Annotated in this window: 56 protein-coding genes (2 of these 56 running past the window's edge); 34 read left to right on the top strand and 22 right to left on the bottom strand. The window is 49.1% G+C overall.

From position 1 onward, the window contains the following. The 10 genes from cysN to CRO03_RS08665 all read left to right on the top strand — a co-directional run. On the top strand, positions 1-526 hold the end of the coding sequence (gene cysN, locus CRO03_RS08710) for a sulfate adenylyltransferase subunit CysN (RefSeq protein WP_097111225.1). It extends 875 nt beyond the left edge of the window; the window shows 526 of its 1401 coding nt (coding positions 876-1401); its start codon lies beyond the left edge, outside the window; it ends in the stop codon at positions 524-526. After that, positions 523-2250, top strand: coding sequence for an SLC13 family permease (locus CRO03_RS08705; protein ID WP_097111224.1), 1728 nt, complete (start codon positions 523-525; stop codon positions 2248-2250). Before cysN ends, CRO03_RS08705 begins: the two co-directional genes overlap by 4 nt. 78 nt (positions 2251-2328) lie before the next feature. After that, positions 2329-2949 (top strand): adenylyl-sulfate kinase, encoded by a 621-nt coding sequence (gene cysC / locus CRO03_RS08700; RefSeq protein WP_097111223.1) that lies wholly within the window; start codon positions 2329-2331, stop codon positions 2947-2949. 302 nt (positions 2950-3251) lie between these two features. After that, positions 3252-4421, top strand: a complete 1170-nt coding sequence (locus tag CRO03_RS08695; RefSeq protein WP_097111222.1) for a nucleotide sugar dehydrogenase — start codon at positions 3252-3254, stop codon at positions 4419-4421. A gap of 221 nt (positions 4422-4642) precedes the next feature. Next, positions 4643-5545, top strand: coding sequence for a UTP--glucose-1-phosphate uridylyltransferase GalU (gene galU / locus CRO03_RS08690; protein ID WP_097111221.1), 903 nt, complete (start codon positions 4643-4645; stop codon positions 5543-5545). Positions 5546-5659: 114 nt separating this feature from the next. Continuing rightward, positions 5660-7636, top strand: coding sequence for a polysaccharide biosynthesis protein (locus CRO03_RS08685; protein ID WP_097111220.1), 1977 nt, complete (start codon positions 5660-5662; stop codon positions 7634-7636). Between the two features lie 94 nt (positions 7637-7730). After that, positions 7731-8111, top strand: a complete 381-nt coding sequence (locus CRO03_RS08680) for a hypothetical protein (RefSeq protein WP_097111219.1) — start codon at positions 7731-7733, stop codon at positions 8109-8111. Positions 8112-8243: 132 nt separating this feature from the next. Continuing rightward, positions 8244-8939 carry a YjbF family lipoprotein gene (locus CRO03_RS08675; protein WP_097111218.1) on the top strand — a complete coding sequence of 232 codons (696 nt, stop codon included), beginning with the start codon at positions 8244-8246 and terminating at the stop codon, positions 8937-8939. Beyond that, on the top strand, positions 8936-9694 hold the full coding sequence (locus tag CRO03_RS08670; protein ID WP_097111217.1) for a capsule biosynthesis GfcC family protein: 759 nt from the start codon (positions 8936-8938) through the stop codon (positions 9692-9694). The genes CRO03_RS08675 and CRO03_RS08670 overlap by 4 nt, the downstream gene beginning before the upstream one ends. Further along, positions 9691-11802, top strand: a complete 2112-nt coding sequence (locus CRO03_RS08665; protein WP_097111216.1) for a YjbH domain-containing protein — start codon at positions 9691-9693, stop codon at positions 11800-11802. Before CRO03_RS08670 ends, CRO03_RS08665 begins: the two co-directional genes overlap by 4 nt. On the opposite strand, the gene CRO03_RS08660 is transcribed toward CRO03_RS08665, so the two are convergent. Next, entirely contained in the window at positions 11799-13364 is a 1566-nt protein-coding gene (locus tag CRO03_RS08660; RefSeq protein WP_097111215.1) for a sensor domain-containing diguanylate cyclase, read from the bottom strand. The genes CRO03_RS08665 and CRO03_RS08660 overlap by 4 nt on opposite strands. 81 nt (positions 13365-13445) lie before the next feature. Further along, positions 13446-14024, bottom strand: coding sequence for a thymidine kinase (locus CRO03_RS08655; protein ID WP_097111214.1), 579 nt, complete (start codon positions 14022-14024; stop codon positions 13446-13448). A gap of 190 nt (positions 14025-14214) precedes the next feature. Here CRO03_RS08655 and CRO03_RS08650 point away from each other — a divergent pair, with 190 nt between their 5' ends. The 3 genes from CRO03_RS08650 to CRO03_RS08640 all read left to right on the top strand — a co-directional run bounded on the left by CRO03_RS08650 (position 14215) and on the right by CRO03_RS08640 (position 18731). Then, positions 14215-14631, top strand: coding sequence for an MAPEG family protein (locus CRO03_RS08650; RefSeq protein WP_097111213.1), 417 nt, complete (start codon positions 14215-14217; stop codon positions 14629-14631). Between the two features lie 112 nt (positions 14632-14743). Continuing rightward, the gene (locus CRO03_RS08645; RefSeq protein ID WP_097111212.1) at positions 14744-17485 is read left to right on the top strand and encodes a S8 family serine peptidase; all 2742 of its coding nucleotides are present in this window, start codon (positions 14744-14746) and stop codon (positions 17483-17485) included. A 37-nt stretch (positions 17486-17522) separates the two neighbouring features. After that, entirely contained in the window at positions 17523-18731 is a 1209-nt protein-coding gene (locus tag CRO03_RS08640) for a serine hydrolase domain-containing protein (RefSeq protein WP_245861550.1), read from the top strand. Positions 18732-18735: 4 nt separating this feature from the next. On the opposite strand, the gene rlmA is transcribed toward CRO03_RS08640, so the two are convergent. Continuing rightward, positions 18736-19545, bottom strand: a complete 810-nt coding sequence (rlmA, locus tag CRO03_RS08635; RefSeq protein ID WP_170948973.1) for a 23S rRNA (guanine(745)-N(1))-methyltransferase — start codon at positions 19543-19545, stop codon at positions 18736-18738. A 117-nt stretch (positions 19546-19662) separates the two neighbouring features. Between rlmA and CRO03_RS08630 the strand changes: the two genes are divergently transcribed. The 5 genes from CRO03_RS08630 (at position 19663) to CRO03_RS08610 (ending at position 22656) form a co-directional block, all read left to right on the top strand. After that, on the top strand, positions 19663-19986 hold the full coding sequence (locus CRO03_RS08630; RefSeq protein ID WP_097111210.1) for a DUF440 family protein: 324 nt from the start codon (positions 19663-19665) through the stop codon (positions 19984-19986). Between the two features lie 69 nt (positions 19987-20055). Further along, complete coding sequence (locus CRO03_RS08625) at positions 20056-20688, top strand: energy transducer TonB (RefSeq protein WP_245861548.1); 633 nt, start codon at positions 20056-20058, stop codon at positions 20686-20688. 68 nt (positions 20689-20756) lie between these two features. Then, entirely contained in the window at positions 20757-21353 is a 597-nt protein-coding gene (locus tag CRO03_RS08620; protein ID WP_097111288.1) for a sigma-70 family RNA polymerase sigma factor, read from the top strand. Continuing rightward, positions 21340-22050: a hypothetical protein gene (locus tag CRO03_RS08615; protein ID WP_097111209.1), complete on the top strand. Its 711-nt coding sequence runs from the start codon at positions 21340-21342 to the stop codon at positions 22048-22050. Before CRO03_RS08620 ends, CRO03_RS08615 begins: the two co-directional genes overlap by 14 nt. 60 nt (positions 22051-22110) lie before the next feature. Then, positions 22111-22656: a hydrolase gene (locus tag CRO03_RS08610; RefSeq protein ID WP_097111208.1), complete on the top strand. Its 546-nt coding sequence runs from the start codon at positions 22111-22113 to the stop codon at positions 22654-22656. Positions 22657-22703: 47 nt separating this feature from the next. Here CRO03_RS08610 and CRO03_RS08605 read toward each other — a convergent pair whose 3' ends face one another. Together CRO03_RS08605 and CRO03_RS08600 are read right to left on the bottom strand one after the other, a co-directional pair. Beyond that, the gene (locus CRO03_RS08605) at positions 22704-23504 is read right to left on the bottom strand and encodes a S1/P1 nuclease (protein ID WP_097111207.1); all 801 of its coding nucleotides are present in this window, start codon (positions 23502-23504) and stop codon (positions 22704-22706) included. A 3-nt stretch (positions 23505-23507) separates the two neighbouring features. Beyond that, positions 23508-24371: a 23S rRNA (adenine(2030)-N(6))-methyltransferase RlmJ gene (locus tag CRO03_RS08600; RefSeq protein WP_097111206.1), complete on the bottom strand. Its 864-nt coding sequence runs from the start codon at positions 24369-24371 to the stop codon at positions 23508-23510. A 131-nt stretch (positions 24372-24502) separates the two neighbouring features. Between CRO03_RS08600 and CRO03_RS08595 the strand changes: the two genes are divergently transcribed. From CRO03_RS08595 to CRO03_RS08585, 3 genes are all read left to right on the top strand, one after another. Then, entirely contained in the window at positions 24503-25417 is a 915-nt protein-coding gene (locus CRO03_RS08595; protein ID WP_245861545.1) for a tRNA/rRNA methyltransferase, read from the top strand. Between the two features lie 72 nt (positions 25418-25489). After that, positions 25490-25771 (top strand): type II toxin-antitoxin system RelE/ParE family toxin, encoded by a 282-nt coding sequence (locus CRO03_RS08590; RefSeq protein ID WP_097111204.1) that lies wholly within the window; start codon positions 25490-25492, stop codon positions 25769-25771. A 17-nt stretch (positions 25772-25788) separates the two neighbouring features. Further along, positions 25789-26103, top strand: a complete 315-nt coding sequence (locus CRO03_RS08585) for a HigA family addiction module antitoxin (RefSeq protein ID WP_097111203.1) — start codon at positions 25789-25791, stop codon at positions 26101-26103. Positions 26104-26135: 32 nt separating this feature from the next. Here CRO03_RS08585 and CRO03_RS08580 read toward each other — a convergent pair whose 3' ends face one another. The 14 genes from CRO03_RS08580 to metK form a co-directional block, all read right to left on the bottom strand. Beyond that, positions 26136-26888, bottom strand: a complete 753-nt coding sequence (locus CRO03_RS08580; RefSeq protein ID WP_097111202.1) for a LytR/AlgR family response regulator transcription factor — start codon at positions 26886-26888, stop codon at positions 26136-26138. After that, on the bottom strand, positions 26872-28005 hold the full coding sequence (locus CRO03_RS08575; RefSeq protein ID WP_097111201.1) for a sensor histidine kinase: 1134 nt from the start codon (positions 28003-28005) through the stop codon (positions 26872-26874). Before CRO03_RS08575 ends, CRO03_RS08580 begins: the two co-directional genes overlap by 17 nt. Before the next feature lie 20 nt (positions 28006-28025). Next, positions 28026-29264, bottom strand: a complete 1239-nt coding sequence (locus CRO03_RS08570; protein WP_097111200.1) for an ABC transporter permease — start codon at positions 29262-29264, stop codon at positions 28026-28028. Beyond that, positions 29257-29967, bottom strand: coding sequence for an ABC transporter ATP-binding protein (locus tag CRO03_RS08565; RefSeq protein WP_097111199.1), 711 nt, complete (start codon positions 29965-29967; stop codon positions 29257-29259). Before CRO03_RS08565 ends, CRO03_RS08570 begins: the two co-directional genes overlap by 8 nt. Before the next feature lie 4 nt (positions 29968-29971). Beyond that, positions 29972-31132 carry an efflux RND transporter periplasmic adaptor subunit gene (locus CRO03_RS08560; RefSeq protein WP_097111198.1) on the bottom strand — a complete coding sequence of 387 codons (1161 nt, stop codon included), beginning with the start codon at positions 31130-31132 and terminating at the stop codon, positions 29972-29974. 22 nt (positions 31133-31154) lie between these two features. Further along, a complete protein-coding gene (locus tag CRO03_RS08555; protein WP_097111197.1) occupies positions 31155-31850 on the bottom strand; it encodes a YIP1 family protein in 696 nt (231 codons plus the stop codon). Continuing rightward, entirely contained in the window at positions 31843-32127 is a 285-nt protein-coding gene (locus CRO03_RS08550) for a superinfection immunity protein (RefSeq protein ID WP_097111196.1), read from the bottom strand. The genes CRO03_RS08555 and CRO03_RS08550 overlap by 8 nt, the downstream gene beginning before the upstream one ends. A gap of 178 nt (positions 32128-32305) precedes the next feature. Continuing rightward, positions 32306-32584 (bottom strand): DUF1653 domain-containing protein, encoded by a 279-nt coding sequence (locus CRO03_RS08545; RefSeq protein WP_097111195.1) that lies wholly within the window; start codon positions 32582-32584, stop codon positions 32306-32308. Further along, positions 32568-32990 carry a Holliday junction resolvase RuvX gene (ruvX, locus tag CRO03_RS08540; protein WP_097111194.1) on the bottom strand — a complete coding sequence of 141 codons (423 nt, stop codon included), beginning with the start codon at positions 32988-32990 and terminating at the stop codon, positions 32568-32570. Before ruvX ends, CRO03_RS08545 begins: the two co-directional genes overlap by 17 nt. After that, on the bottom strand, positions 32990-33547 hold the full coding sequence (locus tag CRO03_RS08535) for a YqgE/AlgH family protein (protein WP_097111193.1): 558 nt from the start codon (positions 33545-33547) through the stop codon (positions 32990-32992). Before CRO03_RS08535 ends, ruvX begins: the two co-directional genes overlap by 1 nt. 75 nt (positions 33548-33622) lie before the next feature. Next, positions 33623-34588: a glutathione synthase gene (gene gshB / locus CRO03_RS08530; RefSeq protein ID WP_097111192.1), complete on the bottom strand. Its 966-nt coding sequence runs from the start codon at positions 34586-34588 to the stop codon at positions 33623-33625. Positions 34589-34595: 7 nt separating this feature from the next. After that, complete coding sequence (gene rsmE, locus CRO03_RS08525) at positions 34596-35324, bottom strand: 16S rRNA (uracil(1498)-N(3))-methyltransferase (RefSeq protein WP_097111191.1); 729 nt, start codon at positions 35322-35324, stop codon at positions 34596-34598. Between the two features lie 109 nt (positions 35325-35433). Continuing rightward, a complete protein-coding gene (locus tag CRO03_RS08520) occupies positions 35434-37017 on the bottom strand; it encodes an AbgT family transporter (protein ID WP_097111190.1) in 1584 nt (527 codons plus the stop codon). 206 nt (positions 37018-37223) lie between these two features. Continuing rightward, positions 37224-38372: a methionine adenosyltransferase gene (metK, locus tag CRO03_RS08515; RefSeq protein ID WP_097111189.1), complete on the bottom strand. Its 1149-nt coding sequence runs from the start codon at positions 38370-38372 to the stop codon at positions 37224-37226. A 348-nt stretch (positions 38373-38720) separates the two neighbouring features. On the opposite strand from metK, the gene tkt reads away from it, so the two are divergent. The 10 genes from tkt to CRO03_RS08465 all read left to right on the top strand — a co-directional run bounded on the left by tkt (position 38721) and on the right by CRO03_RS08465 (position 49405). Then, positions 38721-40721: a transketolase gene (gene tkt, locus CRO03_RS08510; RefSeq protein WP_097111188.1), complete on the top strand. Its 2001-nt coding sequence runs from the start codon at positions 38721-38723 to the stop codon at positions 40719-40721. 57 nt (positions 40722-40778) lie between these two features. Continuing rightward, entirely contained in the window at positions 40779-41789 is a 1011-nt protein-coding gene (gene epd / locus CRO03_RS08505; RefSeq protein ID WP_097111187.1) for an erythrose-4-phosphate dehydrogenase, read from the top strand. A 19-nt stretch (positions 41790-41808) separates the two neighbouring features. Continuing rightward, entirely contained in the window at positions 41809-42999 is a 1191-nt protein-coding gene (locus CRO03_RS08500) for a phosphoglycerate kinase (RefSeq protein WP_097111186.1), read from the top strand. Positions 43000-43103: 104 nt separating this feature from the next. Next, complete coding sequence (fba, locus tag CRO03_RS08495) at positions 43104-44168, top strand: class II fructose-bisphosphate aldolase (RefSeq protein WP_097111185.1); 1065 nt, start codon at positions 43104-43106, stop codon at positions 44166-44168. 264 nt (positions 44169-44432) lie between these two features. Further along, the gene (locus CRO03_RS08490) at positions 44433-45203 is read left to right on the top strand and encodes a DUF3450 domain-containing protein (RefSeq protein ID WP_097111184.1); all 771 of its coding nucleotides are present in this window, start codon (positions 44433-44435) and stop codon (positions 45201-45203) included. A 6-nt stretch (positions 45204-45209) separates the two neighbouring features. Continuing rightward, positions 45210-46577 (top strand): MotA/TolQ/ExbB proton channel family protein, encoded by a 1368-nt coding sequence (locus CRO03_RS08485; protein ID WP_097111183.1) that lies wholly within the window; start codon positions 45210-45212, stop codon positions 46575-46577. After that, on the top strand, positions 46577-47104 hold the full coding sequence (locus CRO03_RS08480; RefSeq protein WP_212682389.1) for a MotA/TolQ/ExbB proton channel family protein: 528 nt from the start codon (positions 46577-46579) through the stop codon (positions 47102-47104). Before CRO03_RS08485 ends, CRO03_RS08480 begins: the two co-directional genes overlap by 1 nt. Positions 47105-47115: 11 nt before the next feature. Then, positions 47116-47520 (top strand): ExbD/TolR family protein, encoded by a 405-nt coding sequence (locus CRO03_RS08475; protein WP_097111182.1) that lies wholly within the window; start codon positions 47116-47118, stop codon positions 47518-47520. 2 nt (positions 47521-47522) lie between these two features. After that, the gene (locus tag CRO03_RS08470; RefSeq protein ID WP_097111181.1) at positions 47523-48137 is read left to right on the top strand and encodes an energy transducer TonB; all 615 of its coding nucleotides are present in this window, start codon (positions 47523-47525) and stop codon (positions 48135-48137) included. Between the two features lie 2 nt (positions 48138-48139). Next, positions 48140-49405 (top strand): tetratricopeptide repeat protein, encoded by a 1266-nt coding sequence (locus CRO03_RS08465; protein ID WP_097111180.1) that lies wholly within the window; start codon positions 48140-48142, stop codon positions 49403-49405. A 235-nt stretch (positions 49406-49640) separates the two neighbouring features. Here the strand turns inward: CRO03_RS08465 and prsR are convergent, their stop codons facing one another. The 3 genes from prsR to CRO03_RS08450 are packed head-to-tail and all read right to left on the bottom strand — an operon-like array spanning position 49641 to position 53841. Then, positions 49641-50999: a PEP-CTERM-box response regulator transcription factor gene (gene prsR, locus CRO03_RS08460; protein WP_097111179.1), complete on the bottom strand. Its 1359-nt coding sequence runs from the start codon at positions 50997-50999 to the stop codon at positions 49641-49643. Continuing rightward, complete coding sequence (prsK, locus tag CRO03_RS08455; protein WP_097111178.1) at positions 50996-53074, bottom strand: XrtA/PEP-CTERM system histidine kinase PrsK; 2079 nt, start codon at positions 53072-53074, stop codon at positions 50996-50998. The genes prsR and prsK overlap by 4 nt, the downstream gene beginning before the upstream one ends. 14 nt (positions 53075-53088) lie before the next feature. Then, complete coding sequence (locus CRO03_RS08450) at positions 53089-53841, bottom strand: S1 family peptidase (RefSeq protein WP_097111177.1); 753 nt, start codon at positions 53839-53841, stop codon at positions 53089-53091. 140 nt (positions 53842-53981) lie between these two features. Between CRO03_RS08450 and CRO03_RS08445 the strand changes: the two genes are divergently transcribed. The 3 genes from CRO03_RS08445 to CRO03_RS08435 all read left to right on the top strand — a co-directional run. Next, complete coding sequence (locus CRO03_RS08445) at positions 53982-54809, top strand: patatin-like phospholipase family protein (protein ID WP_097111286.1); 828 nt, start codon at positions 53982-53984, stop codon at positions 54807-54809. Between the two features lie 221 nt (positions 54810-55030). After that, complete coding sequence (locus CRO03_RS08440; RefSeq protein ID WP_097111176.1) at positions 55031-55897, top strand: PEP-CTERM/exosortase system-associated acyltransferase; 867 nt, start codon at positions 55031-55033, stop codon at positions 55895-55897. Beyond that, positions 55894-57332, top strand: the 5' portion of a protein-coding gene (locus CRO03_RS08435) for an FAD-binding oxidoreductase (protein WP_245861543.1). 247 nt of this gene lie beyond the right edge of the window; only the first 1439 of its 1686 coding nucleotides appear in the window; its start codon is at positions 55894-55896; its stop codon lies off the right edge, out of view. Before CRO03_RS08440 ends, CRO03_RS08435 begins: the two co-directional genes overlap by 4 nt.

Here is a 57332-nt window from a genome sequence, read left to right as displayed (position 1 = left end):
CGCACCGCAGGCCGTAACGCTGACTCTGAACGATGAAATTGATATCAGCCGCGGCAATATGCTGGTGAAAAAAGACGTGTTGGCGCACGTGTCATCACGGCTGCGGGCCAAGGTGATTTGGATGCATGAGCAGCCAATGAAAACCGAACGCGATTACTACTTTAAGTTTGCCTGCAAACTGGTAAGTGGTGAAGTGGCTAAATTGCACCACCGGATTGACGTGAACACCCTGGAAGAGCGCGATGCCCAAAATCTGGGCTTAAACGAAATTGGTCTGGTTGATATTAACCTGACCGAGGCCGTCGCCTTTGATGCTTATTTAAAAAATAAGCAAACTGGTGCTTTTATTATTATTGATCGCTTAACCAACCTGACGGTTGCAGCCGGCATGGTTGATGCGGCACTGGCTGCGCAACCCGAGCCACAGCAAGAGCAGGAAATAACCGGTTTAAGCAGCTTTGAGCTGGAATTTATTCAGCTGCTGCGTAAGCACTTTCCGGAATTGTCGCAAAAAGGCCGTAAATGAGCCTGCCGGCCATTGTGCTGGTAGTGATGTTAGTGCTGCTGGTGGCAGCACTGGTTCGCTATTCGGCGCATTCGGCTGGCATTTTCGCTGCTATGTTACTGGCATTGCTGGCGCTGGGCTTTATTGACAGCGCGGTATTGCTGCGTAATGCCGCTAACCCCGGGCTTGCTACGCTGGTGCTACTGGTGCTTATTTCGTTTTCGCTGGAAAAAACCAGTTTGCTCAGGCGCTTATCGCGTTTTTTATTCACACGCTCGGTGCCGGGTTCAATCTGGCGCACCATTGGTTTCTCTGCCCTGGCGTCATCGGTATTAAACAATACTGCTGTGGTGGCCGCCATGCTAAACGCGGTGCGGGCCAATAAAAAAGTGGCGCCAACCAAGTTACTTATTCCGCTATCCTATGCCGCCATTATGGGCGGCACCCTGACCTTAATTGGTACCTCAACTAACTTAATTGTTAATTCGATGCTGGTTGAGGCCGGGGAAGCCGGCTTTGCCTTTTTTGATTTTACCTTAGTCGGCATGGGCGTGCTGGCCGGGGGCAGCCTGGTGCTGTTTATTATGAGCTATGCCCTGCCGGATGAAAAAACCCAGGATGTGGCCATTACCGAGTACCTGCTGGAAGCGAAACTGAATGCCGACTCGCCACTAATAGGCCAGAGTATTGAGCAAGCAGGGCTGCGCCATTTAGATGAGTTGTTTTTAACCGAGATTGTTCGCGACAGCGAAGTGATCCGGCCGGTGGCCCGTTATGATGTGCTGAAAGCCGGCGATAAACTGATATTTACCGGCAATGTGCATAAGGTTAATGTGCTGAAGCAGTTTGCCGGTATTAGTTTGTTTGCCGATGAAAATGGCCTGGCAACCCAGAACCTGACGGAAGTGATTATTAAGGAAGAGTCGGTTTTAACCGGTAAAACCCTGAAGAGAACTGGCTTTCGGGCCCGGTTTGATGCGGCCGTGGTGGCGGTGCGGCGTGAAGGCGAGCGGGTTAACGGTAAATTAGGTGAAATTGAGCTGAAAGCCGGGGATTTTTTATTGCTGGCCACCGGCCCGGACTTCGCCAGCCGGCACAACATTAGTAAGAACTTTTACCTGTTATCGGGCATTGAGCCCGAGCATATGCTAAGTGGCTGGCGCGAGCGTTTAACCTGGTGGGGCTTTGTGGCGATGATCGCCGGTACCGTGTTTACCGGTACCTCGTTATTGCTGGCGGCTATTTATTTACTGGCTGCGCTGTTGTTTAGTGGTTGTTTAACCATTAACGAGATTAAACGCCGTTTCCCGGTAGAAATATGGCTGATTGTTACCAGCGCGCTATGTATCGCCAGTGCCATGAGCCATACCGGTCTGGCGCAGGCCATCAGCGATTTTGCTGCCAGTGCCCTGGCGGGCCAGGCACCGATGGTGACCTTTATTGGTATATTCCTGCTGACTTATCTGTTAACTGAAATTATTACCAATAATGCGGCGGCAGCGTTAATGTTTCCGGTGGCATACAGCCTGGCCAAGGGTATGGGCGTGGACATTATGCCAATGGTAATGGGGGTGGCGTTTGCCGCTTCTGCCAGCTTTGTTACCCCCTATGGTTATCAGACGAATTTAATGGTGTTTAATGCCAGCAGATATAAATTAAAGCATTTTATGCTGGTGGGCGGACCGGTGGCACTGACTTATGTGGTGCTGAGTGTGCTGCTAATTCCGCTGGTATTTCCTTTTTAAGATTATTTCTTTTTTAAGGCTCAGGTGCAGCAGGTATATCGCCTGATTTAATGATGGACTTTATGATGGATTTAACAGATGAGTAGAAATATTGTCTGGCATAATGCCGCTGTCAGCCATACTGAGCGGCAGCACCGTAATGGCCACCAGCCTTGTCTATTGTGGTACACCGGCTTGTCGGGTTCGGGCAAGTCGACCATTGCCAATGCGGTAGACCGGCTGTTGTTTGATCTCGGCTGTCACACCTATTTGCTGGATGGCGACAATGTCCGTCATGGCCTGAATGGTGACTTAGGCTTTGATGATGCCTCGCGGGTTGAAAATATCCGCCGGATTACCGAAGTCAGCCGGCTGATGCTGGATGCCGGTTTGATAGTCGGTACTGCTTTTATTTCGCCGTTTATCGCCGACCGGGCCCAGGCCAAAGCGCTGGCCGGAAGCGCCTTTATCGAAGTATTTGTTGATACCCCGCTGAGCATTTGCGAGCAACGCGACCCGAAAGGCCTGTATAAAAAGGCCCGGGCCGGTGAAATTGCCCACTTTACCGGTATCAGCTCACCCTATGAAGCCCCCACCTCGCCAGATATTCACCTGCAAACTGCAGCGCTGAGCATTGAGCAGGCCGCCAGACAGGTTATCAGCCTATTACAGCAGCGCGGAATTCTTTGCCAGACACAGCTTCGCCAGCCAGCTAACTAAGCTGCGGCTGCAGGTAAAGCCGGTTGTCAGATTAAGCAGAAGTTCAGGCTGGTGCTGCAAATATGACCGCATTATTAATGTTTGCGGGCTATTTGCTTATTACTATTTGCTTTTTGGTATTCGCTTACTAATGGCACACACACGGTTTGTGATACAGCCATGCAGGTACATTGCAGCATAATACATTTCCAGAATTTGGGATAAATGCTATTATCGCCGGCTATTTTTACTGTGTATAGAATTTAAGTAGCCGGCACCGAATCTGATGCTGCTGGTTAACTGGAATAAGGACATTGATGACAATGTTAAAAGTCGCTATTGCCGGAACCGGCTATGTAGGGTTATCGAATGCGATGCTGCTGGCGCAGCACAATGCGGTAACGGCAATTGATATAGTGCCGGAAAAAGTGACGCTGTTAAATGCCCGGAAATCGCCTATTGAAGATAATGAAATTTCGGATTTCCTGGCCAATAAGTCACTGAATTTTACTGCCACCCTTGATAAGCAACAGGCTTATGCCGATGCTAATTTTGTTATCATTGCTACGCCGACCGACTACGATCCGGAAACAAACTATTTTAATACCAAGAGTGTTGAAGCGGTAATTACTGACGTCATGAACATAAACCCGGCTGCAGTAATGATAATAAAATCGACGGTGCCGGTAGGTTATACCGCCAGCGCCCGTGAGAAATTTGGCACCAGCAACCTGCTGTTTTCACCTGAATTTCTGCGTGAAGGCCGCGCCCTGTATGATAATTTGCATCCGAGCAGAATTATCGTCGGTGAACAAAGTGTCCGGGCAGAACAATTTGCTTTTATGCTGCAACAAGGCGCGGTAAAGCAGGATGTACCGGTATTATTTACCGACAGCACTGAAGCCGAAGCCATTAAGCTGTTTTCAAATACGTATCTGGCGATGCGGGTCGCCTACTTTAATGAATTAGACAGTTATGCTGAAAGCCATAGCTTAAACAGCCGGCAAATTATAGAAGGCGTTGGTCTGGATCCGCGCATTGGCAAGCATTACAACAACCCGAGTTTTGGTTATGGTGGTTATTGTTTACCCAAAGATACTAAACAGCTGCTGGCAAATTATAAAGATGTACCAAATAACATGATTCAGGCGATTGTTGAAGCCAACCGTACCCGTAAAGATTATATTGCCGACGCCATTCTGAAACGTAAACCGCAAGTTGTCGGCGTTTACCGGTTGGTGATGAAGTCTGGCTCCGATAATTTCCGGGCTTCCGCGATTCAAGGCATCATGAAACGCATCAAAGCTAAAGGCATTGAGGTAGTGGTTTACGAGCCTGAACTTAATGAGTCGGAGTTTTATCATAGCCGGGTGATTAAAGACCTGGCTGAATTTAAGCGGATTTCTGATGTTATTGTTGCTAACCGGCAAAGTGATGTGCTGGCTGATGTAACGGACAAGGTTTATACCCGGGATTTGTTTGGTAGCGATTAGACGGCGGTGACTAGCTTGCTGTGCAAGCCGTGACTAGTTGCCTGTGGCAACGGTGACGAGCTTACTTCGTAAGCGGTAACTTGTAGGCTCTGCCTAAGGTCACCAGGCCCTTTTGGCCGGTCACTGCTGCCTTTGGCAGCTCGTCACTAGCGACATAGTCGCGAGTCACGGCAGTTCAAACAGCGAAGTCGCGCGTCACGAATTTTAAGTTTGGAGTTTTGATGAAAGTAACAAAAGCAGTTATTCCAGTAGCGGGTTTAGGCACCAGAATGCTGCCTGCCACTAAGGCTATTCCAAAGGAAATGCTGCCAGTGGTTGATAAGCCGTTAATTCAATACGTGGTGCAGGAGTGTATTGCTGCTGGCATCAAAGAAATCGTGCTGGTTACCCACTCGTCTAAAAACAGTATTGAGAACCACTTTGATAAAAGCTTTGAGCTGGAGTCAATGCTGGAGAAACGGGTTAAACGCCAGTTGCTGGAAGAAGTACAAGCCATTTGTCCAAAGGACGTTACCATTATGCATGTACGGCAGGGCGAGGCGAAAGGTCTGGGCCACGCTGTGCTGTGTGCCCGGCCGCTGGTAGGTGATGCACCTTTTGCCGTATTGTTACCTGATGTGTTAATTGACAGCTACGACAGCGACTTAAGCCGGGATAATCTGGCGCAGATGAATCAGCTTTTTACCGCTACTAACGTCAGTCAGGTGATGGTAGAACCCGTGCCGATGGCCAGTATTTCCAGTTATGGTGTCGCTGATGTTGATGGGCATGCGTTGCAGGTAGGTGAGTCTGTCGGTATGACGGCAATTGTTGAAAAACCACGCCAGGAAGAGGCACCTTCTAACCTGGCCGTCGTTGGCCGCTATGTTTTTACTCCCGATATCTGGCCGGCATTGCAACACACGCCGCTGGGAGCGGGTGATGAAATACAATTAACCGATGCTATTGCAATTTTAATGAAGACGCAGCCGGTTAATGCTTATCATATTGTTGGCCGCAGCCACGATTGCGGCAATAAGTTAGGCTACATGCAGGCTTTTGTTGAATACGGTTTACGTGATAGCAGCCTGGGTGCAGATTTTAAAAACTGGCTACAGCAAGTTGTTATTAAAAAAATTAAGTGATTGAGTTGATAACGAATTGCCTGTAACTATGAGAGATATACTGCTAATGTTATATTCGATTTCGATTATTTATGGTGGATTACAAGCTGTGCCGCCTCGGGTTGGGAGTGTTAAATGCTAGCTTGGTTACTGGCGCTGCCACGTTCTGTAAAACGACTTATTTCTGTTTGTGTTGACCTGGTTTTTTTGATTGGGGCACTGATTTCTGCTTATTTTTTAACCCAGAATGGTGATGTTGCCAGCGTTGCCGACATTGCCATATCGTTTGCGGTTGCCTTGCCTGTTACCTTAGTTATTTTTATTAAGCTGGGCCTGTACCGGGCAGTTATTCGTTATATAGGGCAACATGCGCTGGGCGCAGTGCTTACTGGCATTGTCAGCAGTGCTTTTGTGCTGGCGCTGGCGTTTGCTGTACTAGGCGTGCACGATAAAGGTAACCTGATTTTTGTTTACGCTATTCTGGCGTTAATAAGCTCAGGCGGGGTGCGATTACTGGCCAGAATGTTTTTGGTACAGCGCAATAATAATCATAAAACCCGGGTGCTGATTTATGGTGCCGGCTCGTCTGGCCGGCAACTGGCGCATGCGCTGCTAAATGGTGAGCAATATCACCCGGTCATGTTTATTGATGATGACACCACGTTACAGCGCTCGACCATTCTTGGCATACCTGTTGGTTCACCGTCGCAGATAACGGCGCTTATTAAAAGTAAAAATATCAGCAGAGTGTTACTGGCATTACCGTCAGCCAGTCGGGCACGCCGGCGCGAGGTGCTGGATGCGTTGGACGAATTACCAATTCCGGTGCAGTCGATACCCGGCATGAGCGACCTGGTTGATGGCACGATGCGAATTGATGAGTTGCAAGACGTCAAAATTGAAGATTTGCTAGGCAGGGATTCAGTTGCCCCCAAAAGCAAATTAATGAATGCGGATATCAAAGAAAAAGTAGTAATGGTAACTGGCGCCGGTGGCTCTATTGGCTCAGAGCTGTGCCGCCAGATCATTCGTTATGAACCGACCATGCTGGTGTTGTTTGAGCTGTCAGAATTTGCGCTTTATAACATCGAGCAGGAACTGACGGCATTAATTAAACGTGACGAGCTTGAGGTAGAGTTGGTGCCAGTTATGGGCACTGTGCAGCGGCAAAACCGGCTGGAAACGGTAATGCGCACGTTCTCAGTTAATACCGTATACCACGCTGCAGCGTATAAACATGTGCCCCTGGTTGAATACAATGTAGTGGAAGGTGTACGGAATAATGTGTTCGGCACCTGGTATACTGCAGAAGCCGCGATTAAAGCCAAAGTTGATACCTTTGTGCTGATTTCCACAGACAAAGCCGTGCGGCCAACCAATGTAATGGGTGCGTCGAAGCGGCTGGCAGAATTGGTGTTGCAGGCTCTGGCCGAGCATCAGAACACTACCCGCTTTTGTATGGTGCGGTTTGGTAATGTGCTGGGTTCCAGTGGCTCGGTGGTACCGTTGTTTCGCGAGCAAATACGTAAAGGCGGGCCGTTAACAGTAACCCATAAAGATATTATTCGTTATTTTATGACGATACCTGAGGCCGCACAGTTGGTTATTCAGGCCGGTGCCATGGGCAAAGGCGGTGATGTATTCGTACTGGATATGGGGGAGCCGGTTAAAATTGCGGATTTAGCACGGCGAATGATTCACCTGATGGGGCTGGAAGTCAAAGATGAAATTCATCCAAATGGTGATATCGAGATCCAGTACAGTGGCCTCAGACCTGGCGAGAAGTTATACGAAGAGCTGTTAATTGGTGAAAATGTGCGGCAAACCGATCACAGCCGGATTATGGCGGCTGACGAAGTGTTCCTGAGCTGGCCGGAAATGGTCCATTTACTGGCCAGGTTAGATCAGGCCTGTGAAGAATTTGCGGTTGAAAAAATTATCGAGTTAATTCGAACCGCGCCTACTGAATTTAACTACAGCTGTGCGACCAGTGATTTAGTGGTAAGGGCGGCCTGTGATGTGGCAAATGCCAGCCAGATTGCTGCTGTAGCGCTTGATAATTTAGCCACGGCTAACAAGGCCTCCCGCCTTGTTAGGAAACAAATTGCATAATGTAATTTTTTAGTAATTCCGGTTGAGTATCGTTGGTGTTTAGTTTAAGCTTCTGCCATATCGGAATTTTATTTTGTTAATTGAGGGACAGACTATGAAAAAATTAGTTGTTGCTGCTGCGGTTGCTCTGGCATTTGGCGCCGGTTCAGTTGTTGCGCAAGACCAGGCAGGTGGTGCCGGTGCATCAGGTAGTACTATTGGTGGTGTTTCTGCCGAGAAAGTGGGCGCCGCCGCAGTAGGTGTGCTGGTTGCTGCAGCCATTATTTCTAATAATAGCGGTACTACTTTACCAATAATTCCACCGCCGCCGCCACCGCCAGGTGAAGGCTGTGAAGGTAATGATCCATTAGTAGATGGTGAGTGTGTCGGTACAACCACTACCGTTACTGTAACAGGTACGGGTACCGGTACCAATACTGGCACTACAACTGCCACAGTTCCAGTTACATTTACTTACGCGCCAAGTGTACAGTAAATAGTCGACGTGTTAAAAGGCCGCCAGCAGGCGGCTTTTTTATTGCAATTTTAATCGTTTTTTTCTCGCAATGTCGCGGTTAAAGGCGATTTTAATGCTATTTGTCGGTATGCTTAGCCTAATGATAATCAGATGAATGTAAACGTGATACGCAACTTAATTCTAATACTGAGTTTTGCGCTGCTAACGGGGTGCGCCGGAACCTACCGGGCATATATCGATACTCTCAGTTATGCTTTCAGCCCCCAATCTGGTGCCAGTTTAACCCTTGAGCAAGTTAATGCATCAACGTCTGATTTAATGTATTTGCGCCATGGTGAGCGGCCGCAGATAGTTATGGCGCTGGCGTTTATTGAGCAGGGACAGCAAAAGTGGGTTTCGGCTGACCAGGTTGTGTTTGTGATTGAGCAGGGCCGGCTGGTCCGCAGTGCCGGACTAAGTAATGACTTACTGTATCTTACCAACCGGACGGCAGACCCGTTAAAACGTTTACCGGGTGAGTTATTCCGGGCCGACTGGCTGCGCCTGGCTGATTGGCGTTATGGAGAATATGGTTATCAGATCAGTTCTGACTTTAAAGCCGCTGGTCAGCAGCAACTGCAGTTTTTTGGCAACAACATCAGCACCCAGGTTTTTGAAGAATATCTGACTTATCCGAACCAGGCGAACTTTGCCGGTGCCGCAACGTCCTGGCGAAATACCTATTGGTTCGACAGTGCCAGTGGTCTGTTGTTGCAAAGCCGCCAGCAATTAACACCGCAAACTGAACCGATGGTAATGACCTATATCAGCCGGGTTGGCCGCGTGCTGAAGGAGCGTGGTTTATGATTGCTGTTTGCCGTCGATATGGGTTAATTAGTTTGCTGGCGCTTACCGGTCTTTTTAGCGTCAAATCCGGGGCCGCCGAGGCAGTGGTGACTGTGCAGTTTAAAGGTCAGTCATATTTGTACCAGCAGCAACCGCGGCTGGCTGATGTATTAGGACCTGTTGCACTGACCGAGGATTGGTACTGGCCGGCAAGTGCGCTGTACAGGGTTGATGCCGCAGAAGCTGAGACGCTTCGTGACGATATCATTCAGCGGCTTACTGCCCTTAAAGGTAAATGGCAGCAAGACTCCAGCTATCAGAATACAATTGAACAGTTAACCTTCCAGCTTAAGCAATGGCAGCTAGGCCAGCGGATAGACATCGCTATTGACTATGATTTGGCCCGCTTAAAACCTGCCGCTAATCCGCAATTTCAGCCCGGCCGGTATTTACTGACATTAACTGACCGACCGCAGCACATTGTTGTTTTCGGTCTGGCGCGGGCAGAGCGGATCACCCACTATGGCAATGCTTCAGTCCCGGTATATGCCGGGCAACTGCGACGGCTGGCCGGAAGCAGCCAAAACTGGTTATATATCTTACAACCCGATGGTGCTGTAATTAAAGCCGGTATAGCGAGCTGGAACCAGCAGCATAATGAACTTATGCCTGGTGCTCAGTTATTTGTGCCTTTTGATACCCACTTTTTTGGTGATGAGTTTGCTGAAATTAACCAGGCTGTGATAGCGCTCGCCAGACACAGGGTGTTGCAATGATTTGTGCTTCGCGTAATTTTCTGAGTAAAGGTTTAGCCGTTGCTTTAGTGATGCTGACGGCTAATGCAACAGCAAGTAGCCCATTTCAACAGCAGCCTGCGGGTTATTCCCAGGCGGTCAGGGGCGGTACGGGGTTGATCCAGACCCCGACTGCCAGAATGGCGCCAGAGGGCAACTTGTCGATGAACTACAGCGACAATGAAGAGTATCGCTTCTGGTCGGTGAGCATTCAGCTGTACCCCTGGCTGGAGTCGACGGTACGCTATACCGATGTCAGAACCCGTTTGTATAGTGACTCTCCCGGCTTTAGCGGTGATCAGACATTGAAAGATAAAGGCATAGATGTCAAATTCCGGTTACTGGAAGAAAGCCGCTATTTACCGCAGCTGGCGCTGGGCTTTAACGATTTTGGTGGTACCGGTTTTTTTGAAAGTGAGTTTGTTGCGTTAAGCAAGCGTTGGGGCCCACTGGATTTTCATCTGGGCATGGGGTGGGGCTATTTGGGTACTGCTGGCAATACCTTAAATCCGTTTTGTGAAATACGGGACAGTTTTTGTAGCCGGCCCGGCGGTTTTAGCGGTTCCGGCGGCAAGATTGATTATCAGCGGTTTTTCAAGGGCCCGGCTTCGTTGTTTGCTGGTGTCGCGTATCAGACCCCCTGGCAGCCCTTGAAGCTAAAGCTTGAATATGAAGGCAATGACTACTCAGAAGACAGAGCCGGGGTATTGCCGCAGGACAGTCGCTGGAATATTGGTGCGGTGTACAACTGGGGTAATTTTGATTTTAATCTGAACTATCAGCGCGGTAATACGGTAGGTTTTGGCGTCAGTTATGCGATGAATATTCATAACGTACGGCAGATTAAAATTGAACAACCGCCAAGGCCGGTAAGCGCCATCCCTAATGATATCGACTTTCTAGAGGTGAATCGGGCTCAACTGGTGCAGGATTTATTTCATGAAGCCGGCTTTCTGGTTCGTCGCTCGCAACGCACTGCAGATGAAATAACTTTGTATGGTAATCAGCTTGCCTATCGTGATTACGAAGTGGCGAATGAAAGGATCGGCCGTATTCTGGCTGCCGTTTTACCGTCCAGTATCAAACGCTATCGGATAGTTAATTTTAATGGTCAGATACCGATGGTTGAAACGGTAATTGATGCTGAGCAGTTTATTACCGTGGCCAGCTATCAGGGGTTCGAAAATGATATTCGCTCCAGTTATGTGCGCAGTGATGTCAGCAACGATACCCTCGCCAATTATAAGCCGGGCGAGGTTTCCGGTTTTGCTACCGGTATGGAAACGTTCTGGATCCAGACCTTTGGTAGTCCGGAATCCTTTTATATGTATCAGGCCGGGGTTATTTTTACCGCAGGTTACAACGTTAACCGCACCACCTCGTTGCAGGGTTCAGCAAAAGTAACCTTGTTTGAGAATTTTGATAAGTTTAATTTTAAGGTCGATGCCCTGGATACCCCTTTGCCGCGTGTTCGTACTTACATACGTGAATATGTGACGCGCAGCCGGGTGCAGTTAGATAATTTGTATGGGCATTGGCAGGACCGGTTGGCGCCGAATCTTTATGGCCAGGTTTACGCAGGTTATCTGGAAACGATGTTTGGTGGTGTGGGTGGCGAGTTGCTGTACCGGCCGGTAGACTCTAACCTGGCCTTTGGTTTTGATATTAACTATGTTCAGCAACGGTCATATGAAAATGATTATGACTTTTTTGACTACAAAGTACTGACGGGACACGCCAATATTTACTGGCAACCATCGTTTTTAGAGGACACTTTGCTCACCTTTAATATTGGCCGCTTTCTGGCTAAAGATAAGGGCGTTAATATCGATTTTGCCAAACGCTTCGACAGCGGAATTATTGTCGGTGCTTATGCTGCTATTACTGACGCATCGTCTGCCGATTATGGTGAAGGTAGTTTTACCAAAGGCTTTTATGTGTCTATCCCGTTTGATTTGTTTTCATTAAAGCCAGCGATTGGCCGCGGCAAATTGCCCTGGATCCCGATATCGCGGGACGGAGGTCAGGCCCTGAACAGACCTAGTTTATTGTATAACTCGACCGGAGCCCGTTCGCCATTTCAGGACTAGCTGGCGCTGATAATGGTATTGCGACCAGCTGCTTTGGCCTGATAAAGCGCCTGGTCGGCTTTGCTGAGCATATGTTTTGCACTGGTATTTTTATCGGCGATAACACTGTAACAGCCGATACTGGCCGTCAGGTAGCTGGCGATGTCTGATTGGCTATGGCGGATTTTCAGCTCTTTGATATGTTGCTGTACCCGCTCCGCTACCTCAAGACAGGCTTCACTGTCAGTGGCAGGCAGGATCAGGGCAAACTCTTCACCACCATAACGGGCTGCAACCTCGCCCTGGCGGCGCGCTTCTTTACGAAGCGCTGCGGCAACCTGTTGTAATGCTTCATCGCCGGCCTGATGACCATAGTGGTCGTTGTAGGGTTTAAATAAATCGATATCCAGCAATATTAAGCTTAGCGGTAACTTGCTGCGGGCGCTGCGTTGTAGTTCTTCCAGCAGTTTCTCATCGAAATGGCGCCGATTTGCCAGGCCGGTCAGTCCGTCCTGATTAGCCTGCTTTTGCAGCTCCTGATTTGCACTCAATAACTGTTGTTGGATTTGTTGCAACGACACCCGGTAATTAACATTCTGAATGCTGTTGGCAATCATTTCACCGACCAGTTTAATCCGGCGTAAATCGTTGCTGGTCCAGTTACGCTGGCGGGCCACCATATCGCAGCCAACAAAACCAATTAATTGCTTGCCGGCCAGCATAGCGGTGCACAGCACTGAGCGGATATCTTCGTTATTAAACTCCTGCTGCTCGCTGCTGGCTTCCGGCGGCAACTGACTGACATCCGCAACTGCGAAAATATGGTCTTGCTGAATTTTATCAAAGAAATAGGGTAAAGCATGGTCCGGGATTTGCTGCAGGTTTTCTTTGTGGGCAGTAACCCCCTCCCGCACCCATTCATGGGTATTACTCATTTCGGTTAGGTTATCATTAAACTGAAACAGATAACTGCGATCGGCATGGCAAAACTCACCCAGTGCCGCGAGCGCGTCTTCAACATGCTGATCCAGTGCTTCACTGCTGACATTGATTAACTCGGTAGAGATAAGTGACATTAACTTGTCAAACGCCAGCGCTTCCTCCAACTCAGCGATATCGGTGCTTTGAACGGCGTTTTTATCGCCGCTTTTATCGACCTTATGGGTGTCTGGCGAAGGAGCAGCAGCCGTGTTGTCAATCGTCTCCTGCATAGGGCAGAGGGTAACAATAATGGTATTGCCTAAACTGAATTGTAATTTTATCAGCTGGCTTTGCAGCATATAAGGCGAGCTGGTGCCGTTGATATCGAGTAATACCGGTTGGCGTATTTCCGTACCACCTAATGCCATAAGCAAGGGGTTACTTAACAAACTTATTTTATTGTGCTGCTGATCCAGTAGCCTGATTTCAGACAGCTGCGACAGCTTAAGCGGTTTTTTTTCCGGTTGAATAATACCCAGCAGTTTACATGCGGTTTCATTGGCAAAAATATCCGCTTTAGCGCTCTCCTTGTAGAGTAGCGCCACCGGTAATTGTTCCAGAATGGCCCAAAAATGGGGATAAGCGTCTGAGTTCTCTGCCATAAATCACTATAGTTGTTTTTTCTTACTATAACGGATTGAGCGCTTATGGCAACTTTGCTGGCCGGAGAGAGCGGCTTAGGGCTATTGCCAGACCAACTGTTTAAAATGCTGGCGGCACATTGAGACATAGCTTTCATTACCACCTATTTGCACCTGGCTGCCGGCCGTGGCGGCGTTGCCATCGGCATCCAGCCGCACCACAAAATTCGCTTTGCGGCCACAATGACAAATGGTTTTCAGCTCAACTAATTTGTCGGCCCAGGCCAACAGGGCTTCGCTGCCGGCAAAGGTTTCGCCCAGAAAGTCGGTGCGCAGGCCAAATGCCAACACCGGAATACGCAACTCGTCAACAATATCGGTGAGCTGGCGTACCTGAGCTTTACTGAGAAACTGCGCTTCATCAATCAGCACACAGTCCAGCCTGCCTTCTGCTTTAAGCTGCTGCACATGCGAACTAAAATTAAACTGCGGGTCAAAGATATGGGCGTCCATTGCCAGGCCAATCCGCGAACTGACTTTACCCAGACCAAAGCGGTTATCCAGGGCAGCGGTGTAAATGGCAACGGTCATGCCCCGTTCCTGATAGTTATAAGCGCTTTGCAGTAAAGAAGTGGATTTGCCGGCATTCATTGCCGAGTAATAAAAATACAGTTGGGCCATTGGCCAGGCTCCTGAAAACCAGTCTGAAAATTGACGGCTAAGAATAGCGAAAGCGGCCAGGACTGTAAACGCCGGTGGTAATGGCCCGCTTTAACGGTCGGGCATTGGCTTTAATTGCAGTAACGGGCATACTTTGCCCGGTGCACAGATATAGCACAAAAAATACTTAATAATCTGACAGGAAAAACTGATGGAAAAATTGATGTTACTGCCCGTGTTTGCCCAGGTATTGCTAACCAGTGTAGTGATGATTTTAATGGGCCGGCGGCGGATTAAGGCGGCAAAAAGCAAAGAAATAAATATGAGCGCCTTTCGCACCATGGATTTAACCGGTGCCAACGAGCAGGTGATTGCCACCAGCCGTAATTTTGATAATCAGTTTCAGATGCCGATGCTCTACATCTTTAGTGTGTTGTTCTGCTTACAGCTTGGCCTGGCAGATTTAACATTTCTGGTAATGAGTACGGTATTTGTGGCATTGCGTTACTGGCATACCATTGTTCATATCGGTAGTAATAACGTGCGGTTGCGCTTTCGGGTGTTTTTGCTCGGCTGCCTGGTGCTATGGCTGATTTGGATCCGCCTGCTGGTGCTGGCGTTTATTTAAGCCGGCTTACCCTGCTAAATGGTTTTATGCATCGGATAAGCCTGTTAAGGCGTATAGTTTGTTATACCTGAAATTTAGCATGCAGACACTAAACTGATAGCGGGGTGACGTAATGCCGAAGTATCTGATACTGCCACTATTGCTGGTTGTTGTGGTTATTGTTAGTTCACCGCTGGCAGCCAAGCCAACCCGGTTGATTGTTGCCACTGATCAGGCGTATGTCACTGTTGACCAGCAGGAAGTGGCAACCATGCAGCGCCGGTTTATCAGTAACTATACCAGCAACTATGCCAGTAAATATGCCAGCAGGGTAGATGTTGTCGGTTATCAGGGCCAGCGGTCTGCTGCTTCTGGCTTGCTAAGGGTTACCCTGGATGATGCGGCAACGCTACCGCAGGCATTAGCCTACTATCGCCAGTTGCCTGGGGTTCGCTTTGCCGAGCCTGACTATCCGCTTTATAAACAGCAAACGCCGGACGATCCTCAGTTCAGCCAGCAATGGCATCTTAGCCAGCTACAGGGTATTAATGCGCCGCAATTCTGGCAGCAGACAACCGGCGACCCGCAATTAGTGGTAGCGGTCATTGATACTGGCGTGAGCTACCAGCACCCCGATTTGCAGGCCAACTTATGGCGAAACCCGGCAGAGACCAGCAATGGTCTGGATGACGATGGCAATGGCTATATTGACGATATTTTCGGTATTGATAGCGCAAACAACAACAGTGATCCGATAGATAAAGACGGCCACGGTACCCAGATAAGTGGCATTATCAGTGCGGCAACCAATAATGGCCTGGGTGTGGCCGGCGTTAACTGGCAATTGCAGGTACTTAATTGCAAGTTTCTGGATGAGACGGGCACTGGTTTTGTCAGTGATGCCATTGAGTGTCTGGATTATGTGCTGGATTTAAAACAGAACCGTGGTGTCAATATTATTGCCAGCAACAACTCATGGGGTGGAGCGGGTGAGTCGCAGGCATTGTATGAGGCCATTGCCCGGCATCAGCAGGCCGGTATCTTGTTTATTGCCAGTGCCGGCAATAGTGGCAACCAGAGCCCCTTGTATCCGGCGGCTTACGATTTAGCGAATATTATCAGTGTCGCTGCGCACGATCAGCAGCAAAATAAGGCATCGTTCAGCAACTATGGCCGGGAGTGGGTTGATGTCACTGCACCTGGTGTCGGCATCTTAACCACCGATTTAGAGAATAGCTACCAGGCCGTTGCCGGCACGTCGATGGCTGCACCCGTGGTAAGCGGTTTGGTTGGGTTACTAAAAGCCGCAGAGCCGGGCCTCGACTGGCGGGCACTGCGGGCCAGATTGTTGCTTAGTGGCAAAGTCAGCGATGATCCGCTGATTACCGACCATACACTGAGCGGTAAATTGCTGCTGGCCAGTCGCAGCGAAGCCAGCCCGGCGGCTGATCGCGGCGTGCTGGAGTGTCAGCCAGCTGCTGCGCGACGTATTTTACCCGCGCCTGATACGCTGTATCTGCTGCCCGGCAGTACCCTGGATATAAAGGTGCTGAGTATCGATTGTGATGGTAACAGTGCGTTACCCACCGTAACCGATAATCAGAGTGGTGAGCAGATTGCCCTGACTGAAACAGCGGACAATCCGGATGGTATTTTTAGCGGCCAGTGGCTGTTTGCCGGTCAGGCAACCGGGCTGCAATTCGCCGACTCGCTGGTGAGGGTATTGCCCCGCAATGATGACTATTGTACTGAACGTAACAACCTTGATGTTCCGCTACCGCAATGCAATGCGCTGGTGCAGCTGTACTACGATACTCTGGGCCAGAGCTGGCTTAATAACGACGGCTGGCTTGACCCTGATAGCGCAATATGTGACTGGACAGGGGTAAGTTGCAGCAACGGTCAGATAACTGCCCTGGATTTAAGCAACAACAACCTTAGCGGTGAGTTGCCGGCCGCATTAAGCGGCCTGAGCGCAGTAACTGAACTGGATTTAAGCTTTAACAGTCTGAGCGGTAGTTTCCCCGGGGTACTATTGCAACTTACTACATTGCAACGTTTAAGCTTATGGCAAAACGGTTTTTCCGGTACCATTCCCTCGTCAATAAGTGAACTCAGTGGCCTGCGCCAGCTTGATTTGTCATTTAATAACTTCAGTGGTGGCTTGCCAGCCAGCATTGGCCAGTTAAGGGGTTTGCAGCGCTTGTTTGTTGAGTCTAATCAGCTGGCCGGTGCGGTGCCGGCGGAGCTGGCTGCGCTGACTAATTTACAGGTGCTGTGGTTGGCGGATAACAATTTTAGTGGTACCTTGCCGCAGAATTTTATTGAACTGGCCAGCGTAACGGCGTTCAGTTACCAGAATACTGAGTTGTGTCCGCCCCGTAATCTGGCATTTTCCAGCTGGCTGGCGGGTATTGCCACGCTGGAGCGCAACACCAATTGCGCCAACAGCAGCCCGCAGGTAACGACGCCAGAGAGTATTTCGGCGAACAGTGGCAGCACAGTGCAATTGCAGGCAACGGCAACTGACAGCGACAATGACTTTTTACGTTATCGCTGGCAGCAACTTTCCGGACCGACGGTAACATTAGCGAATGCGACCAGTCAGACAGCCAGCTTTACCGCGCCAACCGTTGGCAGCAGCACCAGTCTGGTGTTCAGCTTTACCGCTGATGATGGGGTTAGCCAGAGCAGCAGTAACAGCACGGTGCAGATAAACCCTGCTGCCGGCGGCGGCACTGGCGGCGAAGGCGGTACTTCGGGTAGCGGTGGCAGTAACGGCGGGTTAAGTGTTGCTTTGTTGCTACTGTTGCTGGGTGGCAGAGCCCTTGCAGGCTGGCGAAGTGCCGGTGGCGGCCAGTATAAACAATTTTGAGGTTATTTTGATTCGGGTATTTTTAGCTGTAGTACTATTGAATTTAATCTTGGCCTGGCCAGCACCAAGCCAGGCTGAGCAAGCCGCTAGCGGGCAGCTTGCTGAAAAAACGGTTGCCACCGGCTTACTTGCAACCGAATTAGCGGACTTTGACCGCTACTTTAACGAGCAGATGGCTGAGCACAATATTCCCGGTGCGGCTTATGCGGTGGTGTATCAGAACAAAATTATCAGTGCCAAAGGCTATGGTGTCAGAGATATCGATAGCGATGAGCCTGTAGATCCCTTCACTGTTTTTCGGATTGCGTCTGTCTCTAAGACTTTTGCAGCCGGCCTGGCCAGCCTGCTGGAAGAGCGCGGTCACTTTAAGTGGGATGAGTCGGTGGTGCAATATATACCGGAGTTTTCATTTAAAAATGCGCTGTACAATCCGCAGCTGAAAATAGAGCATTTGTTGTCGCAAAGCAGTGGGGTAATGCCCAATGCCTACGACAATCTGATTGAAGCGAATATTGTGCCTGAGCGGATAATGCCTCATTTTCAGAAAATAGACCCGTTGTGTAATCCGGGCCAGTGTTATGGTTATCAGAATGTGCTGTTTAGCTTAATTGAGCCGATAATCAGCCAGACCACCAGCAGTGATTACGCCAGTTTACTGAAGAAAAACATTTTTGAGCCGCTGCAGCTACCCACCGCTTCTGTCGGCTTAGAAGCTTATTTACTGAACGAGAACCGCGCCAGCCCCCACATCCGGGCCCGTGGCCGCTGGCATTCGCGCAATGTAAACCAAAGTTACTATCGGTTTGCGCCGGCGGCAGGGGTGAATGCCAGTGTCATTGATTTAAGCCACTGGCTGATTGCCCAGTTAGGCTATTACCCGCAGGTTATGCCGCAAAAGGTGCTGGATAAAATTATTGAAAAACGGGTTAAAACGCCGCGTGATTTACGCCGGGCGCAGTGGCGTAATTATATTAGTGATGCGCATTATGCGCTGGGCTGGCGGGTGTATCAGTTTGGCACTGAGCAACTTATATATCATGGTGGCTGGGTGCAGGGCTTTCGGGCGGAGCTGGCCTATTCGCGCGAGCGTGAACTGGGGCTGGTGATATTGCTGAACGCCGAGTCAAATGTAATAAATCAACTGACCCCCCGGTTCTGGGCTGCGATGTTTGCAACCTTACAGCAGCAGGATAAAGCCCGGCTGGCAAAATGCACGGTAAATTCCGCCGGCCAAACCCAGTGCTAACGGTTTAGCTGAGAACGTGTTCTGACTGATAGACATCGAGCAGGAAGTCGATACTGATAGTGCGGGTGGCGGCAATAAAGGCCTGGCGTGTTTCGCTGGTGAATTTCCAGGCCAATGGCACCATTTGCAGCAGGTTATCCAGCTGCTGTGGCTCGCTAATATTCAGCTGGTAGCTTAATTGTTGCCGCTGAATATGGCTAAAACCCGGCTCGTCTTTAATCTGATCACTGTGCAGTTTTACTTCGTGATATACCGCTTGCTTCATTTCAAGCAAATGGTTTGGCCCGGGGTTAACACTGATCAGCCGGCCCTGAGGCTTGATAACCCGCTGCAGCTCGCTGTTATCTGACGGGGCGTAAATCCGGATAATACTGTCAAAGCTGTTATCGGCAAAGGGCAGCTGGTAAGCACTGGCCACGGCAAAGTCGATAGCCGGGTAGTGACGGGCTGCATATTTGACCGCCGCTTTAGAAATATCGATGCCAGACAGCCGGATTGCCTGCTCCGATGCCTGCTGCAGACGGCCGCTGTAATAACCCTCGCCACAGCCTAAATCCAGCACAGTTGCCGCTGCCGCCTGTAATACCAGCTTATTCACCGCATCTGACAGTGGCTGATATGCTGCACTTTCTAAAAACGCCCGGCGGGCATCGATCATCAGTTTATTATCGCCGGGATCTTTCGAGTTTTTTTGCTGCACTGGCAGCAGGTTAACATAGCCCTCTTTGGCAAGATCAAAACTGTGGTTACTGGCACAGCGATACTGGCGGCCGGTTAACGGTAATGGCTGGCGACAAAGTGGGCAAATATACATGTTAAAATCCGCTGTGATAAACGGGCGCAGTGTAACAGCTTGGCAGCTTTGCGCGCAAAGGCTTGCTATAATGCCGGCAATATTACCCGAGTAAATCGATTTACCAAGGCAGGAACTATGCAAGGTTTAGAATTATGGTCGCTGGATGAGCTGTGCGATCACGCGTTTGATATTTTTGAAGAGTTGGCCGCCGATAACCTCAGCGCCGAAGACTATACCCAGTATCAGCAGCAATATGAGCAGCGGGGCTATGTTGATCTGGTATTGCCCGGAGCAGAGTGGGTAGAGCTGATAATGCAGGATTTAGAGCCAGAGCTGCACTACGAGGCGCAGATTGGCTTAACCGGGCTGGATGGTAACCCGGACAAAGTGCTGGCCCGTATTTTACTAAGCCGCGAAAAACACGATGGCTTGTGTCATGCCCAATGGCGTGGACAGTAAAAAAACTAAACTAATTTAACCCCTTGTTTCATCCTCCGGCGTCTAATTATTAAATACGGAGGATGTCCTATGCAAAATATCAGTTATGCCAACCCTTTCACCACCCTGAACCGGATGATCAGCAGTATGCTGCTGGCAGCGCTGGTTACATTCAGCCTGTTTGCCATTATGTACCTGCTGATAAAGCCACCGCTTGCAGAACGTCCGATAGTGACAGCATTGCCAATAGTTGAACTGTTTATTAACCCGGAAGACCCGCCGGTAGTGGTAAAGCCGTTACCGACACCGCCACCGCCTGTTGTACCGCCCGAGCAGGCACCACGTACGCCAGTGGAAGTGACTAATGTCGTTACTCCGGGACCAGGTTTTACCATTACGCCACCACAACTGAAAACTGACCTGAGCAGCTTTGGCTCGGATATGGATAAAACCGCGACGCCAGTGGTGCGGGTTGAGCCGCGTTTTCCGGTAGAGGCGTTGCGGGATGGTATTAGTGGCTGGGTGAAATTACGGTTCAGCATAGATGAAAGTGGCAGCGTTACTGATGTTGAAGTACTGCAGGCCGAGCCCAGAGGCGTATTTGACCGTGAAGCTGCAAGGGCACTGCGCCGTTGGAAGTATCAGCCACAAGTAATTGATGGTAAAGCAATTCGCCAGACAAATTTGCAGGTAGTACTCGATTTTACTGTTGATGCTGGCTAAGCTCAGAACAGGCACCAGAGGTTGTTGAGCTGCAATGGTCAGCAGTCGCTAACAGAAGGATGTGGCTTATGGCATGGCCTGTAATACTTGCGCCCTGGTTTAACCGCAGCAGTTGTGCCGATGAGCTGATGCACCAATTTCAGCAAAGTGGTCAGCTGCAGTGGCTGGAGCAGCTGATTATGCAATGCGGTGATGATTTATATCACTTTCTATTGCGTCAGGCTGATGCCGAGCTGGCTGCTGATATCAGCCAGCAATGCTGGTTAAAAGTACTGGAAAACCGCCATAGTTACCGGGCAGAAAGCCGGTTTAAAACCTGGCTGTTTACCCTGGCCAGAAATGCCCTGGTAGATGAACTACGTAAACAGCAACGCTGGCAGTTTACTGAGTGGCAGGATGGCCAGACGGGCGGGCAGGCTGACAGTAGCTGCCGGGATAATATGGCTGAGCAGCTGGCAGGCTTGCAACAGCAACAGCGGCTGGCCGCCGGCTTAGCGGCGCTGCCGCTGCTGCAACGTGAAGCGATATTGTTGCAGTTAGAAGAGTTTAGCCTGGACGATATCGCCCATATAACCGGCGAGCTGCCAGAGACCATTAAAAGCCGTTTACGCTACGCCCGCGAGCGTTTAGCCCACTTTATGGGAGAGGATAATGTCAAAATTTGATTCTGACACTGCGTCAGCTGGTGTTGAACCTCATAGTGGGCAATTGCCTGACGAGCAGCTAAGCAAAGCATACCAGGCGCTTAAAGCAGAGCAGCCACTGCCCGGCGCAGTAAAACAACGGATTATGCGCCAGGCAAAACAAGCAAACAGCCAGCGAAACTGGCGCTCGTGGTGGTATTTTTCCCAGCTGGCGCTGGGCTGTGCGGCTTTAGTCTTAGTGCTGAGCTGGGTTAACCCTGCTAAGCTACCTGCATACTATCAGATTGATACCATAACCCATATGGCGGCTGACAACAGTACGGCAACGCATGTGCAGTGGCACCATTTAACGGCCCCGGCCGCCGGCGATCCTGCAGTAATAAGTGAAACAACTAACGAAACAACAATTGCCCGGCAGCGCTTACAGACTCTGCAGGCACAGCAGAAACAGTTACTGCGTGCCGGCGAGCTTAGCAGTGCCATGCAGCGCGAGGTGGGATTGCTGACCCGGCATAAAGATTCATGGCAGATTGCAATGTGCGATAATTTGCAGCTTAATGTGGCAATCGAGCTGGTACAGCAACTTAATGCATTAATGCAGCTTGAACCGGTACCCCAACCGCAGTGGGTTGAACTGCAGTTTGCGCCAAGCGGCCATATTCTGGCCATTGCGGCGCTGAAACCAACTGCAGCTGCCAGTCAGTGCCCGGCGACGTAATGCGCAGGACTGCAGCAGCAACTTTTATTGACAGACAAGGCTAACAAGTGTGGACGGCTAATGTTATTACAGGCTAACGACAGTATGGTGCTGCTGATTGATATTCAGCAGAAACTGGCACCGGCAATATATGAAACCAAAGAAGTAGAGCAGGCGGCTGCCTGGGTGTTACAGGTGGCGTTGCAACTGGATGTGCCATTACTGGCGACAGAGCATTACCCGAAAGGACTGGGCCATACGGTGCCGAGTTTGCGCGAGTTGCTGCCAGATGAAGCGGTATTGGAGAAAATTCACTTTAGTGCCTGCCGTGATTTAACTATCCAGCAAAAACTGGCGGCGCTGGGCCGGCGCCAGATAGTGGTAATTGGTACCGAAAGCCATGTTTGTGTGCTGCAAACGGTATTTGATTTATTAGCGGCCGGCTATCAGGTCTTTGTGGTGGCAGAGGCTGTCGGCTCGCGTACCCCTGAGAACAAGCAGTTAGCAGTTAGCCGGATGCAGCAGGCCGGCTGTCAGATAATCAGCAAAGAAATGCTGGCTTTTGAATGGCTGGAGCGGGGCGATCACGAGAGCTTCCGCCAGATCAGTAAAGGCTGGATCCGTTAGTTCAGGCTGGCTGATTTATTCTGCAAAGAACCTATTCTGCAAAGAGCCTATTCTGCAAATAGCCTATCAAGGGTGGCAGCGAGGCGCACTGCCGCCTGCAGCAGGCGCCGCTCCAGCGTGGCCTGATGTTTTGCCAGGTAGTTATCATCTATCAGCATGCCCGGCCGGTATTCCTGATACAGGCCGATGGTGATTTTGGCCGATTCGTTGGTCCAGGCCATTAACCCGCTTTGTTGCCACTGCTGTTGCTGTGCCTCGGTCAGGCTGGCAAACAACTGGTGTTGTTTTTCTGGTTCGTTATAGCCAAGTTTAGTCAGCATATTGCTATCCCAAACCCCATGTAAGTTGGAAGGCTCGCCATAAAAATACACTGCGGTGCGGTTACCCCCTAAATCATCGGCGAAGCTGACATGCAATGGTTGGTGTAAATCGCTGATGTAGTGGCTTAAAAATAGTAACGCCTGCCAGTCTTGCTGCTCTTGTTGCAGCCGCTGTTGCATATCTTCAATGGCTGATACCACACAGCCGACTTTTGGGCAGTGCTCCCGGGTAACAATGGTTTCGCCACGCTGCAAATTGATATAGTGGTGCGGTTTGGTCCAGGCAAATTTCTCTTCTGAGCGAACTTCATCGGGCCAGACACAGGCCGGCCCAAAGCTCTGATAAGGGGTTGCCTGTATTAGCTTATCAAGCTTGTGGCGGGTGGCAGGCTGAATTAACTGATAACTCATGTCGCAGATCATAATATGGCCGGACCGGCCAAACGCCTGACTGTCGGCAGACATCAGTAACAGTGAAGCTGCGATGATATAAGCCGCCATTTTGGTCATAACCCGGACAAGCATCATTATTTACTCTCCAACTAACTGGCTGACTTGCCAGAGCAGTCTGGCCGCTTCAGGGGTTGCCGGCGTTGGCTCGGCCAGTAAGGGGGCCAGTTCGTTCAATGCTTCGCGCATTGAATCGGCCAAAGTGTAAGGCGGATTTATGACAAGCATACCGCTGCCGCTCATGCCAAAGCCGGCTTTGTCGGGGCAGGGACAATATTCAATTCGCAGCTGGTTTTTAATTCCGGTCGCTACTATGGCTGAAATAAAGGCTTCTACCGCCGGCCGTTCAATTACCGGGTACCAGATAGCGTAAGTCGCCTGCGGGAAGCGACGGTAGGCTTCGCTCAGGCCGGCGACCAGGTCAGTGTATTCGGTTTTCAGCTCGTAGGGCGGGTCCAGCAACACCAGACCACGTTTATCCAGCGGGGGCAGCATGGCTTTAAAGCCGGCATACGCATCGATGTTTTCAATCCGGCTACGGCGTCGTCTGGCAAACTGGCTTTGCAGAATGGGGTAGTCGCTGGGGTGCAGCTCGGTGGCCTGAATGGTATCTTGCGGGCGCAGCATTAGCGCGGCAATTTTCGGTGAGCCGGGGTAAAAAGCCAGGCTGTTATCCGGGTTCAGGTTTTTAATCAGTGCTAAATACCGGGCCAATGGCGCTGACGTTGGCTGATATTGCCATAGCCGGCCAATACCCTGCTGGTATTCGGCGGTTTTCTGGGCATGTTCACTGCCAAGGCTATATAAACCCGCGCCAGCGTGGCTGTCGTGATAACACAGCGGTTTATCTTTTTGCAGCAAATAGTCGAGAATAGTAACCTGCACCAGATGTTTTAACACATCGGCATGATTGCCGGCATGATAACTATGACGATAACTGAGCATACTGTTCTGGCCCTGTTTTGCTGACAATTAGAATAATGTCGCCAAGGATACTGGGGTAGCTGAAAAATACAAGTAATAGCGCGGTAGCGATGCTAAAATTGGCGTCATTTCGCGCGATGCAGGACATTTCAATGGTTGATAAACCAAAACGCGCTGGCCGCAGCCAGCAGCAGCGTCACCCCAAAGCCGCCAACAACGATTTACAGAAAAACCCGCTGCAAAAGCCATGGCTGAAAAAATCACCAGCCAGTAAGGCCGCTGCCAGCGATAAGAATGCTAATAAAAATAGCGTAAAGGCCGCTCGTCCCTCTGCATACCCTGATGAGAGCAAAGTCTATGGCGACAATGCCTGCCGGGTGTTGTTCAGCCAAAGGCCTGAGGCCATTATCCGTTTATATATATCGCAGCAAATGGCCCCCAAATTTGCTGATGTGATGAAGTACCTGGCCGCGGAGAAAAAAGCGTATCATATTGTTGATGACACCGAGCTGGAGAAGGTTGCGGCAAGCCAGCACCATGGCGGCATAGTGTTGCTGGTTAAACGTAAGCCTGTTAGCAGTGTCGCCAGTTACCTGAGTAAAACAACGGCCCGCCGGGAATGTTTACTGGCGCTGGATGGCGTGGGTAACCCGCATAATTTGGGTGCAATTGCCCGCACTTGCGCTCATTTTGGGGTTACCGGCATTATCATGCGCGAGCCGCAGTTGCTGCAATCGGGTGCGGCACTGCGTACAGCTGAGGGCGGCGGGGAATTTATCAGCCCGCTAAGCTGTGATGATATGCCGCTGGCACTGCAGCTGTGTAAGCAAGCGGGTTACAGTCTGGTAACCACGTCCAGTCATGGCGGTCAGTCGCTGTATAAAACAGCACTGCCGCAAAAGGTGGTAATCGTATTTGGCGAAGAGATGTTTGGCGTATCAAAAGCCGTCGCCAGCAGCGCTGATATTGCGTTGCAAATTCCTGGTAGCGGTAAAGTAGAATCGCTGAACGTCAGCGTCGCAGCCAGTCTAATAGTAGGCGAGTGGTACCGCCAGCATCTTGGTTAGAATCTGGAGTGAGCATCAATGCTTATCTATGCAATATTGACGCGCGTCACGTGACAGGTTACATTTTGGGCCATGATAAAAACTTTCGCAGACAAACGCACCTCTGAGCTTTATGTCAGTGGTAAGGCTAAAAGGTTTCCGCCAGATTTAGCGAGGCGGGCTGCACGTAAGCTTGAATATCTTAATCTTGCAAAGTATTTAGATGATTTAAAGGTACCGCCTGGAAACAGACTACATACGCTATCTGGAGACAGGAGTGGTCAGCATGCAATATCAGTTAATGACCAGTGGCGTATTTGTTTTCGTTTCGTAGATGGTGACGCATATGATGTTGAAATATGTGATTACCACTGATTAAAGAGGTAGTGATTATGTCAATCTCCAATAATGTGGGCTTGCAGCGTAAACCAACACATCCTGGTGAGATGATTCGGGAAGATTTTATACCAGACTATGGTTTAACTGCGAGCAAGCTTGCTGAAGCGCTGGGCGTGTCACGCCAGTCGGTTAATGAATTACTGCGCGAGCGCCGGGCAGTCAGCCCTGAAATGGCGTTACGTCTTAGCCGTTTGTTTGGCAACTCCGCCGAGTTCTGGCTAAACGCACAGCGTGCAGTGGATTTGTGGGTCGCTGCGCAGGTTATTAAAGAACAGGTTGATCGAATCAAACCGCTAAGTGCAGCCTGAAATAAGCCTGCCATGGCGATTCGGGTAATCATTTAAAATGATCCGAATCGCTGCTTAAGTTGCTGTGCCTGGCGCCGACTGACATCTATTTGCTTTCCATCATTAAGTACAGCAACAAGTCCACCATCACTGATCCCAGCTTCAATATGTTCAATGGCATCCAAGCGGATAATATCGGCGCGGCTGGTTTTAAAAAAATAGGCCGGGTCCAGCTTTTGCTCAATTCTGGCCAGTGAGCTGTGCAGATAACTTTTGCCATAAGCGGTATAAACTGCGGCATGGTTGCCGATGCTTTCAAAGCGGTATATTTCCTGTAAACGTACGATGCGATTAATATCACCGAACTTCAGCAAAATACCATGATGCTCTGGCAAAACGTGCAAGTTTGACTGTTGCTCAGTCTCAGTTGGCGGGCTTTCGTCGGTGTCTGCTACCGGCAGCCGGGCAATGGTTTTTGCCAGCCGCTCTGGCGCAACCGGTTTGAGTAAGTAATCGATAGCATTCAGCGAGAACGCATCCAGCGCATAACTGTTAAAAGCAGTAACAAAGACAAAGCGGGTGCTGGCCGGGATGTCATTGGCCAGCTCAATACCCGTTACTTCCGGCATCTGAATATCCAGAAATACCAGGTCTATTTGCTGCTCTGCCAATATTGCCAGGGCCTCAGCAGCGCTGGCGGCCTCGGCCACAATTTCACACTGCGGATGCGCCCGCAACAACCGTTTTAATTCATTACGGGCCAGCCGCTCATCATCCACAATTAAGGTTTTAAAGGCTGTGGGCATAAGGTAGCTCCAGGCGCACGGTGTAAAGGTTATTGTGCTGCTCAGTCGTAATGCTGGCCTGCTCACCACACATCAGTTGCAGCCGCTTGCGACAGTTACTTAAACCGGTGCCGGTGCACTGGCTGTCTGAGCGCGCACCAACAGTGTTCGTGATCACTAGCTGCCAGCGGTTACCTTGCCTGCCAGCATTAATTTCAATACTGCCGGGCGCAGCGTTAGGGCTGATGCCATGTTTTACTGCATTTTCCAGTAAGGTCAGTAGGCACAGGGTGGGTAACAGTTGCTGCGCGACGTCATCGGCAATATTTACCTTAAGCTGCAGCCGTTGCTCCAGCCGCACCTGCTCAATTTTCAGGTAGTGCTGGCACAGCAGCCATTCTTCCTGCAGGGTAGCGGTGGGGCGCAAGTGCGCCTGTAAATGCACCCGGAACAATTCGGCCAGCTGGGTAACGGTATCGGCAGCTTTGTGTTGGTCTTCAAAAATAAGCGCCCGGATACTGTTTAAGGCATTAAACAAAAAATGCGGGTTTAACTGGTTAGTCAGTTGTTGTAACCGTGCCTGCTGCATTTCTTGCTGTAAGGCTTTGCGGCTCTGGCGCATTTGCCAGCCGATGTAAAACAAACTCCACAGGATATACAGGCCCAGATGCATTGACCACATCATCACCACCAGCGTAGTGAGCGAGAAATGCATTTGCAGGCCTTCAGCACTGTCCTTATTTACAATGGCGATTTGCTGCATATCTGTACTGTTAAGGGCAGGCAAAAATGAGATGAAAACACTTACTACAGCCAACAACAGTGCCGCCAGTACCAGCATCAGGGCAAATTTCATGGCGGCACCAAAGCTAAAACCGCGGTAATAAAAAATTCTGAGTGGTGGCCGGAGTAAAAAATGACTAACCAGCACAAAACAACCGGCTTCCAGCAGGTAGCGGATAAAGAAAGTCACCAGCAATGCTTGTTGCTCGTCCTGCATAAAAGGCAGGCTGTAAAGCAAATAAAAGCTGACAAAAAGCACAAACGTCAGCAGTTGACCAATCCGGTAGGCGCGGTTGGTTTGCCAGCACAGCTGCCAGTGCTGGCGCCAGTAAGAGGAGGTATTAATACTATTCATAACGGATTATTCATAAGGGATTATTCATAACGAAGCGCATCTATCGGATTAAGGCGGGCGGCTTTAATGGCCGGGGCCAGGCCAAATACCACGCCAATTAAGGTGGTAAAACCGATGGCCAGTAGCACCGCCCATAACGGAATTAACGCATCGGGCATGGCCGGCATCATTAAGCCGATAAAACTGGCCACCCCTGCCCCCAGGGCTAAACCAATAATGCCACCAAACAACGACAGTACCAGCGCCTCAACCAGAAACTGAATAAGAATAAATTGCGGCGTAGCGCCCAGTGCTTTGACAATACCGATTTCCCGGGTGCGTTCGGTAACCGATACCAGCATAATATTCATCACGCCGATACCACCCACCAACAGGCTGATACTGACTACACCACCGGCGACCAGGGTAATGGTGCGGGTAATGGTATTAAACTGTTCAATCATCCGTTCGGCACTGACAAATTCAAACGGGTCGGGTTCATCTGCACCCAGTTTATAGTGCTGGCGCAATAAAGCGCGCATTTGCTGCTGTATTTGCTGAGCGTCGGCACCGGCGGCAGGGCGGAACATCACATCAATATTGCGGGCCGCACGTTCGCCGCTTAATGAACGAATGGTGCTGAACGGGGCAATAATGTAGTTATCCTGGTCAAAACCAAACATACTGCCACGGGTTTCTGCCACGCCGATTATCCGGAACCAGTCACCCGACAAATTAATAAACTCACCGACCGGGTTGGCGGGTAAGTCGAGCTGCTTAATCAGCGACGAGCCGATAAAAGCAACCCTTCGCCGACGATCATCGTCACTGCCTGACAGAAAACGACCCGCTTCCGGGTATACCCGCACCACATTCTGATAGCTGCTGTCGGTGCCGATAATCTGGGACTGGGCAGTGTTGCGGCCATATTGCACCTGGGAGCCCATACTGAATGCCTGCATGCTGGCGGTCATATCCTCCACGTTACTTATCCGGCTTTTCAGCATCAAAAAGTCGTCGTAATGCAGCCGGTTTTGGATACCCAGCATTTGCTGGTTGGTCGGGGTATAGGCTCTGAGGGTGATCATGTCACTGCCTAAATCGTCCAGTTGGCTGGTAATGCTGTGGCTAAGCCCCTGCATAATGGCTACAACGGTAATAACCGCAGCAACGCCAATGATAATACCCAGGGTGGTAAGGGCGCTGCGCAGGCCATGGGCGCGAATTGAAGCAAAGGCGGCCTTACTGCCTTCAAAGCCAGCATGTAGAAATTTAAGCATGGCTGGCTACTCCCTGCGGGTTACGAAAATCCTGTTCAATTTCGCCATCGACCAGCCGGATCATCCGCTGACAGTGATCGGCAATATCCTGCTCGTGGGTAACCAGAATGATGGTGTGACCTTCCTGATGCAGCTGATCGAACAACGCCATAATATCTTTGGTGGTTTTACTGTCCAGGTTACCTGTGGGCTCATCGCCGAGCAGAATACGCGGTTTTGTTACCAGTGCCCGGGCAATAGCTACCCGCTGGCGCTGCCCGCCCGACAGCTGGTTGGGTAAATGGCCGGTTTTATCAGCAAGGCCAACCCGTTGCAGGGCTTCCAGAGCCAGTGCTTTGCGCTGGCTGTTGGCTATTAACCGGTAAATAAGCGGTTGCATCACATTGGCTAGTACGGTGGCACGGGGTAACAGGTTAAAGCTCTGAAAAATAAAGCCAACCGCTTCGTTACGCAGTTCGGCCAGCTCAGTTTCATTCATGGTTGATACGTCGCGGTTTGCCAGCTGGTAATGGCCGGCGCTTGGGGTATCAAGGCAACCCAGAATATTCATTAAGGTTGATTTGCCAGAGCCTGACGGGCCAATAATTGCGACGTAGTCATTTTCTGTAATTGCCAGGTCAACATGTTTCAACGCGTAAAAGGTCTCGTCAGCCATCTGATAACTTTTACTGACCTGGTGCAGCTGAATAACCGCATTACTCATGTCACTATTCCTGCTGTTCTGTGGCAAGGCGGCGCCCTTCAGCCAGGCCAAGCATGGTACGGGCCGGGCCTACAATAACTTCGTCACCTGCTTGCAGGCCAGTTAATATTTCCTGAGCAATATCGGTCGCCATGCCAAGGGTAACGGTTTGTTTCACCGCGACGTTATCCACTACTTTCCAGACAAAGTAAGCGGCTTCCTGCTGCTGCGAGTCTTGTTGAATGGCAGCAATCGGTACCTGCAAGCTTTGCTGTTTTTGCGACAAAATAATTTCGGCGCGACAACTCATCCCCGGGTACAGCGCAATATCCTGTGGTTGCAGCAACACTTTTACCCGGAATGATAAGCTCTGGCTCTGGTTAAGATAACGGGCTGAAGTCGCAATCTGGATAACTTCGCCCTGAATAGCCTGATGCGGATAGGCTGCAGCATAAATTTCAGCTTGTTGACCAAGATGAACATTGGCAATGTCTGCTTCGTCTACCCGCAATTCGGCCAGAATGGCACTGGGATCGGCCAGGGTCATTAACGGACTGCCAATAATATTGGTACTGCCGGCAATAACGGTTTCGCCTGGTTTGATATCAACGGTGGACAGCAAACCGGCAATCGGGGCCCGGTACAGGGTTTTACTCAGATTATCTTCGGCCATTGCCAACATGGCCTGGCCTTGTTGCAACGCCGCCTCAGCCGAGCGAACATTAATCCCGGCAATATCGAGTTGGCTTTGCAGGCTGTCTATCGTTTCCTGTTGAATAAGGCCGCTTTTTAAAAGCTGCTGTTGCCGGTTGAACTGGCGCTGTAAATCAGCCAGTTGCGCTTTGGCGCGGGCAATATCAATTTGCTGACTTTGCACCATGGCCCGGTTGCGGTTGACGTCTGCGGCAAAAGCCGTGTCGTCAAGTCGCATTAACATCTGGCCTTTTTCAACCGTGTCGCCTTCCTCAACTAACACTTCCAACACCCGGCCGGTAACCTCAGAGCGAATTTGGATCTGGGTATTATACTCCAGGTTACCCGACGCCAGAATGCTGTCGGCCAGCGCCCCCTCACTGACCAGCGCCGTCGTGACGCTGGTAGTTTGTTGTTGTTTCCGGTATTGACTCAGGCTCAGCAACCCCACCAGTACGGCGACGATTACCAGCAATATCAGCAGCTTTTTCATTAGTTAATTCCGTTTAACTAGCTTAGATAAATGCAGCCCACAAACCGTAAATAACCAGCAGCGGCGCGTAGCCCAGCAGGGCGCTTTTCAGTGCACTGTAGCCACTCCAGCAATGCAGGCCAACAGCGAATAAGCCACCAATCCACAAATAAATTAAGTTAAAGTTCTCAGCCCATGCATACCAGGCGTGACCGGGCTCCAGACCAAACAACAATTGGTTTAATGACAGATAGTTGGCCGTGGTTAAGGGTAAGTTTGGATCACTGCTGATCAGTACCAGAATAATCAGCCCCAGCATATTTAATACCCCTGGCATGTTGCTCCAGACCGCCATCGCGAACCAGTCACCATAAGGGCGTTTCTGGCCCGGGTTACCCACCAGCATCAGATACAAAGCCATAATGGCCATAATGATCGGGGTCATCACCAGTATGGCGGCCACGGAAATAATGCCGGTTTTATCGGCCATTTGTCCCATAACCGCCCGGCTTTGCTCAATTTCTGCCGGGGTCATACTGTGGGCGGCCTGGGCAATCTGCTGTTCCACTATCCACTCCGGGCTCATGCCGGAGTAAAAGTACCAGATACCAACGACATTAACGACCAGGATGAGTAGCAATGCTATCCAGCTCCAGCCTTTTTTCTCAGGAAGTATATTAAACACCTGTTTGGGCGCAACGTAGATATCCAGCAGCGCCTGACCGACATTTTTACTCATGACTGTTCTCCATTTGTTGTGACGTTTTATTCTTATTAAATAGGTTCTTGTCCAGCAGCTTGCCAGTGAACGCGACACCGATAAGCGCACACCAGGCGATAACCGAAAAACCGGCCGGAATGTTGGCCAGCACTATTTTGCCAAGGTGTTTGCGGTTAAAAAATAATGCAACCAGGCTTGGAATAAAATAGATAGCCAGAAACAATGGAACAAACCAGAGCAAGAAACCGATGCTGCTTTGCTGATATAAATGTAACCATTCAGTAGATTCAAACATAACATGCTCCCGCGAGTTAACAAAAAAGTTAAATGTAACGACTTTTGTCATAAGCAACGGTAACAAGAGTAAAACTATTTAGTGTGGCGAGAGGGAAAAAAATGATAAGCGGTTGTTTACGGTGATTTTCGGCAGAATTTAGCAAGTAATAGTATTGATAAGCGTGTTAAGCAAGAATTTACAATGGCGATTCTTCGCCAATAAATTGAAAGCGGGCCAGTTCTTCGCCGGCAATTTCGACAGTTTCACTAAACATACTGGCCGGGCGGGCCCATAAACCAAAGTCGCCGTATAACGCGCGGTAAATAACCAGCCATTCGTCGGTTTCACTGTGGCGGGCTAAATCGATAACCTGATAATAGGCACCTTTGTAATGCTGATAATAACCGGGAACAATTGCGGGTTTAGCGTTGTTAGCGGGCTCAAGACTTTTAAATCGCTCAGGGCTGTTGTTCATACCAACCTTCAAAAATTATTTGTGCCGACAGGCTGTCTACTTTGTCTTTGGTCAGCTTGCGATAGCCACCTTCGGCAAATAAACGGCTGCGGGCGTCTGCCGTGGATAGCCGTTCATCATGCAGCTCAACCGGTAAACCATAGCGGCCATGCAGCCGGTTGGCAAATTTACGGGTACGGATGGTAAAGTCCTGCTCAGTACCGTCCATGTTCAGCGGTAAGCCAACCAGCAGCAGTTGCGGCTGCCAGTCGGCGATAAGCTTCGCTATCTGATCCCAGTTGGGGGTGCCGTCCTGGGCTTTTAACGCCGGCAATAAGGTGGCACTGCCGGTAAGATCATTTCCTACCGCCACGCCAATACTTTTGGTGCCGTAGTCAAAACAAAGTACGGTCTTGCTGTTATTCATTACGCGTGGCCAGCCTCAGCGGTTAACTGCCAGGGTTTAATCCCCATTTTAGCGGTGGCAGATTGCCATTTTTCAGCGTGGCTTAAGTCAAAAATAATGCTGTTGTCTGCCGGGATCACTAACCAGCTGTTGTCAGCAATTTCCTGCTCCAGCTGGCCGGCAGTCCAGCCAGCATAGCCCAGGGCCAGCAAAAATTTCTCTGGCGCGGCAGGGGTGGTTAAGTCGATTAAAATATCTTTTGACGTGGTAACCATCAGGCCGTTATTTAACTCTAAGGTACTGCTGTAGCCTCCTTTAGGGCTATGCAGCACAAAGCCACGATCGCTTTGCACCGGCCCACCAGCGCATACCGCGCTGCGCGCCACCGGACTTTTACCATCAAATTCAATTTGTAACTGCTTTAATAAATCGGCTACGGTCACGTTCAGCGGATGGTTAATAACTATGCCCATCGCGCCTTCTGCAGTATGTTCGCAAATGTAGGTAACACTGCGCTTAAACATCGGGTCGTCCAGCGCAGGCATTGCGATTAAAAAATGATCCTGGAAATCTTGCATAACAACCTCACTTTTGTAGTTGTAACATGGCGATTAGCGCATCGCAGTTACAGCATTGTGGTTACAGCACTGCAGTTATGGTACAGGGGTGGCGGTCAGGCGTTGCTCAATAGCATCGAACAACATACCGGTAATGCTTACCGGAAAAGCCGCCTCGATTTCACGAATACAGGTGGGACTGGTGACATTGATCTCAGTAAGTTTATCACCAATTACGTCTAAACCAACAAAAATAAGCCCTTTTTCTTTTAACACCGGCCCCAGCGCCCGCGCTATCGCCCAGTCTGAGTCAGACAAGGGCCTGGCCTCACCACGGCCGCCTGCCGCCAGGTTGCCCCGGGTTTCACCACTGGCCGGGATCCGGGCCAGACAGTAGGGTACCGGCTCGCCGTCAACCACTAAAATGCGTTTGTCACCTTCACTTATTTTAGCGATATATTGCTGCGCCATGGCATAGCGGCTGCCATGTTCTGTAAGGGTTTCAATGATGACACTGACATTGGCATCGCCCGGTTTTAAGCGGAAGATAGACGCGCCACCCATGCCGTCCAGCGGTTTTAAAATGACGTCCTGCTCAGCCTGATAAAACGCTTTTAAGCGCGCCGCATCCCGGCTGACCAGAGTTTTCGGGGTGAACTGGCTAAACCAGGCGGTATAAAGTTTTTCGTTGGCATCACGCAGGCTTTGCGGCTTATTAACAATAAGGCTGCCAGCTTGCTCGGCCCGTTCCAGCATGTAAGTCGCATAAATATATTCGGTATCGAACGGCGGGTCTTTGCGCATCAATATTACGTTCAACTCAGCCAGGGCGATGTCCTGTTCTTTGTTGAACTGATACCAACTTTGTTTATCTTCCCGCAGGGTCAGAGTTTTGGTGGTGGCCCGGGCTTCCCCTTCCAGCAGGTACAAGTCAGCCATCTCCATATAATGGATTTCATAGCCGCGATGCTGGGCTTCCAGCAACATGGCAAAACTGGAGTCTTTTTTTATATTAATCTGGCTGATGGGGTCCATTACTACCCCCAGTTTAATTGCAGTCATAATACCCTCAGGCGAGATCGCCAAATTGCAATTGCAAAGCACTGATTGCGCTCAGTGCCGCTGTTTCAGTACGAAGTACCCGTGGCCCTAACTGAATTCCGGTAAAGTCAGCCTGACTGGTGGCGGCAACCTCAGTTTCAGTAAAACCGCCTTCCGGGCCGATAACCAGCCGGATATGCTGACTGGCCGTTAAGGTTTTAATGGTGGCGCTGGCCCGTGGATCCAAGGTCAACTGCAATGAATTTGTACGCTGGGCCAGCCATTGGTCTAACTGGATTGCCGGGTGCACCGTTGGCACTACGCTGCGACCACACTGCTCACAGGCACTTATAGCAATTTTCTGCCATTGTTCATTACGTTTGCTCAGCCGATCCCCGTCCAGTTTAACCCCGCAGCGTTCAGTAAATAGCGGGGTAATTTCGGTTACCCCCAGTTCAACCGCTTTTTGAATAGCAAAATCCATCCGGTCACCGCGCGAGATAGCCTGGCCCAGGTGAATACTAAGCGGTGACTCAACCGGGTTAGCCTGCGCGTCAGTAATGTTTACCGATACCTGCTTTTTACTGACTTCAGTAATAGTGGCAGTGTAGTTATTGCCATCGCCATTAAACAGTTGCAGCGCCTGACCGGCTTGCATCCGCAACACCCGGCCAACATGGTTGGCAGCGTCATCATCTAATTGTAAGGTACTATTTGCGGCTAAGGTCTGAGGCGTATAAATTCGGGGGATCCGCATAGCAACTGCTCCGCTGTAAAAGACGTTAATGGTAGCAGGGAAAGCATTTTTTCAAAATAAAAAACCGCTGCCAAAGCAGCGGTTTCAGTTGAGCAATACAGCTTAAAAATTAACGAACTGGCAGGTACTGATAACTAGAGTCAATACCAAGTGGGATGTCTAAGGCCCAGAAACCAAGCAGGAAAGCGGTCCACAGTGTCAGCATGACCACCGAAAACGGCAGCATTAAGGCTACCAGCGTACCAATGCCGCTATTTTTGACATATTTCTGACAGAACACCACGATCAATGGGAAATACGGCAGTAACGGCGTGATGATATTGGTTGATGAATCACCTACCCGGTAGGCCGCTTGCGTCAGATCTGGTGAGATACCTAACTCCATCAGCATAGGTACCATAATGGCACCAATTAACGCCCACTTGGCTGATGCCGATCCGACCACTAAATTGACAAAGCCTGATAAAAATACAATGCCCACCAACGTCATACCTAAGGGTAAACCCATTTCTTTCAGAGCATTAGCGCCTTTTAACGCCATCAGTACACCCAGATTAGACTGGCTGAACGCATATAAAAACAAGGCACAGAAAAATGCCATAACAATGTAGTAGCCCATGCCACTCATCGCATGGCTCATACCCGCGACGACATCGCGGTGGCTTTTAACAGAACCAGAGACATAACCGTAGACAATGCCCGGCACCAGGAAAAACACAAAAATAATGGTAACAATCGACTTCATCAAGGGTGCAGCGGCGGTCAGCAGCGGGTTAACCCCTGGCAATACATCTTCTGGTTTGGCGGCCCAGGGCGTGTTTTCCGGTAATACAATGGTTAGTGCTAACAAGCCTATAACTGCCAGCATCGAGAAAGCTGCGGCTTTTAACCCACGTAATTCGTTGGGCTTTAATGGCTCCATCGTCACCATTTGTGAGGTGTCACCATCTACTTTCGTGCCTTTTAAACGCGGCTCTATCACTTTATCGGTAAGAAACCAGCCAATCGCCACAATTAAAAAAGTTGATGCGGTGGTAAAGAAGTAGTTGTTTAGTGGGTTGACGGTAACTGTCGGGTCCAGAATTTGCGCAGAGGCCTGGGTTAAACCTGCCAGTAACGGGTCTAAACTGGACGGCACAAAGAAGGTAGCCGAAAAGCCACCGGAAACGCCGGCAAAAGCGGCGGCAATACCCGCCAGCGGATGACGGCCAGCAGCATAAAAAATGACAGCGCCAAGCGGCACAACCAATACGTAGCCTGCATCAACAGCGACGTGGCTTAATATACCAACGGCAATTAATACCGGTGTCAGCAACATTTTTGGCGTCACAGAGAGTATCGAGCGTAAGCCGGCATTAATAAAACCGGTATACTCAGCTACACCTAAACCTAACATCGCTACCAGTACTACGCCCAAAGGTGGGAAAGTAACAAAGGTATTGACGATGTTAGACGAAAAGTTAGTTAAGGCATCGCCAGACAGTAAGTTTACTATCTGGATAGCTTCACCGGTTCTTGGGTTAAGTTCGTCAAAGCTGACACCCGACAATAACCAGGATAAGACCCAGACAATAACCATCAATAAGGCAAATAGTACCGCAGGATCGGGTAATTTATTACCCACCACTTCTATGGTGTTGAGCGCACGATTTATCCAGCCGTTTTTTTCTTCGGCGGTAATTTGTTCAGACATAGATTTTCCTTTGACCTTTTTTCTTTCTTATCTTTTTATTTGTCAGCCGCTATAGCTTGCAGCTTAACCCTGGAAGGTAAAACGCCCTTATCATACACAAAACACCGGTGTTGGTAAGGGGAAAATAAGCTGAAGTGCCAATAAAAATAGAAAAGGAGAACCTGAGTTCTCCTTTTTGACGGGGTATAGTCTTTTAAATAAAGTAATTATTTAGCGTATTGGCGCAGTAAATCAGCTTTATCTGTTTTCTCCCACGGGAACTCGCTGCGGCCAAAGTGACCGTAGGCGGCAGTGGCGCCGTAAATAGGCCGCTCCAGGTCCAGCATTTCAATCAGGCCATACGGGCGCAGGTCAAAATGCTCACGCACCAGTTTAATTAACTGCTCTTCGCTCAGCTTGCTGGTACCAAAGGTCTCGAGGCTGATAGACGTTGGCTCGGCGACACCAATCGCATAAGACACCTGCAACTCACAGCGGTCAGCTAAGCCTGCTGCAACAATGTTTTTCGCAACATAACGTGCTGCATAAGCGGCTGAACGGTCAACTTTTGACGGGTCTTTACCCGAGAAAGCACCGCCACCATGGCGCGCCATACCGCCGTAGGTATCAACAATAATTTTGCGGCCGGTTAAACCACAGTCGCCCATTGGCCCGCCAATGACAAAGCGACCAGTCGGGTTAATAAAGTATTTGGTTTTGCTGGTTAACCACTCAGCGGGTAGTACCGGCTTAATAATGGTTTCCATTACTGCTTCGCGTAAGTTTTCAGTGCTGATGGTGTCGCAGTGCTGCGTAGATAACACCACGGCATCAATACCCACCGGCTTACCGTCTTCATATATAAAGCTTAACTGCGACTTGGCATCTGGCCGTAACCAGGGCAGGGTGCCGTCTTTACGTACCTGTGCCTGACGCTGCACCAGCCGGTGCGCATAAGTAACAGGAGCCGGCATTAACACGTCGGTTTCATTACTGGCATAACCAAACATTAAACCCTGGTCGCCGGCCCCTTGCTCGCGAGGGTCGGTTTTATCCACGCCCTGATTAATATCTGGTGATTGCTTACCAATGGCATTCAGCACTGCGCAGGAATCAGCATCAAAGCCCATATCTGAATGGGTATAACCAATTTCACGTACGGTTTTACGGGTCAGTTCTTCAATGTCGACCCAGGCAGTGGTGGTAATTTCACCACCAACCAGTACCATGCCGGTTTTTACAAACGTTTCGCAGGCGACACGAGCTTTCGGGTCTTGTTCCAGAATTGCATCTAATACTGCATCGGAGATTTGATCGGCGATTTTATCCGGATGTCCTTCAGATACCGACTCAGAAGTAAAAATATGTTGTGCCATCTGTGTATTCCACCAAAGTTGGTTAATTCATCACGCTGGGGGCCAAATTACTATTGTGCATACTTTTGTATATATTGCTGAAACTCAGCCTGCACGTCGCCGCCAGAAAAATAGCCGCTTATTTTAGTGAAACAGACCGGCCTTGGCTAGTAATATTTGACGCCCAGACGTCTTTAATGCCAAAGTTTACGGTAAAGTTAATAAGCCGATCAGTTATAACTTAATTTAATTTTCCACCACCGAAATTAATTTTCCGCCGAGATTATCATTTGCCATCTGGTCGGCAGTAAGTGAAAATAAGGCCCCAGGTTTATGACGTACCCATTAAATACACTAGCAGGAGCTACAATGCCATCTCGTAAACAACTCGCCAATGCAATCCGTGCGTTAAGCATGGATGCCGTTCAAAAAGCAAAATCAGGCCACCCCGGCGCCCCTATGGGCATGGCAGATATTGCAGAAGTACTCTGGCGTGATTACCTGAAGCATAACCCTGCTAACCCGGCCTGGGCCGACCGTGACCGCTTTGTGTTATCAAATGGCCATGGTTCTATGCTGTTGTATTCGCTGTTGCATCTCAGCGGTTACGATTTAACCATTGAAGATTTAAAACAGTTCCGCCAGTTGCATTCCAGAACCCCGGGACACCCGGAATATGGCTATGCGCCGGGTGTAGAGACTACCACCGGCCCATTAGGGCAGGGTATTACGAATGCAGTAGGCATGGCACTGGCAGAAAAAGCACTGGCAGCGCAGTTTAATCAGCCCGAGTTCCCGGTCGTTGATCACCACACCTATGTGTTTTTAGGTGACGGCTGTCTAATGGAAGGGATCTCACATGAAGCCTGTTCCATCGCCGGTACCCTGGGGTTAAATAAGCTGATTGCATTCTGGGATGACAATGGCATTTCGATTGACGGCCATGTTGAAGGCTGGTTTACCGACGATACCCCGGCCCGCTTTGCGGCTTATGGCTGGCACGTTATTGCCAATGTTGACGGTCATAACAGTGATGCCGTTAAAGCAGCGATAGCCCAAGCGCAGGCTCAGACTGATAAGCCTACCCTTATTTGTTGTAAAACGGTAATTGGTTATGGCTCACCGAATAAAGGTGGCAGCCATGATTGCCATGGTGCACCGTTGGGTGATACTGAAATAGCGGCCTCACGTGATTACCTGCAATGGCCACATGGGCCGTTTGAAATCCCGGCCGATATCTACGCAGAGTGGAATGCCAACAGCAAAGGTGCCGCGGCAGAACAGCAGTGGAACAGCTTGTTTGCAGCGTATAAAAAAGCCCACCCGGAACTGGCAGCGGAATTCAGCCGTCGCACCGCCGGTGAATTACCGGCCAACTGGGCTGAGCAATCACAAGCATATATTGAAAAGCTGCAAGCCAACCCGGCTACTATTGCCAGCCGTAAGGCCTCGCAAAATGCATTAAATGCCTTTGGCCCCTTGCTGCCGGAATTGATGGGGGGCTCTGCTGATTTAGCTGGCTCAAACCTGACTATCTGGTCTGATTCAAAACCGCTTACCGCCAAAGATGCCAGCGGCAACTATATTTATTATGGGGTGCGCGAGTTTGGTATGTCAGCCATGATGAATGGCATAGCGTTACATGGTGGCTTTGTGCCATACGGTGCAACCTTTTTAATGTTTATGGAGTATGCCCGTAACGCAGTGCGGATGGCCGCGTTAATGAAACAACGGGTGATCTTCGTTTATACTCACGATTCAATTGGTTTGGGTGAAGATGGCCCGACGCACCAACCGGTAGAGCAATTAGTCAGCTTACGTGCCACCCCTAATTTAATGAACTGGCGTCCGTGCGATCAGGTAGAGTCAGCCGTGGCATGGCAGGCGGCAATTGAGCGCACAGCGGGCCCGACTACCTTGATTTTCAGCAGGCAAAACCTGGTACAGCAGCAGCGTGATCTGGCAACGGTGAGTAATATTAAACGCGGTGGTTATGTGCTGGTTGACAGCGCGCAAAAGCCGGAACTGATTATTATTGCCACCGGCTCAGAAGTTGAACTGGCCGTACAGGCAGCGAAAACCCTGACTGAACAGGGCAAGCAGGTACGGGTGGTATCAATGCCATCTACCGATGTATTCGATGCCCAGGATGCTGCGTATCGTGAAACAGTATTACCTGCAGCTGTTACTAAGCGCATTGCGGTAGAAGCCGGTATTGTTGACAGCTGGTACAAGTATGTTGGATTAACGGGCGATATTATTGGCATGACCAGTTTTGGTGAGTCGGCGCCTGCCGAGCAGTTGTTTAAGCATTTTGGTATTACCGTCGATGCTATAGTAGATGCTGCAGCCAACCAACTGAACGGTTAACCGTTAACATTAACACAATCCCGGGGCCGCTTAGCGGTCCCACTTTTATGTGGTGATATGGCAATTAAACTGGCAATTAACGGCTTCGGCCGGATTGGCCGCAATATTTTGCGGGCGATCTATGAAAATGGATGGCAACAGCAACTACAGGTTGTTGCAATTAACGAACTGGCCGATGCGAAAGGGGTTGCTCACTTATTAAAGTATGATACTTCACATGGCCGTTTCGGTTTTAACGTAGAATCATTTGCTGGTGGTATCCGGGTTGCAGGTGACGAGATTGCGCTGTTCAGCGAAGCCGATCCGTTAGAGCTGCCCTGGACTGAGCTGGATGTCGATGTGGTGCTGGAGTGCACCGGGGTATTTCACAGTCGTGAGCATGCCAACTGGCACTTAACTGCCGGCGCAAAAAAAGTATTGTTTTCTCATCCGGCAGATACAGATATTGATGCCACTATTATTTATGGTATCAACCAGCATTTGCTTAGCGCAGAGATGACGGTAGTCTCTGCCGGCTCTTGTACGACAAACTGCATAGTGCCGGTTATTCAGGTGCTGGATCAGCATTTTGGGGTTGAAAGTGGCACCATAACCACTATTCACGCGTCGATGCATGACCAGCAGGTTATAGATGCCTACCATCCGGATTTACGCCGGACCCGGGCGGCCAGTCAGTCAATTATTCCGGTGGATACTAAACTGGCGCTGGGCATCGAACGCATTTTACCGAAGTTTGCCGGCAGGTTTGAAGCAATAGCGGTACGGGTGCCCACTGTTAACGTTACGGCTATGGATTTAAGTGTTACCTTGCATCAGGATGTCAGCATTGACAGGGTAAATAAAGCATTGCAACAAGCCGGAATGGGCAACCTGGCGGGTATTCTCGATTATACTGAAGAGCCGCTGGTGTCGGTTGATTTTAATCATAACCCGCACTCCTGCATTGTCGATGGCTCCCAGACCCGGGTCAGCCACAAACGATTAGTTAAATGCCTGGTATGGTGCGATAACGAATGGGGTTTTGCCAACAGGATGCTCGATACAGCGCGGGCCATGCGGCAACAATAGTAATGACAAGGAGCAATTAATGAGCGTTATTCGGATGAGCGACCTGGATTTGGCAGGACAGCGGGTATTGATTCGGGAAGACTTAAATGTGCCGGTAAAAGACGGCAAAGTAACGTCCGATGCCCGGTTAAAGGCTGCACTACCCACTATTCAGCTGGCGCTGGATAAAGGCGCGAAAGTTATGGTGATGTCACACCTGGGCCGGCCTGAAGAGGGAGTGTTTGCAGAGGAGGCATCGCTGCTGCCAGTGGTTGATTATTTGTCTCAGGTACTAACGGTACCGGTGCGGCTGGCTAGCGATTACTTACAAGGCGTCGAGGTAAATACTGCAGAAGTGGTGGTATTTGAGAACGTCCGCTTTAACAGCGGTGAAGCAAAAAATGATGACCAGCTGGCAAAGCAGCTTGCTGCCTTATGTGATGTGTTTGTGATGGATGCATTTGGTACGGCCCACCGGGCCCAGGCATCTACTCATGGTGTGGCAAAATTTGCTCCCGTTGCCTGTGCCGGGCCATTATTAGTCGCAGAGCTGGATGCGCTGGGCGCGGCGTTAAAGAACCCGAAACGGCCGTTGGTGGCGATTGTTGGTGGCTCAAAAGTATCGACTAAGCTGACCGTGCTGGAATCGTTGTCAGGTATCGTTGACCAGCTTATTGTTGGAGGCGGTATTGCCAATACCTTTATTGCTGCTGAGGGCAATAATGTGGGTAAATCGCTGTACGAGCCAGATTTAATTCCGGAAGCCAAGCGGCTTATCGAACAGGCCAGAGCGCGCGGCGCTATGATACCGGTGCCAACTGATGTGGTAGTAGGGCAGGAATTCAGTGAGCAAACGCCGGCCAGTCTAAAGCTGGTGGCAGATGTTGCCAGTACCGAGATGATTTTTGATGTGGGCCCGGCAACCGTTGGCCTGTTAACCAATATTCTGAAAAATGCCGGTACTATAGTCTGGAACGGTCCGGTAGGGGTGTTTGAGTTTGAGCAGTTTGCAGCAGGTACCAAAGCAGTAGCTGAGGCAATTGCCAGTAGTGACGCTTTCTCAATTGCCGGGGGCGGTGATACCCTGGCCGCCATTGATAAATATGGTATTGCCAAAGATGTATCTTATATTTCTACTGGTGGTGGCGCTTTTTTAGAGTTTTTAGAAGGCAAAACCTTACCAGCAGTCGCTATACTGGAACAACGGGCTGGCGACAGACAAAAAAATTAAGTTTGATAAGCATCGCGGCAAAAGCGATGTCATAAAAAATTCATAATAAAATAATGACGACATTTTACCTACAAACTGTACCTTAGTATAAAAGAGAGGCTTTCATGGCACTGATATCATTACGGCAAATGCTCGATCACGCCGCCGAAGTGGGTTACGGCATCCCGGCATTTAACGTAAATAACCTGGAACAAATGCGCGCCATTATGCTGGCCGCAGATAAAACGGACAGCCCGGTGATAGTGCAGGCTTCGGCAGGTGCGCGCAAATATGCGGGGGCACCGTTTTTACGCCACCTGATATTGGCAGCTGTAGAAGAGTTTCCCCATATTCCGGTGGTAATGCATCAGGACCATGGCACCTCACTGGCAGTATGTCAGCGCTCGATTCAGCTTGGTTTTTCATCTGTGATGATGGATGGCTCATTGGGCGAAGATGGTAAAACGCCAATGGATTATGCATACAATGTTAATGTAACGCGCAAGGTAGTTGAAATAGCGCACGCCTGTGGCGTCTCAGTGGAAGGTGAGTTAGGTTGTCTCGGCTCGCTGGAAACCGGCGAAGCCGGTGAGGAAGATGGCATTGGCGCGAGTGGGGTGTTAACCCATGAGCAAATGCTTACTGATCCGGAAGAAGCGGCACAGTTTGTCCGTGAAACGCAGGTTGACGCGCTGGCTATTGCTTGTGGTACCTCGCATGGTGCTTATAAATTCAGCCGGCCACCTACTGACGATATTCTGGCCATTGACCGGATTAAAGCAATCCATCAACGGATCCCGGATACCCATCTGGTGATGCACGGCTCGTCATCAGTACCACAAGACTGGCTGGAAGTAATAAATGAATATGGCGGTAAAATCCCGGAAACTTACGGCGTGCCTGTTGCTCAAATACAACAGGGTATTAAGTTTGGGGTACGTAAAATTAACATCGATACAGACTTGCGGTTAGCGTCTACCGGGGCTATTCGTCGTTACCTGGCGCAGCATCCGGCTGAATTTGATCCAAGAAAGTATTTACAGGCTTCAGTAACAGCAATGGCAGACATTTGTATTGCCCGTTACGAAGCATTTGGCTGTGCCGGCAATGGTAGTAAAATTAAAGCCTTGTCGCTCGATGCTATGGTTGATTTATATACGGCGGGCAAATTGACGCCGCATATAAAATAACCAAAATATTTAATGCGTCATTAAATATTAACAACTATAGGTTTAATGACGCTTAAAATTGGTGATAAACCGGCCGGATCATCGCGGTAAACCCTAGGTTCAGGCAGCTGCATGCTGTTGACAACCTGAGTTTTAACTGCAATGATGCGGACGGTTTACCCTCTAACCGAGGGCTTATTGTATCTGAATTTTGCGTCTTAATTTTTCAGCGTAAGCCCTTACACTAATCAGGTTACGTTAATCAGCAATAATTGGTTGGGAACTATGTTTAACAAAAAAATTCAAAAGAGTCTTGTTGCCTCAGCGCTGGCTGGCAGCTTAGCTTTTGCCGGTTCTGCCGCTGCAACAGACTTAAAAGATCTACACCAGGCGAATAGCCAGATCCAACGTGCTGCACTGCAGTCTCAGGAAAAAATTAACACTATATACGAGCAAACTCAGGAATTACTGGGCGAGTACCGTGTTGTCGTAGTGCAAACTGAAAACCTAAAAGTTTACAACGACTTTTTGCAAACGCTGGTTAACGACCAACAACGCCAACTGGACTCTTTACAGCGCCAGATGGACGATTTGGAAAATACCAACAAAGGTACTGTACCTTTGATGTTCCGGATGATTGATGCGTTAGAGCAATTTGTAAACGCTGATATTCCACTGCGTACCGAGCGTCGGTTAGAGCGTGTTGAAAAGTTACGTGAACTGATGGAACGTTCTGACGTTCAGCGTTCAGAGCAGTATCGTCAGATCCTGGAAGCATACAGCATTGAAATGGGCTACGGCACAGAAATGGCTGCATTCCAGGGTACCCTGAATTTTGAAGGTCAGGAAATTACTGTTGATTATTTAAGTGTTGGCCGCTTAGCGCTTACCGCTCAGTCTTTAGACGGTAAAGCAGCCTGGGCTTATAACAAAGAAACAAAAGGCTGGGAAAAGCTACCTGATTCATATATGAATTCAATCACCAACCTTATCAAGATGTCGCGTCGTGAAGCGACTCCTGATATGGACCGTGTACCACTTTTCGCAGCGGAGTAAGAATAAATGAGAAAGGCTATTAAAACATTGGTTGTTGCTGCTGCGGTTACTTTATCTGCATCAGTAGCATTTAACGCTGCAGCTAACACGGCTCAGCTTGACCAGCTACTTGAACAAATTAAGAAAGAGCGTGCTGTTGAAGGCCGGATGAACCAGGAGCGCGAACGTGCTTTCCTGGCTGAGCGTGCTGACAAGCAAGCGTTACTGAATACTGCAAAAAGACAATTTGCAGAAGAAGAAGCGCGCGGTGATCGTTTAGCCAAGCAGTACTCTGAAAACGACATCTTAATTGCTCAGAAAATCCAGGAGCTGGAAAGCGCTCAGGGTACCATGGGTGAAGTATTCGGTGTGGTACGTCAATCTGCTAACCAGGCAATTGGTGTGATTACCAGTTCACTGATCAGTGCTCAGTATCCTGGCCGTGAAGAGCCATTGCGTGCTATTGCTGCTGCGACTGAGTTACCAACATTAAGCCAGATGGAAGACCTGTGGGTTGCCATGCTGACTGAAATGACTGAATCAGCTAAAATTTCTCAGTTTGATGCTGAAGTGGTTAAGTTAGATGGCGGTAGTTCAACCGAGCGGGTTACCCGTTTTGGTGCCTTCCACCTGACTACCGACGACCAGTACTTAATCCGTAACGTTGATACTGACCAGATCCAACCTCTGGGTCGTCAACCACAGTCAAAAATTCACAACTCAGTTGCTGAGTACCACAATGCCTCTACAGGCGAGTTAGCCGGTTTATACATTGACCCTACCAAAGGCAACAGCTTACTGCGCTTAAACCAGCAACGTAGCACACTGATGGAATACTACCACCAGGGTGGCACTGTTGGTTACCTGATCACGGTATTACTGTTTATCGGCTTACTGATTGCGCTTGAGCGCTTCCTGGTATTAACCATGGTTGGCGGCAAAATGCGTTCACAGCTGAAAAACCTGGCCAGCCCTTCAGACAGCAACCCACTGGGTCGTATTCTGAATGTGTATCACCAGAACCGTTCTGCTGATGTGGAAAACCTTGAACTGAAACTTGATGAAGCCATCCTGCGCGAAACGCCAAGTATTGACCGTGGTATTGGTTTAATTAAGTTGTTTGCTGCGGTAGCACCGCTGATGGGTCTGTTAGGTACCGTTATCGGTATGATCCTGACGTTCCAGCAAATTACCCTGTACGGAACCGGTGACCCGAAACTGATGGCAGGCTCAATCTCTTTAGCGTTGGTAACAACGGCTCTGGGTCTGATTGCAGCATTACCACTGTTGTTTGTTCACAGCATTGTCCAGGCTAAAGCAAAATCGATTTTACACGTGTTAGATGAGCAAAGCGCAGGTATTGTTGCTGCTCATGCGGAGAAGGAGAACGCCTAATGATGACCCAGCTAGTAGGGCTGTGGGAATCGGTACAGGATTTTATTCATACCGGTGGCAACGTGTTATACGTTGTTGCCGTGGTTCTCTTCATCATGTGGTTTTTGATGTTAGAGCGCTACTGGTACGTATCGGCAGTATTTCCTAAGATTAAAAAGGATATTATTGCCAAATGGGATGCCAGAGCTGATACCACGTCCTGGTATGCCCATAAAATCCGTGATACCTGGATTTCTGAGGCGACAAATGACCTTGATCAGCGGATGTTACTGATTAAAACTCTGGTTGCAATGTGTCCATTGGTTGGTTTGCTTGGCACAGTAACCGGCATGATAGCGGTATTCGACATCATGGCGACACAAGGTACAGGTAACCCCCGTACTATGGCTGCCGGCATCTCGATGGCAACAATTCCGACAATGGCGGGTATGGTTGCAGCGTTATCAGGATTGTTTTTCAGTTCGCGGCTTGAAACAAAAGTGAAACGGGAAAAAGCAGATCTCGTTGACAGCTTACCGCATCATTAAGAGAGAATTTTATGGCACGTAAACGTATTCGTGAAGACGAGGAAGCGGCAATCGACATCACGCCGATGATGGATATCGTTTTCATTATGTTGATATTCTTCATCGTAACGACTTCTTTCGTGAAAGAAGCTGGTATCGATGTTAACAAGCCGGAAGCAACCCAGGCCCAGCAAAAGCCGTCAGCTACTATCTTTATTGCTATTCGTGAGAATGGCGAAGTATGGATGGATAAGCGGATGGTTGATATTGAGCGGGTTTCTGCCAACATTGAACGTTTAAGAGCTGAGTCGCCAACAGATACTATTATTCTGCAGGCTGATGTTGGCGCTAAACACGGTGTAGTAATGGAAGTAATGGATCAGGTTAAAGCTGCTGACCAGTCGCTTATAATTACCATTGCCGGGGAGAAAAACTAGTTATGATGCGTTTCCTAACATCGTTAATTATCGGTGCAGTGGTAACGTTTCTGTTGTTTCTGATCATGGCGCTGCTGATTCAAAGCAGCGACAAACGTCGGGCGCCTGAGCAAGAGCGTATTGTTGTTGAAATCAACACTACGCCGCCTGATTCAGATACACAGGTGCGGCGGCCTCCACCGCCACCACCACCACCACCACCGGCTGAGCCGCCAAAAACGCCGCAGCCAGAGCCTGAGCAGACTAATACCGCAGGTGCGGTTGGTTTTAACATGCCGGGTATGGATTTAGGCGCAAATGTTGGCTTAAATAATCCTGGTTCGTTGTTACGAGATGGCGATGCTACCCCGATAGTGCGGATCGAACCGCGTTATCCGGTGCAAGCTGCCCGTGATGGCTTACAAGGCTGGGTTCGCTTAAGCTTTACCATAATGGAAGACGGCAGCGTCGATGAAGTACAGGTTATTGAAGCTGAACCACGTCGGGTGTTCGACCGTGAAGCGATTCGTGCGCTGCGCCGTTGGAAATACAGCCCTAAAGTTGTAGATGGTAAAGCACAGCGGCAACCAGGCCAGCAGGTTCAGCTAGACTTTACCTTAGACATGGCCGGAGGTTAACTATGAAAAAATTAACGTTATTAACTTCCAGTTTAGTGTTAGCAGCGAGCTTCAGTATATTTTCGCTTCCGGCAGCGGCGCAGGATTTAACTGCAGCTGACCGTGAGCGGATTGAAGCGCGTAAAAATGCTAAAACTCAATTACCCGGCGAGCGGGTAGGTCGGGTAATCACTAAAGCGCTTGAGTTATACAACGAAGAGAAAATCGACGAAGCGATTGCAGTGTTAGTTGACGCTGATCCAAGTGGTGATTTTGATAAAGCATTTCTATACCGGTTCCTTGGTAATATTTATGCATTTAAAGACATTCCACAGGCGATAAAGTATCTGGAACTGGCAGTAAAACCTGATGTGCTGGGTTTTAATGACCAGGCTGCAGCCCTTAAAATATTAGCTGACCTGCAAATTCAGGAAGGCCGTTTTAAGGTTGCGATTGAAAGCTACCGTCGTTGGATGCGCTTTACCGGTGAAAACGATCCTGATGCATACTTACGTATTGCCAACGCCCATTTTCAGCTGGGTGAGTACGATAAGGTTGTGCCGGCTGCAGATAACGCTATCCGCTTTGCTAAAGAACCCAATAAAAATCATTATTTAATGAAAATGGGCGCTTTCTACGAGCTGAAACGTTATCCGGAAACCGTTGCCACGGTCGAAACTATGGTGCAGTTATTCCCGGAAGAAAAGACCTACTGGATTTATCTGGGTAACTTTTACACTCTGGTTGAAGACTATACTAAATCGTTAAGCGCATTTCAGATTGCTTACTCGCAAGGTTTCCTTGAGAAAGAATCTGAGTTTAAAGCGTTAGGTCAGATGTATGCGAATAACAATATTCCATACAAAGCCGCTACCATTTATGAGAAGTACGTTAAAAGTGGTCAGATCAAGAAAGATCGGACTATGCTTTCAGCTATTGCTTCGAATTTCCAGGCGGCTCGTGAGTTTAGCAAAGCTGCCGAGTACTATGGCGAACTGGCTAAACTGACTAACGAAGCTGATGCGTATCGCCGCCAAGGTATGGCGCTGATGTCTGTGCAGCGTTATCCGGATGCGATTACTGCATTTAATGCAGCGTTAAGCCGTGATGCTGACCGGCCAGGTAGTATTCATCTGAATATTCTGGAAGCGTACTTCTATCAGGGTAAACTGAAAGAAGCCTATGCTGCCCTGCAGCAAGCGAAAAAAGACCCCTCAACCTCACGCCAGGTGCGCAGTTGGGATTCTTACATCAAAGACCGTGCTAAAACCAAAGGTATCAGCCTTTAATTCTGGCATGTGCAAAAAAGCCCGCTTAATGCGGGCTTTTTATATTTAAATCATGAGCTAAGCCCGCTTAGTGCGGGCTTTTTATATTTAAATCATGAACTAAGCCCGCTTAGTGCGGGCTTTTTTATATTTTAAAGTATGAGTTAAGCCCGCTTAATGCGGGTTTTTTTATTTTAACTCTACAGGCTAAAAGCGACTGAATAGGGCTTTAGCGATACTAAAGCCGTTCCAGGCTTCAGTGTTCATGATCAGTATGCCGTAAGTCATGCAGGCGATACTTATCTATTAATGCATACAAGGTTGGCCGGGTAATACCCAGCAAATCTGCGGTTTTAGATAAATTAGTATTTGCCACGGCGTAAGCATGGCGAATGGCCTGAGTTTCAGCCTGCTCCCTGACTTTTCGCAGTGTATCGAGTTTATTGTGATTATTGCTGTTCAGGCCAAGGTCTGGGGCATCGATCAGTTTATTGTCGGCTAAAATGACAGCGGATTTCAGTTTGTTTTGCAATTCGCGGATATTACCTGGCCAGCTGTGAGCAAGCATGGCCTGTATCGCGTTGTCGGTAAAACCATGAATTTGCGAGTGATATTCCTTGTTAAACTTGTGCAATAACGCTTTGGCAATAATGATGATATCGTGACCACGTTCGCGCAGTGGCGGGATTGTCAGGGTTATTTCACTTATCCGGTAGTACAGATCTTCCCGGAACGTCTGGCTTGCTACCATTTCTGCCAGATTGCGGTGGGTAGCACAAATTACTCTGACGTCCGCTTCAATTTCCTGGCGGCCACCAATGCGCTCTATCACGCGCTCCTGCAAAAAGCGCAACATTTTAGCCTGCAGGCTTAACGGCATATCGCCAATTTCGTCTAATAATAAGGTACCGCCATTAGCGCATTCAATTTTGCCCAGCGTGGTTTTATTGGCACCGGTAAAGGCGCCTTTTTCATAACCGAATAGCTCACTTTCCAGCAGGTTTTCCGGAATTGAAGCACAGTTAATCGCCACAAACGGCTTGTTAGCACGTTGGCTTTGCTTATGGATCGCCCGGGCAAACACCTCTTTGCCGGTGCCGCTTTCACCAAGCAACAGGGTAGTAATTTCTGTAGGTGCGATTTTTTCTACCGTACGACAGGCTTTAATCATGGCATCGCTGTTGCCAATAATATCCAGCTGGGCGCTGCTACTGGCTTTCAGGGCCTGGTTTTCCTGTTCCAGCTCAGTCAGCTTAAAGGCTCGCTGAATAATGATATTCAGCACATCAGCATCTATTGGCTTTTGGTAATAGTCGTATGCACCCAAGGCTACTGCTTTCAGGGCATGTTCGTTGTCAGTGTTGCCGGTAAGCACAATCACTTTGCAATCAGGCTGAACGGCGAGAATTTCTGCCAGACACGCCAGGCCCTCAGAGGCGTTAGCAGGGTCTGGTGGTAAGCCTAAATCCAGGGTGACGACCGCCGGCTCGTAACGTCGGAGCTGCGTCATGGCACTGGCTCTGTCATCAGCAAAAACCAGTTCATAGTCGCTCAGGCTCCATTTTAATTGTTTTTGGATACCCATGTCGTCTTCAACGACCAGTACAGTTTTCATATTACATTCCTTGTATTATTTTTTTCTTGTGGCTCAGCCAGGCTAAACGAAGATTTTAACGGAAGTAGCAGGGTAAAAGTAGACCCCTGATCAGGTACGCTTTTAACACTAAGCTGGCCACCTTGTTGCTCAACAAAATGTAGTGCATCGTGTGCGCCAATGCCCATGCCGGCGTTGCCTTTGGTTGAATCAAACGCTTTAAATAGTCGATTCTGAATGAATTCGTCGCTCATGCCACAGCCGGTATCTGCAATAGTCAGTTTTAACTGATTAGCATGTTCTGTGATGGTAACCGTTACCTCACCATCGGCTTCTGTGGCATGTTGGGCATTGTCGATAAGATGAAACAGCACACTGCTGAAGCGATCTTTGTCGATAAAAATGGTGCAATCCTGCTCAATGTGCAGCACTGGTACGGGTTTACGCACAGCACAGCGGTTTTCTATCACATCTTGTACCAGACGACCGACTGAAATAAGACTGTCGGTTTGCTGGTCGGGTCTTTTGTTGGTCAGCTGGCTCAACATGTTTTGCAGCCGTTGCTGCATTGCCGCCAGGGTAGTGAAACTGTCTTCGATAAATTCAGGATTATGCCGGTGTTTGGCCGCATTTTTTAAAATAAGATCTATTTGCGCTTTAACGTTTTTCAGATCATGAACAACAAAGGCTGACATTCTGCTAAAGGCGATAAACTGGGCATTTTCACTTAGCTTCTGGCTGGCCTGCATCAGCAGCAGCTGGCTGGATATTTGTTCTGAAACGATAGTCAGAAAGTCCCTTAATTCCCAGTTTAAACTGAGTTTATTTACTTTTGGGGCATTCATTAAACACAGCCCCCATAACTCGCCTTTGGTATGGATCGGAATAATAAGCTGAATATCCAACAGCTTTGTCGCAACGTTTTGCCGGACGAAGGAGTCCGAACTGTCTGACAGGTCAAGCAGCCAGTTGCGGCTGCCGAAACTTTGCCGATAAGCACTGATTATCTGGCGTTCATCGTTATTCAGCGGCGGCCGTTGTTGCAGTGCCAGGGTTTTAATTGAGCTGGCTTTAAACCGGATAATTGCGCCGCGGCTATAGCCAATACTGTTTAACCAGGCAACTAACAAACTTTTATAGTGATCCTCTGGCTGGGTAATATCAATTTTTTGCAATGAGCGGGTAAGCAGTAGCCATTTTTCACGGTAATCAAACTTATTGGCAAAGAAATGTTTTTCTATAAATACTTTAAGCTTGCGTCGCAGGGTGCCTGACAGCATTAAAAAGATCAGGGTGGCGATACCCAGCAGTATAAAGGTTGCCTGAATCAGATTTGACCAGTTACCACCAAAATAGCGGATATAAAAACCGGTAATGGCTAATAAACATAAATACACGCCAGCACCAAGCACCAGCGAGCTTTGCAGGACGATATCCCGCGAGATATAGACGTTTATACCCCAGGCCTGAATCCGCCGCACGGCAATAATCATCAACGGTACCATAGCGCCGTACACGAAACCGCGGGCAAACCAGATTTGGTCGTCGATCCTGCCAAATAAGGCGGACTCTGCCAGCAGAGCAAAGTCGTACAGGGTAGTAATTGTCAGTGCCATTACCAGGGGTTTATATTGCCATTTAGCGTCGCCTGAGCGGCGATACAGTGCTTCGAGTAACGCTAGTTGTAAAATACATATTGCAAGATTTCCGGTAAAAATATTGCTGGCGCTTAGCAAACCGCTGGATGAAACAAAAGTCCAGCTACAGATAGCAATCAGTAAGCCATAGACATGATGCCGTCGAAAGAACTTGCCGACAGTGTTATTGGCGGGACTCAGTGCTGCCAGCAAAAACATCAACAACATGGCATTTTTACTGTTTTCAATCAGGTGTGAACTAAGTGTGGTGAATGGCAGGGCGGCTGACCAGCTGTAATAAACCGCCCAGCAGAAACTGGCAATAGACAAGGCCAGTAACAGATATTTTGGCAGGTTGGATACTTTGGTGGTAAGCAGCAAGCCGAAGAAGAAAAGATAAGCAATGGCTGCCAGAATAAAGCCAATTTTATCTAAACCAAAGCTTAATAAGATATCCATAAGCGCTGGCCTGCTTAGTCTGTCTGTTGCATTAAATCAAGCAAATGCTGGCTTGGAATGGCATAGCTGATGCCACTTGGGTCACTGAGTACGGCTTCTCTGCTGGTTTTAATATAAACCTGGTTAATAATACCGATGACTTCACCGTTGTCGGGGCGGTAGAGCGGACTGCCGCTATTGCCGGGGTACGCTACGGCATCCAGTTGATATACCAGATAGGGCTTATCGAGTTGCCGCAGCACAGAAGCCTGTAAATTGCGGGCATTATCTACCGGAATAGCAATAGGTGTCTGGGCGGCAATAATTCCGGAATGGGTAGCAGGGTATAACCCCAGCACCTGCGTAATAGGAAAGCCGGTAAAGGCGACAGGTGAGCCTTCCGCAATCAGTGGTTCACGGCTAACGGCTAACGCCGGCAACTGTTCAGCTATGGTCAGCAGCGCTAAATCAAAGGCGGGTGCATGCTTTTGTTGTTTTATCGGGTGTACTTTAAATACGATACCGTGGCCTGACAACACCACATATTGTTCCAGTTTGCTTTCATCCAGCGGGTTAGCGATGACATGATAATTCGTGACAACACGATTTCCCGGGCTAACCACAAAACCGCTGCCTATCAACCTGATCCGGGGGGAGCCTGTTGGGTTAGAAATACCTATAGCGACGACAGAAGGTTTAATTTTTTGCAGAGTTTCAACAAGTTCTGTCGGCAGGGCTGGAAAACAAAATAGTAAGAAGATACATAAAAAATAATTGTGCTTAACCATAGCAGTAGTACTTTCCCTTTCCTTAGTGAACATAGTCATACTAGCGTATTTGTTTACAAATTGCTCTAGTCGATGCTGGAAACTTACTGATAATGACCCATACTGAAGCAGAACTTCTAATTAAGCTGATAAGGCCACAGATGGCAAAGGAAATAGTGCCAATATTATCAGGTGGCGGCACTCGTTTAGCATGTTATATCGGCATTTTAAAATCGTTGCAGGAGCAGGGACTGAGCTTCCGTCATTTGGTTGGCGTTTCCGGCGGTAGTATCGTGGCCGCCCTGTATGCGGCAGGCTGGAGTTTAAGTCAGATGCATGAACTGGCGATGACCACCGATTTTCGACAGTTCCGGGGTATGTCACTGACAAAGTTAGTACGGTTAGGTGGCCTCAGTGATGGCAACAGCTTTGAACTATGGCTGGACCATTTACTGCAGGGCAAACGTTTTGCAGATCTGGATATAGATTTACACGTGCTGGCGACGGATATTCAGGGCGGGGGCCCGGTTATTTTTAATCGTCAGTTAACCCCAGATTTAAAAGTGTCTCAGGCTATCCGGTTCTCGATGTCAATCCCATTATTTTTCGCATTTAAACGTTTTAAGCATCATGTTATGACCGACGGTGTTATTTTATCTGAAGACGCGCTACATCGTGATTGGTCTGGCCAGGGCTTACCGCTGGTCTGTTTCCGCTTAAAAAGTGAAGCCGACAGCAAACCAGTGGTAACCAGCAGGTTTTTTCCGGTATTGTCTTATATTTATATGTTAATTCAGACGTTTATGAATGCAATTTCCCGGGAGTATGTCCACGCTGAGTACTGGCATAACACCATCGTTGTTAATACCGGGCTGATATCTTCAGTTAATTTTGATATGACACTGGCGCAAAAGCAGTGGTTATATGATGTTGGATATCAGACTGCTGCTGAAATTGTACCGGTAAAATTAGCAGAATTATTTGTTTAAACGTTTATTAAATAACCATTTGTTGCTAAAGGTGCTAATCTGACAACGGAATAATATTGGTGTTTTAGCCAGTTATTCTGCAAGGATCATCTACACTTGACTGATACCGGATTGAGTACCACACATCGTGCAATCTTTTTAATCTGTGGTGTTTTATGTCAGTGGCTTATTTCAGCAAAATTGCAGTGGCAGGTATATGAAAACAGGTAGAAGAGGGGTCTATGAGAAGGCTTAAATCTCTGGCAGATAAACCCATAATTGGTGGTATGGTTAAAAAAGCGATGGCTGGCCTTGCCAGTAATGATGCCAAAACCATTTCTGCGCATTTTTCTAAGTATTTGCGGCCGCAAATAGCTAATACTGAACTGCTGCGGCATGAGGTTTATCGTTTACGTCATCAGGTATATTGCGAAGAACTGCACTTCGAAGATATAAAAGACGGCTATGAAGAGTTCGACGAATTTGACGACCGCTCAATTCACTGTTTTATCAGACATCTTAATTCTAACGCTCTGGCTGGCACGGTTCGGTTAATTACTTCCGCCAAAGATGATGAGCTGTTACCGATTGAAAAATTCTGTGCGCATGCCATTGAAGAGAATGACTTTGCGCCATGGAATTTTCCGCGGGAAAGTATTTGTGAGATTTCCCGCTTAGCTGTTCCTGAAAACTTTCGGAAGCGGGCAATAGATCAGTTTAAAGGTGCCGCAACTGGTGCGTTTAACGAACAAGAATATTCTGAAAGCGAATTACGTTGTTTTCCGTATATTGCTGTTTGTTTATATATGTCAGCAGCTGCCATGGGGTTTCACTCGAACCGTTATCATGGTTATGTGATGATGGAACCCAGGCTGGCCAGAAGCCTGAGCTTTATTGGTATTAATTTCAAACAGCTTGGCAAACCTATTGAATACCATGGCAAACGGGCCGCATACTATATTAATTCAGATATGTTCAGAACCAGTATTTCTTCAGGCTTTACCCGGTTGCTTCATTCAATTGAGCAAGACTTATTCGAGCAGGATAAAGGCGATGGCGATAACCGTTTTGGGATTAACTTCGCCGGAAAACTGGGGGTAAGCTATTGACTACCGCACCTGAGAAACCCGATTCCGCCACTATCGCCAATCTATTAAAACAAAAACTAAGTACCAACAGCCAGATATTATTAACAGCAGCGGAGTTGGCACCGTATCAACTTAATTGTGAAGGTGCTACGGCCCAGGCTAAGTTAGTGGTGCGTATCGGTACTATCCGGGACATTGCTGCGGTACTGGAGCTGGCTTCTGCTCACCAGACTACCAAGGTACCATTTTCTGTTCATCCGATAAGCACCGGCCGTAATTGGGGCTATGCCTCTGCCCGGGCTAATGAGCCCAATGCCGTTATTCTTGACCTGTCCAGGTTAAATAATATTAGCTGTGATGACGAAACCCTTGGCATATTCACAGTAGAGCCCGGCGTTACCCAGCAGGATTTACGGGACTACCTGAACCAGAAAAAACTGAAGTTTATGGTGCCGGTAACCGGTGCCGGCCCCAGTTGCAGTATTTTAGGTAATGCCCTGGAGCGGGGGTATGGCATTACCCCGTATACCGACCATTTTGCCGCTGTTAACAGCATCAGAGGGCTGTTAGCCGATGGCACTGCATTTCGCTCTGCTGTCGCAGAGCTGGACAAAAGTGGTAATGACTTCATCGACAAAACCTATAAATATGGCTTGGGGCCCTATCTGGATGGGCTATGGACCCAAAGCAATCTGGCCGTAGTGACTGAGATAAGCCTGAGATTAAAGGCAGAGCCTGAGGCCTTTAGTGCCTTTTATCTGCAGTTTGCCAGCGAGCATCAGTTCGAACAGGCTCAGCAGCTGGTATTTACTATTTTGCAGAAACTGGAAGGGGTCGTCGGCTCTGTTAATATTATGGACCAGCGTCGGGTAACGGCAATGATGGCGCCGAACCCTAACGGGCCTGCGGCGCACCAGGTTATGACAGACCAGCAGGTCGTCACACTGGCTGAAGATTATGATATTCCGGCCTGGACTATTGCCGGTACCCTGTATGGTCAGAAATCTGTTGTTAAAGCGGCGAAAGCTGAAGTCAAACGTTTTGCCGCAGGCCAGTGCAGCAAAATGATATTTTCAGACAGCTGGTTAATTAATATCGGCAGAAAGGTTATGCAGCTGCTGCCGTCAGGCCTGCTGCGTAAACAACGCAAAATGTTAAGCTCGCTGGATGGGGGCATCGAAATAATGCGGGGCTATCCCAACCAGATCGCCTTGCCGCTGGCATATTGGCGTAACCCTGCCATCCAGCCTGCAAAAGAGCGGGCGCTTAATCCGGCGGCCGATGGCTGTGGTTTGCTCTGGTATGCGCCACTGGTACCGATGAGAAGTGAAGCCATGCGCCGTTTTATCGGTCACGTCCGGGCAGTTTGTCCAAAGTACGGCATTGAGCCAATGATTACTTTTACCAGTTTAAAGCACGATATGGTGGACAGCACTATTCCCATTGTGTTTAACCT

Origin of the sequence: Arsukibacterium tuosuense (assembly GCF_900215315.1) — a bacterium.
Taxonomy (GTDB): domain Bacteria; phylum Pseudomonadota; class Gammaproteobacteria; order Enterobacterales; family Alteromonadaceae; genus Alishewanella; species Alishewanella tuosuense.
This window is presented reverse-complemented; position numbering and strand designations above follow the sequence as displayed.

Excerpts from the sequence above, each read along its gene's own strand:
- CRO03_RS08705 (WP_097111224.1), top strand. The coding sequence starts at position 523 with ATGAGCCTGCCGGCCATTGTGCTGGTAGTGATGTTAGTGCTGCTGGTG.
- cysC (WP_097111223.1), top strand. The coding sequence starts at position 2,329 with ATGAGTAGAAATATTGTCTGGCATAATGCCGCTGTCAGCCATACTGAG.
- CRO03_RS08695 (WP_097111222.1), top strand. The coding sequence starts at position 3,252 with ATGTTAAAAGTCGCTATTGCCGGAACCGGCTATGTAGGGTTATCGAAT.
- galU (WP_097111221.1), top strand. The coding sequence starts at position 4,643 with ATGAAAGTAACAAAAGCAGTTATTCCAGTAGCGGGTTTAGGCACCAGA.
- CRO03_RS08685 (WP_097111220.1), top strand. The coding sequence starts at position 5,660 with ATGCTAGCTTGGTTACTGGCGCTGCCACGTTCTGTAAAACGACTTATT.
- CRO03_RS08680 (WP_097111219.1), top strand. The coding sequence starts at position 7,731 with ATGAAAAAATTAGTTGTTGCTGCTGCGGTTGCTCTGGCATTTGGCGCC.
- CRO03_RS08675 (WP_097111218.1), top strand. The coding sequence starts at position 8,244 with ATGAATGTAAACGTGATACGCAACTTAATTCTAATACTGAGTTTTGCG.
- CRO03_RS08670 (WP_097111217.1), top strand. The coding sequence starts at position 8,936 with ATGATTGCTGTTTGCCGTCGATATGGGTTAATTAGTTTGCTGGCGCTT.
- CRO03_RS08665 (WP_097111216.1), top strand. The coding sequence starts at position 9,691 with ATGATTTGTGCTTCGCGTAATTTTCTGAGTAAAGGTTTAGCCGTTGCT.
- CRO03_RS08660 (WP_097111215.1), bottom strand. The coding sequence starts at position 13,364 with ATGGCAGAGAACTCAGACGCTTATCCCCATTTTTGGGCCATTCTGGAA.
- CRO03_RS08655 (WP_097111214.1), bottom strand. The coding sequence starts at position 14,024 with ATGGCCCAACTGTATTTTTATTACTCGGCAATGAATGCCGGCAAATCC.
- CRO03_RS08650 (WP_097111213.1), top strand. The coding sequence starts at position 14,215 with ATGGAAAAATTGATGTTACTGCCCGTGTTTGCCCAGGTATTGCTAACC.
- CRO03_RS08645 (WP_097111212.1), top strand. The coding sequence starts at position 14,744 with ATGCCGAAGTATCTGATACTGCCACTATTGCTGGTTGTTGTGGTTATT.
- rlmA (WP_170948973.1), bottom strand. The coding sequence starts at position 19,545 with ATGTATATTTGCCCACTTTGTCGCCAGCCATTACCGTTAACCGGCCGC.
- CRO03_RS08630 (WP_097111210.1), top strand. The coding sequence starts at position 19,663 with ATGCAAGGTTTAGAATTATGGTCGCTGGATGAGCTGTGCGATCACGCG.
- CRO03_RS08625 (WP_245861548.1), top strand. The coding sequence starts at position 20,056 with ATGCAAAATATCAGTTATGCCAACCCTTTCACCACCCTGAACCGGATG.
- CRO03_RS08620 (WP_097111288.1), top strand. The coding sequence starts at position 20,757 with ATGGCATGGCCTGTAATACTTGCGCCCTGGTTTAACCGCAGCAGTTGT.
- CRO03_RS08615 (WP_097111209.1), top strand. The coding sequence starts at position 21,340 with ATGTCAAAATTTGATTCTGACACTGCGTCAGCTGGTGTTGAACCTCAT.
- CRO03_RS08610 (WP_097111208.1), top strand. The coding sequence starts at position 22,111 with ATGTTATTACAGGCTAACGACAGTATGGTGCTGCTGATTGATATTCAG.
- CRO03_RS08605 (WP_097111207.1), bottom strand. The coding sequence starts at position 23,504 with ATGATGCTTGTCCGGGTTATGACCAAAATGGCGGCTTATATCATCGCA.
- CRO03_RS08600 (WP_097111206.1), bottom strand. The coding sequence starts at position 24,371 with ATGCTCAGTTATCGTCATAGTTATCATGCCGGCAATCATGCCGATGTG.
- CRO03_RS08595 (WP_245861545.1), top strand. The coding sequence starts at position 24,503 with ATGGTTGATAAACCAAAACGCGCTGGCCGCAGCCAGCAGCAGCGTCAC.
- CRO03_RS08590 (WP_097111204.1), top strand. The coding sequence starts at position 25,490 with ATGATAAAAACTTTCGCAGACAAACGCACCTCTGAGCTTTATGTCAGT.
- CRO03_RS08585 (WP_097111203.1), top strand. The coding sequence starts at position 25,789 with ATGTCAATCTCCAATAATGTGGGCTTGCAGCGTAAACCAACACATCCT.
- CRO03_RS08580 (WP_097111202.1), bottom strand. The coding sequence starts at position 26,888 with ATGCCCACAGCCTTTAAAACCTTAATTGTGGATGATGAGCGGCTGGCC.
- CRO03_RS08575 (WP_097111201.1), bottom strand. The coding sequence starts at position 28,005 with ATGAATAGTATTAATACCTCCTCTTACTGGCGCCAGCACTGGCAGCTG.
- CRO03_RS08570 (WP_097111200.1), bottom strand. The coding sequence starts at position 29,264 with ATGCTTAAATTTCTACATGCTGGCTTTGAAGGCAGTAAGGCCGCCTTT.
- CRO03_RS08565 (WP_097111199.1), bottom strand. The coding sequence starts at position 29,967 with ATGAGTAATGCGGTTATTCAGCTGCACCAGGTCAGTAAAAGTTATCAG.
- CRO03_RS08560 (WP_097111198.1), bottom strand. The coding sequence starts at position 31,132 with ATGAAAAAGCTGCTGATATTGCTGGTAATCGTCGCCGTACTGGTGGGG.
- CRO03_RS08555 (WP_097111197.1), bottom strand. The coding sequence starts at position 31,850 with ATGAGTAAAAATGTCGGTCAGGCGCTGCTGGATATCTACGTTGCGCCC.
- CRO03_RS08550 (WP_097111196.1), bottom strand. The coding sequence starts at position 32,127 with ATGTTTGAATCTACTGAATGGTTACATTTATATCAGCAAAGCAGCATC.
- CRO03_RS08545 (WP_097111195.1), bottom strand. The coding sequence starts at position 32,584 with ATGAACAACAGCCCTGAGCGATTTAAAAGTCTTGAGCCCGCTAACAAC.
- ruvX (WP_097111194.1), bottom strand. The coding sequence starts at position 32,990 with ATGAATAACAGCAAGACCGTACTTTGTTTTGACTACGGCACCAAAAGT.
- CRO03_RS08535 (WP_097111193.1), bottom strand. The coding sequence starts at position 33,547 with ATGCAAGATTTCCAGGATCATTTTTTAATCGCAATGCCTGCGCTGGAC.
- gshB (WP_097111192.1), bottom strand. The coding sequence starts at position 34,588 with ATGACTGCAATTAAACTGGGGGTAGTAATGGACCCCATCAGCCAGATT.
- rsmE (WP_097111191.1), bottom strand. The coding sequence starts at position 35,324 with ATGCGGATCCCCCGAATTTATACGCCTCAGACCTTAGCCGCAAATAGT.
- CRO03_RS08520 (WP_097111190.1), bottom strand. The coding sequence starts at position 37,017 with ATGTCTGAACAAATTACCGCCGAAGAAAAAAACGGCTGGATAAATCGT.
- metK (WP_097111189.1), bottom strand. The coding sequence starts at position 38,372 with ATGGCACAACATATTTTTACTTCTGAGTCGGTATCTGAAGGACATCCG.
- tkt (WP_097111188.1), top strand. The coding sequence starts at position 38,721 with ATGCCATCTCGTAAACAACTCGCCAATGCAATCCGTGCGTTAAGCATG.
- epd (WP_097111187.1), top strand. The coding sequence starts at position 40,779 with ATGGCAATTAAACTGGCAATTAACGGCTTCGGCCGGATTGGCCGCAAT.
- CRO03_RS08500 (WP_097111186.1), top strand. The coding sequence starts at position 41,809 with ATGAGCGTTATTCGGATGAGCGACCTGGATTTGGCAGGACAGCGGGTA.
- fba (WP_097111185.1), top strand. The coding sequence starts at position 43,104 with ATGGCACTGATATCATTACGGCAAATGCTCGATCACGCCGCCGAAGTG.
- CRO03_RS08490 (WP_097111184.1), top strand. The coding sequence starts at position 44,433 with ATGTTTAACAAAAAAATTCAAAAGAGTCTTGTTGCCTCAGCGCTGGCT.
- CRO03_RS08485 (WP_097111183.1), top strand. The coding sequence starts at position 45,210 with ATGAGAAAGGCTATTAAAACATTGGTTGTTGCTGCTGCGGTTACTTTA.
- CRO03_RS08480 (WP_212682389.1), top strand. The coding sequence starts at position 46,577 with ATGATGACCCAGCTAGTAGGGCTGTGGGAATCGGTACAGGATTTTATT.
- CRO03_RS08475 (WP_097111182.1), top strand. The coding sequence starts at position 47,116 with ATGGCACGTAAACGTATTCGTGAAGACGAGGAAGCGGCAATCGACATC.
- CRO03_RS08470 (WP_097111181.1), top strand. The coding sequence starts at position 47,523 with ATGATGCGTTTCCTAACATCGTTAATTATCGGTGCAGTGGTAACGTTT.
- CRO03_RS08465 (WP_097111180.1), top strand. The coding sequence starts at position 48,140 with ATGAAAAAATTAACGTTATTAACTTCCAGTTTAGTGTTAGCAGCGAGC.
- prsR (WP_097111179.1), bottom strand. The coding sequence starts at position 50,999 with ATGAAAACTGTACTGGTCGTTGAAGACGACATGGGTATCCAAAAACAA.
- prsK (WP_097111178.1), bottom strand. The coding sequence starts at position 53,074 with ATGGATATCTTATTAAGCTTTGGTTTAGATAAAATTGGCTTTATTCTG.
- CRO03_RS08450 (WP_097111177.1), bottom strand. The coding sequence starts at position 53,841 with ATGGTTAAGCACAATTATTTTTTATGTATCTTCTTACTATTTTGTTTT.
- CRO03_RS08445 (WP_097111286.1), top strand. The coding sequence starts at position 53,982 with ATGGCAAAGGAAATAGTGCCAATATTATCAGGTGGCGGCACTCGTTTA.
- CRO03_RS08440 (WP_097111176.1), top strand. The coding sequence starts at position 55,031 with ATGAGAAGGCTTAAATCTCTGGCAGATAAACCCATAATTGGTGGTATG.